Origin of the sequence: Archangium lipolyticum (assembly GCF_024623785.1) — a bacterium.
In the GTDB taxonomy this organism is placed as follows: Bacteria; Myxococcota; Myxococcia; order Myxococcales; family Myxococcaceae; genus Archangium; species Archangium lipolyticum.
On the sequence record NZ_JANKBZ010000008.1, the window covers coordinates 172,155 to 228,895 of the forward strand.

General features: G+C 69.4%; 50 protein-coding genes (2 of these 50 cut by a window edge). 22 read left to right on the forward strand and 28 right to left on the reverse strand.

All coding sequences use genetic code 11. The features are described 5' to 3' along the window. From NR810_RS19305 to NR810_RS19315, 3 genes are all read right to left on the reverse strand, one after another. Positions 1-11 carry the 5' portion of an ABC transporter permease gene (locus tag NR810_RS19305; protein ID WP_257454351.1) on the reverse strand. It extends 1,288 nt beyond the left edge of the window, so the window shows 11 of its 1,299 coding nt (coding positions 1-11); the start codon lies at positions 9-11; its stop codon lies off the left edge, out of view. A gap of 4 nt (positions 12-15) precedes the next feature. Continuing rightward, positions 16-2,052 carry an FtsX-like permease family protein gene (locus tag NR810_RS19310; protein WP_257454353.1) on the reverse strand — a complete coding sequence of 679 codons (2,037 nt, stop codon included), beginning with the start codon at positions 2,050-2,052 and terminating at the stop codon, positions 16-18. A gap of 102 nt (positions 2,053-2,154) precedes the next feature. Continuing rightward, a complete protein-coding gene (locus tag NR810_RS19315; protein ID WP_257454355.1) occupies positions 2,155-6,054 on the reverse strand; it encodes an SDR family NAD(P)-dependent oxidoreductase in 3,900 nt (1,299 codons plus the stop codon). A 135-nt stretch (positions 6,055-6,189) separates the two neighbouring features. On the opposite strand from NR810_RS19315, the gene NR810_RS19320 reads away from it, so the two are divergent. After that, positions 6,190-7,701: a methyltransferase gene (locus NR810_RS19320; protein WP_257454357.1), complete on the forward strand. Its 1,512-nt coding sequence runs from the start codon at positions 6,190-6,192 to the stop codon at positions 7,699-7,701. Positions 7,702-7,807: 106 nt separating this feature from the next. Beyond that, complete coding sequence (locus tag NR810_RS19325) at positions 7,808-8,782, forward strand: fatty acid desaturase family protein (RefSeq protein ID WP_257454359.1); 975 nt, start codon at positions 7,808-7,810, stop codon at positions 8,780-8,782. Between the two features lie 144 nt (positions 8,783-8,926). Here the strand turns inward: NR810_RS19325 and NR810_RS19330 are convergent, their stop codons facing one another. Then, a complete protein-coding gene (locus NR810_RS19330; RefSeq protein ID WP_257454361.1) occupies positions 8,927-10,696 on the reverse strand; it encodes a family 43 glycosylhydrolase in 1,770 nt (589 codons plus the stop codon). 245 nt (positions 10,697-10,941) lie between these two features. On the opposite strand from NR810_RS19330, the gene NR810_RS19335 reads away from it, so the two are divergent. Beyond that, the gene (locus NR810_RS19335; protein WP_257454363.1) at positions 10,942-11,568 is read left to right on the forward strand and encodes a DUF4142 domain-containing protein; all 627 of its coding nucleotides are present in this window, start codon (positions 10,942-10,944) and stop codon (positions 11,566-11,568) included. Positions 11,569-11,589: 21 nt separating this feature from the next. On the opposite strand, the gene NR810_RS19340 is transcribed toward NR810_RS19335, so the two are convergent. The 5 genes from NR810_RS19340 to NR810_RS19360 all read right to left on the reverse strand — a co-directional run bounded on the left by NR810_RS19340 (position 11,590) and on the right by NR810_RS19360 (position 18,268). Then, entirely contained in the window at positions 11,590-12,903 is a 1,314-nt protein-coding gene (locus NR810_RS19340; RefSeq protein WP_257454365.1) for a glycoside hydrolase family protein, read from the reverse strand. Between the two features lie 121 nt (positions 12,904-13,024). Next, positions 13,025-14,248, reverse strand: a complete 1,224-nt coding sequence (locus NR810_RS19345; protein WP_257454366.1) for a glycosyltransferase family 1 protein — start codon at positions 14,246-14,248, stop codon at positions 13,025-13,027. 134 nt (positions 14,249-14,382) lie between these two features. Further along, a complete protein-coding gene (locus NR810_RS19350) occupies positions 14,383-15,549 on the reverse strand; it encodes a pyridoxal phosphate-dependent aminotransferase (protein ID WP_257454368.1) in 1,167 nt (388 codons plus the stop codon). A gap of 15 nt (positions 15,550-15,564) precedes the next feature. Next, positions 15,565-17,064 (reverse strand): class I SAM-dependent methyltransferase, encoded by a 1,500-nt coding sequence (locus tag NR810_RS19355; protein ID WP_257454370.1) that lies wholly within the window; start codon positions 17,062-17,064, stop codon positions 15,565-15,567. A 55-nt stretch (positions 17,065-17,119) separates the two neighbouring features. Beyond that, the gene (locus NR810_RS19360) at positions 17,120-18,268 is read right to left on the reverse strand and encodes a cysteine desulfurase family protein (protein ID WP_257454372.1); all 1,149 of its coding nucleotides are present in this window, start codon (positions 18,266-18,268) and stop codon (positions 17,120-17,122) included. 186 nt (positions 18,269-18,454) lie between these two features. On the opposite strand from NR810_RS19360, the gene rnk reads away from it, so the two are divergent. From rnk to NR810_RS19380, 4 genes are all read left to right on the forward strand, one after another. Next, the gene (rnk, locus tag NR810_RS19365) at positions 18,455-18,859 is read left to right on the forward strand and encodes a nucleoside diphosphate kinase regulator (protein WP_257454374.1); all 405 of its coding nucleotides are present in this window, start codon (positions 18,455-18,457) and stop codon (positions 18,857-18,859) included. Between the two features lie 105 nt (positions 18,860-18,964). Beyond that, entirely contained in the window at positions 18,965-20,440 is a 1,476-nt protein-coding gene (locus NR810_RS19370) for an anthranilate synthase component I family protein (protein WP_257454377.1), read from the forward strand. Further along, positions 20,437-21,009 carry an anthranilate synthase component II gene (locus tag NR810_RS19375; RefSeq protein WP_257454379.1) on the forward strand — a complete coding sequence of 191 codons (573 nt, stop codon included), beginning with the start codon at positions 20,437-20,439 and terminating at the stop codon, positions 21,007-21,009. Before NR810_RS19370 ends, NR810_RS19375 begins: the two co-directional genes overlap by 4 nt. After that, positions 21,006-21,815, forward strand: coding sequence for an aminotransferase class IV (locus NR810_RS19380; protein ID WP_257454382.1), 810 nt, complete (start codon positions 21,006-21,008; stop codon positions 21,813-21,815). Before NR810_RS19375 ends, NR810_RS19380 begins: the two co-directional genes overlap by 4 nt. Before the next feature lie 6 nt (positions 21,816-21,821). On the opposite strand, the gene NR810_RS19385 is transcribed toward NR810_RS19380, so the two are convergent. Beyond that, positions 21,822-24,224 carry a hybrid sensor histidine kinase/response regulator gene (locus tag NR810_RS19385; RefSeq protein WP_257454384.1) on the reverse strand — a complete coding sequence of 801 codons (2,403 nt, stop codon included), beginning with the start codon at positions 24,222-24,224 and terminating at the stop codon, positions 21,822-21,824. Further along, positions 24,221-25,024 carry a pseudouridine synthase gene (locus NR810_RS19390; RefSeq protein ID WP_257454386.1) on the reverse strand — a complete coding sequence of 268 codons (804 nt, stop codon included), beginning with the start codon at positions 25,022-25,024 and terminating at the stop codon, positions 24,221-24,223. Before NR810_RS19390 ends, NR810_RS19385 begins: the two co-directional genes overlap by 4 nt. 194 nt (positions 25,025-25,218) lie before the next feature. Between NR810_RS19390 and NR810_RS19395 the strand changes: the two genes are divergently transcribed. Genes NR810_RS19395 through NR810_RS19405 form a run of 3 tightly spaced genes read left to right on the forward strand, consistent with a single transcriptional unit; the run spans position 25,219 to position 27,066 of the window. After that, positions 25,219-25,650, forward strand: a complete 432-nt coding sequence (locus tag NR810_RS19395; RefSeq protein WP_257454387.1) for a hypothetical protein — start codon at positions 25,219-25,221, stop codon at positions 25,648-25,650. 10 nt (positions 25,651-25,660) lie between these two features. Next, the gene (locus NR810_RS19400) at positions 25,661-26,137 is read left to right on the forward strand and encodes a phage holin family protein (protein ID WP_257454389.1); all 477 of its coding nucleotides are present in this window, start codon (positions 25,661-25,663) and stop codon (positions 26,135-26,137) included. Next, positions 26,134-27,066, forward strand: coding sequence for a hypothetical protein (locus tag NR810_RS19405; protein WP_257454391.1), 933 nt, complete (start codon positions 26,134-26,136; stop codon positions 27,064-27,066). The genes NR810_RS19400 and NR810_RS19405 overlap by 4 nt, the downstream gene beginning before the upstream one ends. A 60-nt stretch (positions 27,067-27,126) precedes the next feature. Here the strand turns inward: NR810_RS19405 and NR810_RS19410 are convergent, their stop codons facing one another. Beyond that, positions 27,127-27,702 (reverse strand): GNAT family N-acetyltransferase, encoded by a 576-nt coding sequence (locus NR810_RS19410; RefSeq protein WP_257454393.1) that lies wholly within the window; start codon positions 27,700-27,702, stop codon positions 27,127-27,129. A 165-nt stretch (positions 27,703-27,867) separates the two neighbouring features. On the opposite strand from NR810_RS19410, the gene NR810_RS19415 reads away from it, so the two are divergent. From NR810_RS19415 to NR810_RS19425, 3 genes are all read left to right on the forward strand, one after another. Next, positions 27,868-29,109, forward strand: coding sequence for a threonine/serine exporter family protein (locus NR810_RS19415; RefSeq protein ID WP_257454395.1), 1,242 nt, complete (start codon positions 27,868-27,870; stop codon positions 29,107-29,109). Positions 29,110-29,231: 122 nt separating this feature from the next. Continuing rightward, the gene (locus NR810_RS19420; RefSeq protein ID WP_257454396.1) at positions 29,232-29,459 is read left to right on the forward strand and encodes a hypothetical protein; all 228 of its coding nucleotides are present in this window, start codon (positions 29,232-29,234) and stop codon (positions 29,457-29,459) included. Then, a complete protein-coding gene (locus NR810_RS19425) occupies positions 29,456-30,169 on the forward strand; it encodes a biliverdin-producing heme oxygenase (protein ID WP_257454398.1) in 714 nt (237 codons plus the stop codon). Before NR810_RS19420 ends, NR810_RS19425 begins: the two co-directional genes overlap by 4 nt. A 34-nt stretch (positions 30,170-30,203) precedes the next feature. On the opposite strand, the gene NR810_RS19430 is transcribed toward NR810_RS19425, so the two are convergent. The 8 genes from NR810_RS19430 to NR810_RS19465 form a co-directional block, all read right to left on the reverse strand. Beyond that, positions 30,204-33,008 carry a protein kinase domain-containing protein gene (locus NR810_RS19430; protein WP_257454400.1) on the reverse strand — a complete coding sequence of 935 codons (2,805 nt, stop codon included), beginning with the start codon at positions 33,006-33,008 and terminating at the stop codon, positions 30,204-30,206. A gap of 105 nt (positions 33,009-33,113) precedes the next feature. After that, positions 33,114-34,175 carry a cysteine peptidase family C39 domain-containing protein gene (locus NR810_RS19435; protein ID WP_257454403.1) on the reverse strand — a complete coding sequence of 354 codons (1,062 nt, stop codon included), beginning with the start codon at positions 34,173-34,175 and terminating at the stop codon, positions 33,114-33,116. 99 nt (positions 34,176-34,274) lie between these two features. Beyond that, the gene (locus NR810_RS19440; protein ID WP_257454406.1) at positions 34,275-34,934 is read right to left on the reverse strand and encodes a hypothetical protein; all 660 of its coding nucleotides are present in this window, start codon (positions 34,932-34,934) and stop codon (positions 34,275-34,277) included. Continuing rightward, positions 34,928-35,989 (reverse strand): TadE/TadG family type IV pilus assembly protein, encoded by a 1,062-nt coding sequence (locus NR810_RS19445; protein WP_257454408.1) that lies wholly within the window; start codon positions 35,987-35,989, stop codon positions 34,928-34,930. Before NR810_RS19445 ends, NR810_RS19440 begins: the two co-directional genes overlap by 7 nt. After that, the gene (locus NR810_RS19450; protein ID WP_257454410.1) at positions 35,989-37,479 is read right to left on the reverse strand and encodes a Tad domain-containing protein; all 1,491 of its coding nucleotides are present in this window, start codon (positions 37,477-37,479) and stop codon (positions 35,989-35,991) included. The genes NR810_RS19445 and NR810_RS19450 overlap by 1 nt, the downstream gene beginning before the upstream one ends. Then, on the reverse strand, positions 37,476-38,231 hold the full coding sequence (locus NR810_RS19455; protein WP_257454413.1) for a TadE/TadG family type IV pilus assembly protein: 756 nt from the start codon (positions 38,229-38,231) through the stop codon (positions 37,476-37,478). The genes NR810_RS19450 and NR810_RS19455 overlap by 4 nt, the downstream gene beginning before the upstream one ends. 184 nt (positions 38,232-38,415) lie before the next feature. Next, positions 38,416-39,690 carry a DUF418 domain-containing protein gene (locus NR810_RS19460; protein WP_257454414.1) on the reverse strand — a complete coding sequence of 425 codons (1,275 nt, stop codon included), beginning with the start codon at positions 39,688-39,690 and terminating at the stop codon, positions 38,416-38,418. Between the two features lie 60 nt (positions 39,691-39,750). Then, positions 39,751-40,707: a serine hydrolase domain-containing protein gene (locus tag NR810_RS19465; protein ID WP_257454416.1), complete on the reverse strand. Its 957-nt coding sequence runs from the start codon at positions 40,705-40,707 to the stop codon at positions 39,751-39,753. A 124-nt stretch (positions 40,708-40,831) separates the two neighbouring features. Between NR810_RS19465 and msrA the strand changes: the two genes are divergently transcribed. Together msrA and NR810_RS19475 are read left to right on the forward strand one after the other, a co-directional pair. Beyond that, a complete protein-coding gene (msrA, locus tag NR810_RS19470; RefSeq protein WP_257454418.1) occupies positions 40,832-41,476 on the forward strand; it encodes a peptide-methionine (S)-S-oxide reductase MsrA in 645 nt (214 codons plus the stop codon). A 218-nt stretch (positions 41,477-41,694) separates the two neighbouring features. Beyond that, entirely contained in the window at positions 41,695-42,894 is a 1,200-nt protein-coding gene (locus NR810_RS19475; RefSeq protein ID WP_257454419.1) for a benzoate/H(+) symporter BenE family transporter, read from the forward strand. 147 nt (positions 42,895-43,041) lie between these two features. Here the strand turns inward: NR810_RS19475 and NR810_RS19480 are convergent, their stop codons facing one another. After that, positions 43,042-43,767, reverse strand: coding sequence for a hypothetical protein (locus NR810_RS19480; protein ID WP_257454421.1), 726 nt, complete (start codon positions 43,765-43,767; stop codon positions 43,042-43,044). A 489-nt stretch (positions 43,768-44,256) separates the two neighbouring features. Between NR810_RS19480 and NR810_RS19485 the strand changes: the two genes are divergently transcribed. Further along, on the forward strand, positions 44,257-44,730 hold the full coding sequence (locus tag NR810_RS19485; RefSeq protein WP_257454422.1) for a hypothetical protein: 474 nt from the start codon (positions 44,257-44,259) through the stop codon (positions 44,728-44,730). Positions 44,731-44,831: 101 nt separating this feature from the next. On the opposite strand, the gene NR810_RS19490 is transcribed toward NR810_RS19485, so the two are convergent. Then, the gene (locus NR810_RS19490) at positions 44,832-45,329 is read right to left on the reverse strand and encodes a 2'-5' RNA ligase family protein (RefSeq protein ID WP_257454423.1); all 498 of its coding nucleotides are present in this window, start codon (positions 45,327-45,329) and stop codon (positions 44,832-44,834) included. 38 nt (positions 45,330-45,367) lie between these two features. Further along, the gene (locus tag NR810_RS19495) at positions 45,368-45,631 is read right to left on the reverse strand and encodes a hypothetical protein (RefSeq protein ID WP_257454424.1); all 264 of its coding nucleotides are present in this window, start codon (positions 45,629-45,631) and stop codon (positions 45,368-45,370) included. Positions 45,632-45,842: 211 nt separating this feature from the next. Between NR810_RS19495 and NR810_RS19500 the strand changes: the two genes are divergently transcribed. The 5 genes from NR810_RS19500 to NR810_RS19520 all read left to right on the forward strand — a co-directional run bounded on the left by NR810_RS19500 (position 45,843) and on the right by NR810_RS19520 (position 49,987). Then, positions 45,843-46,151: a hypothetical protein gene (locus tag NR810_RS19500; protein ID WP_257454426.1), complete on the forward strand. Its 309-nt coding sequence runs from the start codon at positions 45,843-45,845 to the stop codon at positions 46,149-46,151. Positions 46,152-46,312: 161 nt separating this feature from the next. After that, the gene (locus tag NR810_RS19505; RefSeq protein WP_257454427.1) at positions 46,313-46,741 is read left to right on the forward strand and encodes a hypothetical protein; all 429 of its coding nucleotides are present in this window, start codon (positions 46,313-46,315) and stop codon (positions 46,739-46,741) included. Between the two features lie 389 nt (positions 46,742-47,130). Next, positions 47,131-47,646, forward strand: a complete 516-nt coding sequence (locus tag NR810_RS19510) for a hypothetical protein (protein ID WP_257454428.1) — start codon at positions 47,131-47,133, stop codon at positions 47,644-47,646. A 235-nt stretch (positions 47,647-47,881) separates the two neighbouring features. Beyond that, positions 47,882-48,502, forward strand: coding sequence for a hypothetical protein (locus NR810_RS19515; protein ID WP_257454429.1), 621 nt, complete (start codon positions 47,882-47,884; stop codon positions 48,500-48,502). 768 nt (positions 48,503-49,270) lie between these two features. Then, entirely contained in the window at positions 49,271-49,987 is a 717-nt protein-coding gene (locus NR810_RS19520) for a hypothetical protein (protein WP_257454431.1), read from the forward strand. Positions 49,988-50,049: 62 nt separating this feature from the next. Here the strand turns inward: NR810_RS19520 and NR810_RS19525 are convergent, their stop codons facing one another. The 4 genes from NR810_RS19525 to NR810_RS19540 all read right to left on the reverse strand — a co-directional run bounded on the left by NR810_RS19525 (position 50,050) and on the right by NR810_RS19540 (position 55,369). Beyond that, positions 50,050-50,589, reverse strand: coding sequence for a hypothetical protein (locus NR810_RS19525; protein WP_306818320.1), 540 nt, complete (start codon positions 50,587-50,589; stop codon positions 50,050-50,052). Between the two features lie 443 nt (positions 50,590-51,032). After that, positions 51,033-53,402: a xanthine dehydrogenase molybdopterin binding subunit gene (gene xdhB, locus NR810_RS19530; RefSeq protein ID WP_257454434.1), complete on the reverse strand. Its 2,370-nt coding sequence runs from the start codon at positions 53,400-53,402 to the stop codon at positions 51,033-51,035. 5 nt (positions 53,403-53,407) lie between these two features. Next, positions 53,408-54,859 (reverse strand): xanthine dehydrogenase small subunit, encoded by a 1,452-nt coding sequence (gene xdhA / locus NR810_RS19535; protein ID WP_257454436.1) that lies wholly within the window; start codon positions 54,857-54,859, stop codon positions 53,408-53,410. Positions 54,860-54,955: 96 nt separating this feature from the next. Then, positions 54,956-55,369 carry a DoxX family protein gene (locus tag NR810_RS19540; protein ID WP_257454438.1) on the reverse strand — a complete coding sequence of 138 codons (414 nt, stop codon included), beginning with the start codon at positions 55,367-55,369 and terminating at the stop codon, positions 54,956-54,958. Between the two features lie 118 nt (positions 55,370-55,487). On the opposite strand from NR810_RS19540, the gene NR810_RS19545 reads away from it, so the two are divergent. Beyond that, positions 55,488-56,651 (forward strand): AI-2E family transporter, encoded by a 1,164-nt coding sequence (locus tag NR810_RS19545; RefSeq protein ID WP_257454440.1) that lies wholly within the window; start codon positions 55,488-55,490, stop codon positions 56,649-56,651. 40 nt (positions 56,652-56,691) lie between these two features. On the opposite strand, the gene NR810_RS19550 is transcribed toward NR810_RS19545, so the two are convergent. Next, on the reverse strand, positions 56,692-56,741 hold the end of the coding sequence (locus NR810_RS19550) for a pre-peptidase C-terminal domain-containing protein (RefSeq protein WP_257454441.1). It continues 1,579 nt past the right edge of the window; only the last 50 of its 1,629 coding nucleotides appear in the window; its start codon lies beyond the right edge, outside the window; its stop codon occupies positions 56,692-56,694.

A 56,741-nucleotide genomic window follows, 5' to 3' on the forward strand; every position in this document is an offset into this window, starting at 1 on the left:
AGGGCCAGCATGGCGTCAGTCCTCGCTCCGGCGCATGGCCACGATGGGCGCCACCGAGCTGCCGCGCCAGGCCGGCACCAGCGCCGCCCCCAGCACCACCGCCACCACGCCCAGCCCCACGGCCAGGGCATGCCCCGCCTCGAGCCGCAGGTGCATCACCGGACCTCCCAGGAAGAATTGCAGCATCTCGTCGCGCACGGAGATTCCCTCGCCAGCGCCGAACCTCAGCAGGGCCGCCCCCAGCCCGATGCCCACGGCGCTCCCCACCACGCCGAGCAGCAGCCCCTCGAGCAACAGGCCGAGGAACACCTCGCGGCGCTGCATCCCCACCGCGCGCATCGTGCCCACCTCGCCCACCCGCTCGCGCGCCAGCAGCAGCAGCGTGCCGGCCGACACCAGCAGCACGAAGAAGCCGAGCAGCGACCCGAGCACCACCAGCAGCACCTGGGTCATCCCCACCACGCCGCTGAGGAAACCACCCACCTCCTCCCAGCTCGCCGTCTTCACCGGCAGCTTCCGCTCGCCGGCCAGTTGCTGGATGCGCTCGGCGATCGCCTCGGGTGAGGCCTCGGGCTTCAGCACGAGCGCCGCGTGCAGGATGCTGCCCGACTTCAACTCCTCCTCGGAGAAGCCCGGCGCGGGGCCCTCCGCCCGTTCGACGACGGGCGCGGACGCTCCGCCGGGCGCCACCACCGCCTCGTCGACGATCTTCGGCCGGCCGAACGCGGTGGTGGACAGGTCCTCCGCGGCACCCGCCATGCCGAAGGACGCGATGAGCTTCTCGGCCTCCTCCTTCTGGGCCCGCGTCTGCCGGCCGGCCAGGTGGCGCGCGGTGACGAGGTCCACGAGGTTGATGGTGTTGACGTGGCTGAAGTCCCCGCCGAGCCCGCGGAACCGGTACGTCCCCCACACGCGCACCGGCACGGCGAGGTCGTTCTTCAGCGCCAGGGTGTCTCCGGGGTGGAGCCGGTACAGCGGCAGGTGCGGGGCCAGCTCGCGGTAGAAGAGCTGGTAGCGCTCGTCGAAGTTGCCATCGTCCAGCTTCAGCAACTCCGCGAGCAGCGCCTCCAGCTCGCCCGCGTGGCCCAGCAGGCGCGCGAGCACGTCCTTCAACGCGGAGGCCCGCTCCACGTCGAGCCGCGCCACCAGGGCGGGAAGCTCGGCGAGGTTGCGCTCCACCTCGGTCCGCAACCGCTCGTCCCCGGCGAACGTCGCGCCCCGGTCTCGCTCACGCTTCAGCTCGTCGAGCCGGAAGGCGATGGGCAGCTTGAAGTATTGCTCGTAGGCGCCATGGCCCAGCAGGACGCCGCGCTGGCCCGGAGGCGGCAGCTGCCCCGTGACCAGCTCGAAGCGGGGGAAGGCCCCCGCGAACCGCGGCAGGTCCGTGCCCAGCAGGTCCAGGAAGAGCGTCTCGCCCTCCCCCACCTGCTTGGCCACCTGGTTGTCCAGGAACTCGAGGGCCGGGAGGGGATCCGCGGGGAACCGGGCCCAGAAGGCCTCCGAGGTCGCCACCTCCAACGCGCGCTGCTCCTCCTGGGACTGCGCGTCGCTCGCGAAGGCCTCCTCGCGGCGCTTCGCGTCCCGGGCGACGCGCTGAAGGGTGCGCGCCAGGTCCTCCGCCAGGAGCTTCAACCGCGCCTCACGCGCCTCCGAGGCGGGCTCGCGAGCCACGGCGCGCACCGCGGCGAGCTTGTCGTCCAGGTAGTTGCCCCGGAAGACGGTGGCCAGGCCCATCTCGAGGGGGACCACCTCCTGCACGCCCTCCACCGAGCGCAGGAGCGCCTCCAGCGAGGGGTAGTCGGGCAGCGGCGGCATCTCCGGCGCGCCGCCATTGCCCATCAGCACCATCTGGGGCGGCTCGGCCGAGGTGGCGTTGTACACCTGCAGATGGCCGGTGCCGCTCTCGATCAGACTGCGCCGCGTCCCGCCGTGGATGCTCTCCACGAACGCGACTCCCAGCGTGAGCACGGTGGCCATTCCGGCCGCGAGCAGGCCGACGATCCAACTGCGAGGGCGGGACCTCACGCTCCGCAGCGCGAACGAGAGCAACATGACGGGATGAGTCCTGCCGTGTGCCCGGGTGGGGGGTCCCGGGCGTCGCGTGGTTTTCCCAGCTCCACGGTGGAGCCGGGGCTGTCGGACTTTACGTCCGGCTCAGGAGGGCTGCAACGAGCGCAGCAGCAGATCCACCTGCGCGTCGGAGAGCTGGGACACGTCCAGCTGGCTCACGTCCACCGTGCGCCGGAGGTAGGCCACGATTTGGGAGACGGAGGGGTTCTCGAACAGCACCGGCTCGCGCAGCCGCAACCCGGTGGCCTCGTTGATGCGCGCCATCACCCGCGTGGCCTGCAGCGAGCTGCCCCCGAGCGAGAAGAAGCCCGAGCGCACGCCCACGCCGCCCACGCCGAGCACCTCGCGGAAGGCATCCACCACGACCTCCTCCAGGGGCCCGAGCGGACCGGAGGAGCCGCCGTCGAGCTCCCGGGCGGCGAGCGCCTCGCGATCCACCGTTCCATCCGGGCGGCGCGGGAAGGAGTCCACCGGGTGGAACACGGCCCCCTCGAGCCCCTCCAGGGGAGCCGGGCCCGCCTGCCTGGGGACGAAGACATGAGCCTGCTCCAGGGGCTCGCCCGCGCCCAACCCGGCGGCACGCCAGGGCAGCGCCGAGCCCTCCACGCCTACCAGCACGTGCGAGGCCCCAGACTCCACCGCGAGCACCAGGGCCGCCACGGCCTGGGAAGGCTCCAGCATCCGGTAACCCGGAGGCGAGGCCCGCAACTCCCTCGCCATGCCCGTGGCGCGGATGGCGCTGAGAGACACCGTCACCGCGCGCCGGCCGCGGGCCGCGAGCACCCGCGCGAAGCGATCGACGAAGCCGGAAGCGGCGCAGTAGCTCGCGTGCAGGCCCGCCCCGAGCGTCCCCATGAGGGAAGAGGAGAAGACGAGCAGCGTCCCGGGCCGCTCCTGGAAGGACTCGGCGAGGGATACGGCGCCCAGTGCATGCGCCGCCGCCTCGCGCACGAGCCCCTCCGCCGTCTGACGGCCCAGGGGCGAGGACTCCAGGAGGCCGGCGAAGTGGAAGGCTCCCGAGAAGGCACGGCCATGACGGGCCTCGGCCTGACGCACCACCTCCCGCAGCTTCACCGGGTCCGTGACGTCCACCGGCACGTACTCCGCGGCCCCGAGCTCCCGCTCGAGCGCCTCGATGACGGTGTCCCGGCTCCGGCGGCCCACCAACACCAACCGGGCGCCCAGGCTCCGCCGCAGATAGCGGGCCCAGGCCTGGCCCACGCCGCCGAGCGCTCCCGTCACCAGATAGAGCCCCTCGCGCTCCAGACGCGCGGGGGCGGCCAACGGCGCGGGCCCCCAGGGAGAGAACGCCTGCTCCAGCCGCCGGCCCTGCCGGTACGCCACCTCGCGCGCGGAGCGTGGCCCGTCGAGCTCCTCTGCCACGCACCTCGCGGCCTCCTGTGTCCCGGAAGGCACCCAGACGAGCCGCGCGTCCAGACCCGCCGTCTCCGCCACCGCGGACCAGAGCAGGCCGGGCACCAGCAGCGGCGCGACCCCGGCGGCCGAGGTGGCCTCGACGTCCGGAGCCACCACCCGCAGGCGCACCGGCGCGTGGGCCGCCACCGGGGCCAGGGCCTGCACCAGCTCCAGCAGCGGCGAGACGGTGGCCACCAGCGCCTCGCGGGCGGAGAGGGACGCCGCCTCCTCACGGCCCACCACGTACACGATGTCCTCGACAGGAGCGCCCCCAGCCGGGAGCACCTCGCGGGCCCGCTGGGGCGTCACCGTCACCACCTCTCGCCGGCCGGCGAGCCGCTCGCTCAGCGCGGAGGCGAAGGCCGCGTCCCCCACCAGCAGCAGGCGGCCCGAGGACGAGACACCCTTGGGCTGGGGGCGCACGACCCAGCGAGGCACGGCCAGACACCTGGGCAGCGTCGAGGGCCCACCGAGGAGCCGCTCCGCGGCGCGCCGCTCGGAGGCCAGCTCACCGGACTCGAAGCGGCGCCGCAACTCGGTGCGCCCGCGCTTGCCCAGCTCCGTCCTCGGCACCTGATGCTTCACGAGCGGCACCAGGTAGCTCACCTGGATGCCGAGGGCCTTCGCCACCGCCTCACGAATGGAGCGCAGCAGCTCGCCGAGCGGCGGTGCCCCCGGCGCGGGCACGAAGAAGACGATGACCTCGTCCGTCTGCATCCCGCCCACGCGCGTGGGGGCCACCGCGGCGTACGACGGCAGCACGCCCGGCACCAGCTCCACCACCGCTTCGATCTCATGCGGGTAGACGTTGTTGCCGTTGACGATGAGCAGCTCCTTCTGACGCCCGGCGATGGCCATCTGCTCGCCGTGGATGACCGCGAGGTCTCCGGTGCGGAACCAGCCCTCCTTCGTGAAGGACTGGGCGTTGAGCGGCGCATCGTCCAGGTACCCGGAGAGCACGGCATGCCCGCGCACCTGCAGGTGACCCACCGTGCCCACGGGCACCACCGCGTCCTGGTCGTCGACGATGCGGAACGCCGCACCCGCCAGCGGTGGACCGAGCAGCACGTGGGGCTCGCCCTCGTGGGTGTGGACCCCGCGCGCGCCCGTGAAGATGGAGGACGTCTCGGCCATGCCCCACATGGGGCAGACGGCGTCCTGCCGCAGCCCGTCCTGGGCAAGCGGCGCGGCGAAGCGCTGCATCGTCTCGGCGACGATGGGCTCCCCGGCGTTGCCCAGCACGCGCACGCACGAGAGCTCCCACGCGCGGCGCTCACCGCGGGCGAGCCGGTCCGCCACCAGGCCGAAGGCGAAGTTGGGGGCCCAGCTCACGGTGGCGCGGAACTCGGAGTGCAGCTCCATCCAGCGCAGGATGTCGGCGAGGATGTAGTCGCGCGCGACGAGGATCTGCGAGGTGCCCACGCACAGGCTGTTGAGGTGGATGTACTCGAGCCCGGCGACGTGATCCAACGGCATCCAGCCCAGGCCCAGGTCGTCCTCGTTGTACCAGCCGGCGTGCCACATCGAGCCGACCATGGACAGGAGGTTGTAGTGCGTGAGCACGACGCCCTTGGGCCGCCCAGTGCTGCCGGAGGTGAAGGAGAGGATGGCGGGGTCACCCGGCTCCAGCGCTACGGGAGTGCCGGCGGCCGAGCGGTCCAGCGACGAGAAGGCCAGGGCGCGCAGGCCCAACGCCTCCAGAGAGGGAGCGGACGCGGCACTGGAGAGGACGAGCGGCCGGCCCAGGCGCTCGGACACGGAGAGGACGCGAGCCATGCCGGCGTGCGTCCGATCGATCGAGGGAGGCACCGCCATGGGCACCGGCACCACGCCGCCAAGGGTACAGGCCCAGAAGGCACGGATGTACTCACCGGGCCCCTCCAGCAGGAACATCACCCGGTCACCCTTCTTCACGCCCAGCGCGCTCAGCCCACCGAGGAGCCGGAGGGCCTCGTCACGCAGCTCGACGTAGCGCAGCGTCTCGCGCACGCCCTCCGTGTCGATGAAGGTGAGGGTGCGGTCGGGATACAGCTCCACCACGCGCCGCAGCGCATCGGGAAGCACTGCGGGGTTGCCCGGAGGGGCGACGCGCGGCCCTCCATCGACGAGGGAGGGCGTCCCCCGCGCGGCATCCGCCGGACCGGAGGACTCACGCGCCTGGGCCACTGCGGCCGAGCCCTGTCGGGGGTGGAGGGACTCGGGGAGCAGCTCATCGAGCGGCTCGAAGCGCTCCTCGGGTTGTCTCGCGCCGACCAGCGCCACGGCCTCGTGGCCGGACTCGCGCAACCGGGCCTCCAGATGCGCGAGCCGCACCGGCGTGGTGGGAACCAACCGCGCGAGGGCCTCCAGATCGATCTCACCCGAGTCACGGGTGGGAAGGGCGTCGATCAGCGCGACGGGGAAAGCCCCGGCGCCGAGTTGCTCCCGGAGGAGCGCATCCAACGCCTCCGAGCGAACCGCTCGCCGCGGGACGACCCAGACCACCTCCTCACTTCCCTCGCCCACCACACAGGCGTCCTGGACCCGTGGATCCTTCAAGAGGATCTGCTCGACTTCGGTGGATGACATCACTCGATGAGTCGCGGAGGGCATGACGGCAGGGTATCGCATGACCCGGAATGCTGGAATCCCCGCACTGGCCGGGTTGCACCGCTTCGAGCCCTCGGGTGAAGCTGTGCACCCCCGCATCGAATCGAGACACCCATGACGACTCCGCGGAGCGCCACGCCCCCCTCTCTCGCGCAGTCCCTGCACTTCTGGGCTCGCAACGCCTCGAATGAATCGGCGCTGCTGCGCACCTCACTGCACGTGGGCCTCTTCGACGCACTGCCGGTGGAGGACGAGGGCGAGCCGGTGACGGTGCAAGGGCTCGCGGAGAAGGTGGGGGCTCCGGTCCGCGGCGTGCGCTCCCTCGTCGAGCTGCTGGTGTGCCTGGGTCTGGTTCACATGGACGACGCACGCGGCCTCGCGCTGGCGCGCCCGGTGGCCACCTTCCTGCGGGACATGGCGTTCCGCGAGCGGCTCCAGGAGGCGGCGCGCTGGTGGGGCCCCATCGGCCAGTTGGAGCAGGCGGTGAAGACCGGGGAGGCCATCAACCACGAGGGCCAGCGCTGGGACGTGCTCGGCCACTACGGGCGGCTCTTCCTGGAGACGACGCCCGCGCCCTCACCAGAGGCCGAGGACTTCTTCGACCGCTTCGCGCGCAGCGCCGCGCGCACCTGGCTGCTGGTGGCCGTGGGCCGGCTGGGCCTGCTGGAGCAGCTCTCCACGGGACCGAAGGACGAGGCGGTGCTCCGGGCGGCCAGCGGCGCGAGCGAGCGGGGCCTGCGGCGGGTGCTGGAGGTGCTGGCCCACCTGGGCATCACCCGGAGCGAGGGCCCGACGAGCACCTTCACGGACGAGGCCCGGCAGGTGCTGGACGGCAAGGCACTGCCGTACCTGCTGCGCTCCTTCTCCGTGTCCGCGCAGTACTGGGAGGCGCTGGACCGGCTCGAGGAGACGGTGCGGCACGAGCGCTACATCCTGGACCTGAAGGACCCCGAGGTAAGCCGGCGCTTCTACGCGGACAACTCGAATCAGATCACCGCGGTGTTCGCCTCGCACTTCCAGCTGAGCCGGCGCGCGGCGGCGACGCTGGCGCAGGTGCGTCCACTGGCGGGCGCGTCGGTGCTGGACATCGGCACGGGCTCGGGCGTCTGGGGCGTGGCCTTCGCGCGCACGGAGCCCACGGCGCACGTCACCTACTTCGATCAGGAGGTGGTGCTGGCCCAGGCGAAGCGCAACGTGGAGCAGCTCGAGGCGCTGAGCCAGGCGCGCTTCTGGCCGGGCAACCTCTTCACCCAGGACTTCGGCGAGGCCGCGTACGACTTCATCATCCTGCCGCAGGTGCTCAACGTGCTGCGGCCCGAGTCCCTGCCGGACATGTTCCGCCGGGTGGCGCGAGCGCTGAAGCCGGACGGCATCCTGGTCATCGCCGAGTACGTGCTGAACGAGCGGCGTGACGGCCCGTTGGATCACCTCTACTTCGGGCTGCGGCGCTTCCTCACCAACGAGGGGGACCTGCTCTCCCATTCGGAGTACGGCCAGCTGCTGGCGGACGTGGGCCTCACCTCCTCGGTCTGCCTGCCGCTGCCGACGCAGGAGCTGCTCCTCGCCACGCGCCCCGGGGTGAAGCTGCCCACGCAGCTGGCGCCACCCGCGCGCACGACCGCCTGACACACCCCGTCACACGCATCCCCTCCCCGCTTGCTTGCCCGCTCCTGGATTCTCGGTTTAAGCTAATCTTACACTTTTTCTTCCGTGCCCCCCTCGGAAGGTTCCCATGGCCCCAGCGCCGCTGGAGGACAGCCCCCGCCGCACGAGCGATGGCCTGACGCCCGCCGTGCGGGAGCGATCGGGCTCGGTGGCGGCGCGGCTGAGGGCGAGGTACGCGCGGGAGGTGGCCCGGATGAGCGGCCACGCGCACTCGGTGGCCGGAGGGCTCGGGCACATGGCCTTCCACATCGGGTTCGGGGTGGGGGCGGCCTTCGCGGCCCACGCGCTGTTGGAGACCCGGCCGGTGGTGGGCTGGGTGCTCTATCCGCTGGTGGCCTTCTTCATCGCCACGCGGTTCCGGGCGCTCGGCAACATGCTGCACGAGGCGTGTCACGGCATGTTCGTGCGTGGCAAGCGCGCCAACCGCTTCTTCGGGCACGTGCTGGCCATCATCGACCTCACCGCGCTCGAGCCCTACACGCGCGAGCACTTCACCCACCATCAGTACCTGGGGGATCCGGTGAAGGACCTGGACTTCATCCCTCGCCGGAAGTTCGGCTTCGCCGAGCCCACCGAGCACTTCGCGCGCCGCCACCTGCTGCGTCCGCTGCTGCTCGTCCACCTGCCGTCTTTCGTGCGCCCGGTGCTCTGGAGCCGCACGGACCCCTGGCCGGTCACGCTGAGCCGGTGGGCCTTCATGGCGGGGCTGGTGGCGCTGGGGCAGTGGGGCGTGGGCTGGAAGGCGTTCCTGCTCTTCTACGGGCTGCCCTACTTCGTGGCCTACCAGGTCATCCGTTACTGGTCGGACGCGGTGGACCACGCGGGCATCATCGGCGAGGCGGACGAGTTCGAGCGATCCCGCAACCACATCTTCGCGTGGGGGCTGCTCAACCGGGTGCTCTTCCCCCGGAACGACCAGTACCACCTCACGCACCACCTCTTCCCGGCGGTGCCCACCACCGCCCAGGGCCGCGTACACGCGCTCCTCATGAAGGATCCGGAGTACGCGGACCGCCCGCACTCCTTCTCCTCGCTGCTGTGAGGAGTCCCATCATCCGGAGGCACCGTCCACGACACGGGACGATTCACGTTCCGCTCCTCACCGGTGAGGAGCGGAACGTGGCGGATGCATTCCGCTCCTCACCGGTGAGGAGCGGAACGTGGCGGACGCCCTCCGAAGTGCCGCTCAGGGAATCACGATGGGCACGTGCATGCTCCTGCCATCGTAGGGAGTGGAGCCGCAGCGCGCGTGGGCCCAGTCTCCATTCATCGCCGTGCAGATACGGAAGGCGGAGATGTTGGAGATGGCCACGTTGATGCCTGGGGTGTCGCAGCGGCCGGAGTAGGTCCAGGCGAGGCTCCGGTTGACGGAGTTGACGCCGATACAGGGGCCGATCCACGCGCCCGTGTCGCGCCGCTGGATGTCGATGGAGTACTGGGCGCCCGTCTCCTCCTCGCTCCAGCTCAGGTCCACGAACGGCGTGGTGCCACCGGGAATCTCCAGGAAGACATCATCCGAGACGCCGTCGTAGGCCTTCTCGACGAAGGGGCCCCAGGTGCTGCTGTTGGAATAGAAGATCCGGAAGGCGGCGATATCGCCCTTGTTCACCATGCGGCTGCCCGCGCTGGGGCAGACGCCGTTGAAGACGGTCTTGTTCGCCGAGCCGATGATGCCGGCGTAGATGCACGGGCCGATCACGCTCCCATCGCGCAGGACGAGGTCGAGCGAGTAGTTGTACCCGGCCAGCTTCGTCCAGCGGACGTTGACCTGGTTGAGCGAGTGCATGGAGCCATCGGGCTTGAAGGCGATGCGCTGCTTGTAGGTGCTGCGAGAGGTGAAGGTACCGGGGGGAGAGAAGGCGCCCTGGTGGAAGATGTTGAAGAACTCGCCGCGGCGCTCCACCACCACGTTGTGACCATGGGTCTGGATCAGCGCTCCGGCGTCATTGCGCATCGGCTGGGAGAGCCTCCGCACCGCGCGCGCCCGGGTGAGCGCGGGCAGGGAGTCCGCCATGATGTAGTTCATGGCGTACTGGCTGTTGTACCAACCGGTGCTGAAGAGCAGGTAGTAGATGCCATTGCGCTCGAGGATTTCGGGGGCCTCGTTGATGCCCTCCTCGTGCGCGGGGAGCGAGTAGAGCGCCGGGCCCGTGTGGTTGTAGACGGTGCCGGGGGCCGCGAGGTTGAACGAGGAGATGTTGTTGCCCCGGTCGAACCAGACATAGAAGAGCCAGCGGCCCGACGTGTCATTGAACGTGGCCGAGTCGATGCGGATGTTCCGGTTGCAGCCCTGCGGCGTGCAGGCGGAGCCGATGGTGGTGCGCGGCAGGGTGGTGTTCGGGTTGATGGGCTGGGGCGAACCGAAGTTGAGGTTCAGGTCGGGCGCCGAGGCCACGAAGGTCGTCACGTCCTGGCCGGAAGCCGGGCAGGCCATGCCGTTGGGCACCCGCTGGGCCGAGAAGTAGAGGGTGTAGACGCCGTTGTACTTGCCGAGGTCCGGCGCCCAGATCATGCAGTAGTCATAGGTCGGGTCGGCGGCGGACGGGTTGTAGCTCCGCTTGAGCCGGAAGCCCGACAGGTCGTTGGTCTCGTAGATGGGCAGGGTCGCGCCATTGCCGGTGCCGGTGAGGAAGAACAGGTCATCGTGCTCCTTGTAGACATCGGGGTCGGCCATTCCCGGGACGAGTAGCGAGCGCGCGTAGAAGTTGGAGCCGCGTGTGGCGCACGAGGACCCCACGAAGCCCTCGTCGCAGACACAGACAGCGCTGCCCGCGTTGTCCTTGCAGACGCCGTGTCCGCTACAGCTCACTCCGTCACAGACCCCGGCCAGCACCGACGAGGAGGAGGCCGTGCCGTCCGGAGTGGACTCGAGGCCGGCCTCCTCCGCGCCAGCACATCCGGCGGCCGCGGCGAGGGTGAGAAATGAAAGGGATATCCACTGGAACTTCGAGCGCATGGTGACTCCTCGAGAGCCGTGGCACAGGCATCCCGCCACGGCATTTGGCTCATGGAATCATCATCTTTCAGGTATTTACAGTATTTCTCGCGTTGATATCCCCGAACGAGAGCCCTGAAATCAGACGACGGTGAAGCGAATGGTCAGAGGGACGCCCCCCACACACATTTCCCCTGTCTCCAGGAACAATGGCGTGGTGCTCCCACCCACTCCACTTTGGGCGCGAACCAAGGGAAGGGGAAACCGTGCTCAACAAGAACTCGCCTCGCCACATCTCGGGGCTGCTCCTGCTCTCGCTCGTGGTGCTGGGTATCAGCGCCTGCGGGGAGGACAACAACAACAACGACAACAACAACACCACCAACAACAACGAGACCCAATGTCCGGTGGCCGCGGATATCGGGTTCCCGACCCTGAGCGACGAGGAGATCGTCCAGGTGGTCATGACGGTGAACATGGGGGAGATCCAACAGGGCCAGCTCGCGCAACAGCAGGCGACGAACACGGAGGTCCGTCAGTTCGCTGACCAGATGGTCCAGGAGCACACGACGGCCAACCAGGAGCTCCAGGCGCGTCTACAGACCCTGGGCATCACGCCCCGCGAGAGCCCGCTGAGCCAGCAGCTCGCGGCGGAGTCGAACCAGATCCTCACGATCCTCCGCTCGGATGTCGGGAGTGCGGCGTTCGACCTGGCCTACATGGACGTGCAGGTCTCCCTGCACGCGAAGACCCTGTTCCTGATGGACAAGGTGCTCCAACCGCAGATCCAGCGGGCCGAGCTGCGTGAGTTCGCCCGGATGGGACGGGGGATGGTGCAAGAGCACCTCAACACCGCCGTCCCCATCCAGCAGGATCTCTCCCCGAGCCCGTGACGGAAGCACGGGCCCCGGGTGTCAGGCCGCCTCGACCACTCGGGACGCGCCGCCCGGGGCCTGCCGGTCCTCGACGATGAACGGCTCGCACGGGCGGCCCTGCTCGTCGCGGAAGGACAGGTGGAAGCGCAGCACCTTCCGCGCCTCGCCATCGGTGTAGTAGTCGGTCCCGTTGCGCCACGCGTGGAGGTAGAGGGCATACAGGCCCTCGCCCACCTTCTTCAACGAGGGGTGGCCAGGACCGTTCCACGCACCGCCCAACGCGGGGCTCGCGCTGTCCATCAGCAGCCGCTCGTCCCGGATCTGTCCGTGCAGCACGTCATCGAGCTTGCCCACGTAGGTGCGGTACTCGTGATTGCCGAAGAAGCCGGCGCTGTAGAGGACATAGAGCTGCCCGTTCTCCCGGACGAAGAACTGTCCCTCGACGAGCCCGCCGTGATGGGGCCCGTTGGAGAGGATGACGTTGGGCGCGCCGACGAACTGGAGCGTCCCGTCCGGCCCCAGGGTGAACTCCCGCGCGATCAGTGGGGTCGGCACGCTGCGCGGCTGGCCCGTGGCCGGATCCACCCAGCGCAGGGCGTTGCCGTCCACCTTGACCACCAGGGCCTGGCGCCTGCGCCCGGTGCCGTCCTGGATGGGCGCCACGGTCCCGTCGATGGTGCCCAGCACGAAGTCGTCCCCGGAGGGACCGCCCGGGTAGTCGGGGGCGAGCTGCTTCACGCGCGGGTTGACGTCCACCGGACCATGGTCGGTCCAGGAGCCGTCGATGGAGCGGCTCGTGGCGTAGGCACTGCGCAGCACGCCCTGGCGGTCGCGCGCGGTGTAGAAGAGCACCAGCAGCTCTCCAATCTCGAAGATCTCCGGCGCCCAGCGCGCACGGAGCAGGTCTCCGGGCAGATCCGGCTCGGTCGGCACCGGCTCCCCCTGGTTCCACCACTCCGGGAGCTGCCCCTCGGGAAACAGGGCCACGTGCTGCCCGTCCTTCAGGTGGGCCTCGAACCGCGACCGGTCCTCGTTCCAACGGTAGAGCCGGAACGCATAGGGGAGGTTGCTCGAGGTGGCGATGAGCCACAGCCCCTGCGTCCGAGCCCCTCCCGGGCTCGTGGCCGACAGCCGCAGGACGAACGGGTCCGGCATGTTGTCGGCGAGGAGCGTCTCGGGGACCCGCGCCGGCCGCGCGAGGAGGTCGCGAAGCGTCGCGTCCACCGCATGGGCTTCGACCTCGAAGAGCGAGGGCAGCGCCGACGCGAGCACGTTGTGCGTCTGTGAGGAAGCAGGCGGCCGAGGGTCGGGGGAGGGAGGAGCGGACTTCTGCTCGAGCTTGTCGGGCGGCATCGGATCCAGGGCAGAGGTGACGGCAGCGGAAACCGGGCCTGCCTCCAGAACCATTCCGGAGACGGCCCGGCCACGGACACACCCAGTATGCCTGACTGGTCGGCAGCCGGCCTTGATACGCTCACATCTCCGGCCAGGACTCCGACGAGGTGCCCATGCCCCACCGGCGGCGCGCCGCCACCGCCTTGTCGATGTGGCCCTTCATCCCGCTCCAGGTGTGGTCCCAGGAGAGGCGCGAGAGGAATGCGTCCACCTTCGGCAGCCACTCCTCGCGCGACTGGGACAGGTTCTCCTCCACCGCCCGGACGAAGTCCTCCGGCGTGTCCGCGATGCGCACCAGGCCCAGCTCTCCGTAGGGGCGCACCACGTCCCGGATGGAGGTGGACACCACGGGCTTGCCCGCCGCGAGGTACTCGGGTGTCTTGGTCGGGCTGAGGAAGCGCGTGGCCGTGGTACGTGCGAAAGGCAGCATGGCCACGTCCCAGCCAGCGAGGTACGCCGGCAGCTCCTTGTAGTGCTTCCCGCCCAGGTAGTGGATGTTGGGCAGGCGCGGCAGGCTGTCGGGGGAGATCTTCACCACTGGCCCCACCATCACCAGCTGCCAGTCCGGGCGTGCCCGGGCAACGCCCTCCAGCAGCGCCAGATCCATCCGCTCGTCGATGACCCCGCAGAAGCCGATCCGCGGATGCGGCAGGGCGGCCTGGTCGGGAGGGTCGGCGGGTCCCAGACGGGCCTGCGCGAAGTGCGGCACGTCCACGCTGCTCGGGAAGGGATGGACGTTCGGGTGGTGCGCCCGCTTGGACTCGTAGAGGTGATGGCCGCCGGTGAACATGACGTCCGCACGGCGCAGCAGCTCCACCTCGCGCTGCACCAGCAGAGGCGGTGCGCCACTGAAGGCGGACAGCTCGTCCATGCAGTCGTAGACCACGGCCCGCGGCCGCAAATGCGCCGAGAAGGCCAGGGCCATCGGGGTGTAATACCAGAGCACGAACTCGTTCACGTCCTGGTCCTCGAGCAGCGCATGGAGCAGCTCGCGCTGCACGGCCGCCAGGACGTCGGGGTCCATCCGGGTGCCCGGCGGTGGATCCGGCGTCACCTGAGTGGAGCCCCCCACGTGGATGTGGGGCGTCGCCACCCAGACCCCCTCGGGTGAGCGAGCCGCCTCCAGCCGGGTGGGGCCAGGGCCCCAGACAGGCTCCTCCACGAAGAAGACGCGGCGCTCGCGAGCGAAGCGCGACATCAGGTGCTGAGGGCGCTGAAAGACGAAGTTCCAACGCAGGTGAGACAGGCAGACGAGATCCGGGAGCCCGCTCCCCGTGTCGTTCCGTCCATGCGAGCGCTGCATGCGAGTTCCCTCCGGCAGGGTGTGACCTGCGGGGAAGGATGGGCATCGCTCCGCTACATTCCCATTGGACTTGGAGTCAGATGGGAAGGTCCCGGGCGGAGGCTCGTACGCCAGCTCGTATGCCTGCTCCCGGGTCAGCGGGTGGTGACGCGCTCGATGGCCTCCAGGGCCTCGGGGAAACGCTCCGGGTGCATGCCCAGGCCCAGCCGGAAGCCGTGACCGCGCTCCAGCGGATGGGTGCCCGCGGGGTCGCCGTGCTCCATGGAGCTGAGCGGCAGGACGAACACCCCGGCCTCGCCGAGCGCCTGGAACTTCGCCTCGAGCTCCTTCGGACCGGCCACGCCGCGCACACCGATGCAGGTGACGAGTCCGCCCGTGGGGGCCACGCCATACACGCCCCGCGAGCGCTCCAGGAAGGCGGCGAGGATGCGCCGGTTGCTCAAACACTCCTCGCGCGCCTGGCGCAGGGCGGGACTGTGCAGGTCCTTGAGGACCTCGTAGGAGATCCACTCGGTGACCGGGTTCACGGTGTGCGTGGTGTAGTTCTTCTCGTTCTGCATGCCCGCCAGCATGGCCGTGTCACCCACGCACCAGCCGATGCGAAGGCCCGGGCAGCCCAGGCACTTGATGAAGGAGCCGGTGACGAAGCTCCGGGTGCCCGCGCGGTACACCGTGGACCCCAGCACCTCCGTCTCGGAGGAGAGGAAGCGGTAGTGCTCGTCGCCCACCAGCGTGGCACCGGAACGCTCCGTCCAGCGGGAGACGCGCTCCAGCAGCTCCGGCTCCAACACCAGGCCGCTCGGGTTGTGGGGGTTGTTGATGATGACCACGTCCGGGCGCTCGCGCTCGAGCCGCTCCAACCACGCGTCGGCGTCCACGGAGGGCACGCCCCGCTCGTCCCAGCGCAGGGGAAGGCGGACGATCTCCGCGCCCTGCTGCATGGGCAGCTCGTAGAGGAGCTGGAAGGCGGGCCAGGCGAGGGCCACCTTCTTCGGGCGGAGCTGGCGGAAGAGGAGCAGCAGGGCCTCGCTGGTGCCAGTGGTGATGAGGACGTTGTCGCGCGTGGCGCCGGGATGCATGGCGGCCACCAGGTCCCTCAGGTCGGCGCGGCCCCAGTTGGGGCTGTCACGCAGCAGGGTGGAGAGGAACGTGTCGGCGGCCTGCTGGGGGCCGACGCCGGAGCCGGCGAGCAGCTCGCCCACCGTGCGGGGCCGGGCACCGGACTCCCCGAGGTTGTAGCGCGCGGTGAAGCGCGAGCCCTCGAGGTAGTCCTCCATGAAGAACGAGCGAAGGGGTTCCATGTCTCTCCAGGAGCGTCAGCGGGAAGGGAGGCCGTCCGGCCAGGGGACGTCCCCGCGCGAGGCGATGACGACCTGCTGGATGGGCATGTCGAAGCCGCGGGAGGACGTGAGGCCCACGGGCTCGAGCAGCCGCCGGAAGTCGGGCATGGACAGCACATCACCCTCGTTGGACACGTAGCGGCGCAGCGAGAAGTAGAGCGCATCCAGGGGACCATCGCGCCGGTCCGTCAGCAGGTAGCCCGAGATGATGAGCAGCCCCCGGGGACGCAGCGCGCGGGCGAGCTGCCCGAAGAGCCGCGGCAGCTCCTCGGGAGGCAGCGCGGGGATGACCTGGGGCAGGAGGATGAGATCGTATTGCGCCTCGCCGTAGTCCACGGAGAGGCAGTCCCCGGCCCAATAGCGTGCACGGCCGTCCAGCTTGAGCTTCGCGATGTTGGGCTTCACCTGCTCCAGGACGTGCTCGGAGTCCAGGTAGGTGACGTGCACCGTGGGGTCCGCCAGCCCGAAGGCGGCGCCCCAGACACCCGAGCCGGTGCCCACGTCCAGGACCCGAGCCTCCTTCAGCGGACGCATGGAGGCGACGAGCTCCGCGGCCTTGCGGCCCAGCTTCACGTGCGAGGCGAAGATGCCGGTGATGCGCGAGGCGTTGCGCTGGTAGATGCGCTTCGCCGTCTCGGGGTCGCGCAGATCCAACCGGAACTTCCGCTGGGTGACGGCCTCGTCCAGGTGCCCGAAGGCCTCCCAGTAGTCCATGGTGGCCGGGAAGGCGCGCTGGAAGTACGGCAGGCTGCTCGCGTCCAGGGAGCGGCCGGCCAGCTCGGTGTACCCGAAGGACTCCGCCTCCCGCTGGACGAGGCCCATGGACACGAGCACCTCCAGCAGCACGCGCAGCGCCTCGGGATGGGAGCCGGTGGCCTTCGCCAGCTCCGCGAGCGGCCGGGGTCCGGACACCAGCGCCTCCAGCAGACCCACCTCACCGCTCGTCACGAGCGCCTGGGTGCGGAGGAAGTTGCGCGCGGCACGGTCGTCGTAGTCCTCGGCGGTGGTGCTCGACACGGGGGCCCGGGGTTCCAGGAACTCCTTCCGGTACCACCCGAGCAGGTCGCGGGACTCCCCGTGCCAGTCCACCGGAGCGCCGGTGCGGACGGCCTCGGGCAGCTTCGCGGACACGAGCCACCAGCCGAGCGCCTCGCGCATCCGGGCGGCGAAGTCGGGGCGGCGGAGGAAGGCGCTCGCCACCGGGAGCGAATACCCCCTCCCCTCCTCCAGCCGGACGAAGCCGAGCCCCACCAGCGGCTCGAGGACGGAGCGCGTGCCTCGCACGGTACCGCCGATGCGGGAGGCGAGCGTCTCCAGGGACACCGGCACGGCGGAGCCCTCGTCCGGGAGGTGGGCGAACAACCCGAGCGCGAAGGCGCCCAGGAGCGCGGCCGACTCGTTGCTCGCATCGCGGGCCCAGAAGTTGAGCTGTTGGATGAACGCCGTCTGTGAGGACGCGGGGGGAGACTCCGCCAAGGTGGCTCCTCGTCGGTGGGGGGAGCCCGAGTATGGCCCAGGTGGGCCCGGTCTTTCACCTGGGTGGGGACAGGCGCCGCCAGGCCCCGATGAGCGCTTCCGCGGCGGTCATCACGTCCCCAAGCGTCGTCGTCCGGCCCAGGGACAGGCGCACCGAGCCGAGCGCCTCCCCGGGAGCCACACCCATCGCGGTGATGATGGAGGAGGCGGACTCCTCGCCCGCGTGGCACGCCGAGCCCGTGGAGGCAGCCACCTCGGGAGCCGCGGCCAGGAGCGCGGAGCCGCTCACACCGGGGAAGCGCACGTTGAGGGTGTTCGGCAACCGCTCCTCCAGGTGGCCATTGAGCACCAGTCCCGGGATGCGCGCCCGCAGCCGCGTCCAGAGCTCGCCCCGCAGCCTGCGCATCCGCGTCTCCTCGCCTTCCACCGTGCGGAGGGCCACCTCGCAGGCCGCCCCGAGCCCCACGATGGACGCGACGTTCTCCGTGCCCGGGCGCAGGCCCCGCTCATGCCCCGCCCCGAGCAGGACCGGACGCAGCGGCGTTCCCCGGCGCACGTACAGTGCGCCCACGCCCTTGGGGGCGCCGAACTTGTGGCCCACCACCGTGAGCAGGTCCACGCCCAGCCCATCGACGGACACGGGTAGCTTGCCCACCGACTGGGCCGCATCGGTGTGTACCAGCACCCCACGGGCGCGGGCCTCGAGGGCCACCTCGGAGATGGGCTGCAGCACGCCCGTCTCGTTGTTGGCATGCATGAGGGTGACGAGCGCCGTGTCGCTCCGCAGTGCCGCCACGGCCTCGTCGACGCGGATCCGGCCGTCCCCATCCACCGGGAGCCATGTCACCCGCGTGCCGTGTTTCTCCAGCTCGCGGCAGGGCTCGGTGGTGGCCGGGTGCTCGATGACGGAGGTCAACACGTGCCGCTTCTCCGGGAGCGCGGCCGCCACGCCACGGATGGCGAGGTTGTTGGCCTCCGTCCCATGCGCGACGAAGAAGAGCTCCTCCGGGGCGGCGCCGAGCAGCGCCGCCACCTGGGCCCGAGCCCGATCGACGGCCTCGCGGGCCCGGCGTCCATAGACGTGCGCGCTGGAGGGGTTGCCGAAGTGCTCGCGCAGATACGGGAGCATGGCGTCCACCACCTCGGGCAGCAGCGGCGTGGTGGCATTGTGGTCCAGGTAGACAGGGTCGCGTGGAGCACTCATGAGGAGGGAAGGCTAACCGTTGACGACGCGGTGCGTCTGGGTTTCGTACGAACGGTCAATCCCGGACGTGCCGTCAGGGTGACGCCCGGTGGGGCGTCTGGTTTCAGACGCCCTGCCGCCATGCAGGCACGGCTCGGAACCTGCTTGGTTGACCGGCCACACGTAGGGTCAAAGGATTGAGCAGTCATGAGCACGCAAGAGCCGAGGATCGTGGTCACGTCGACCGACATGGAGCGGCTGCGAACCCTCATCGATACGACCGCGGGAGATCTGGCGGAAGCGCTCGATGCGGAGTTGCTGCGCGCGGAGGTGGTGGAGCCCACCCAGGTGCCGCCCGACGTCGTGACGATGAACAGCCGGGTGGTGTACGAGGACGAGGACACGCACGAGAAGCGGGAGGTGACACTGTCCTATCCGAAGGACGCGTCGCTCCAGCAGGGGCGGGTATCCGTGCTGGCGCCCGTGGGAGCGGCGCTGCTCGGACTTTCGGAGGGGCAGGAGATCGAGTGGGAGCTACCTGGCGGAAAGCACAAGCGCCTGCGCATCCTCTCCGTCACCTACCAGCCGCAGTCGGCCGGGCACGCTCACTGAGCCCCCCTCCCCTCTCCCCCTGGGAGAGGGACGGGGTGAGGGTCTCTCGTCTCCCGGGTCGAACCCGGGGCCCATGAAGGCGTGGCCTTTGTTACAAGCCCGCCCATGCCGGTCCCCCCGACCCCGCCCCCCTCTCCGTTGGACCGCGAGCGCTTCGAGGCGCTCGTGGCGGAGGGCTACAACCAGGTCCCCCTCGTCCGTGTGGTGGAGCTGCACGGCCGGAGACCGGTGGACCTGCTGCGAGCCCTGCCGCCGGGACACCGCATCCTGCTCGAAAGCACCCGAGCCTCGAACGAAGGCCGCTACTCCTTCGTGGGAGCCAGACCCTTCCTGACGTTCAGGGCGAAGGGAGGAAGGTGCGAGATCAACGGCGAACCCCAACCGGGGGAGCCACTGACCACCTTGCGAGGGCTCCTGAGACGTTTTCGCGGTGTGCGCCTTCCAGGGATGCCGCTCTTCTGTGGTGGAGCGGTGGGCTTCTTCGCCTACGAGGCGGCGCACCATTTCGAGTCCCTGCCGCGCCACGGGAACGACGATCTGGGACTGCCGGACATCGCGCTGGACTTCGTGGACACGTTCGTGGCGGTGGACCACCAGGAGAGCCGGGCGCTCGTGGTGGCCACGGGCGACGACCACGAGGACTGCCTGCGACGGTTGGAGGAGCTGGAGCGGGTGGTACGCGCGGTGGCCTCCACAACGCCTCCGGCGCGCGCCTGGCACCTCGAGGACGGACAGACGCCGGACGTGCCCTGGCGCTCCAACTTCACGCAGGAGGGCTACCAGCGAGCGGTGGAGCGCGTACAGGAATACATCCGCGCGGGAGACACCTACCAGGTCAACCTCTCGCAGCGGCTGGAGGTGGAGCCCAGGCTGCCCGCGCTGGAGCTGTACGAAGCCCTCTCGGCCATCAGCCCGGTGCACTTCGCCAGCTACCTGGAGGTGGACGGCTTCGAGGTGGTGAGCGCCTCGCCCGAGCGGCTGGTGCGGGTGGAGGACGGCAGGGCCATCACCCGGCCGATCGCGGGCACGCGGCGCAAGGGAACACCAGAGGAGAACGCCCGGTTCGTACACGAGCTGCGCACCAGCGAGAAGGAGCGGGCCGAGCACGCGATGCTGGTGGATCTGGAGCGCAACGACCTGGGGCGCGTCTGCACTTACGGGAGCGTCCAGGTGACGAAGCTGATGGAGATCATCGAGTACGCCCACGTGCTCCACATCGAGTCCGAGGTGGTGGGCCGGCTGGCGCCGGGAGTGGAGCCGCTCGACGTGGTGGCGGCGGTGTTCCCGGGCGGCACCATCACCGGGGTGCCGAAGATCCGCACCATGCAGATCATCACCGAGCTGGAGCCACACGCGCGGGGCCTCTACACGGGCTCGCTCGGATACCTGAGCTTCACGGGCGAGATGGACCTCAACATCGTCATCCGCACGGTGGTGCTGAAAGGCGGACGGGCCTGGGTGCAGGTGGGGGCGGGCATCGTCCACGACTCGGAGCCGAGGCGCGAGTACCAGGAGACGCTGCACAAGGCGCGCTCGCCGCTGCTGGCGCTGTCCGCACGGCCGGCGGAGGGCGCGAAATGATGCTGCTCATCGACAACTTCGACTCCTTCACCTTCAACCTCGTGCAGGCGCTGGGCGGGCTCGGGGCGGAGCTGAAGGTGGTGCGCAACGATGCCCTCACCCTCGCCGGGGTGGAGGCGCTGCGGCCGGATCGCATCGTCATCTCGCCGGGCCCTTGTACGCCGAACGAGGCCGGCATCTCGCTGGAGGTCATCCGCGCCTTCGCGGGCCGGGTGCCGGTGCTCGGGGTGTGCCTGGGGCACCAGTCCATCGGCCAGGTGTTCGGAGGGCGCGTCGTGCGGGCCCCGGTGCCCGTGCACGGGAAGACGGCCGACATCCACCACGATGGCCGGGGCGTCTTCCGGGGACTGCCCCATCCCTTCGTGGCCGCGCGCTACCACTCGCTGGTGGTGGAGCGGGCGAGCCTTCCGGACTGCCTGGAGGTCTCCGCCTGGTGCGGAGAGCTGGTGATGGGACTGCGCCATCGCGAGTACCCATGGGTGGAGGGCATCCAGTTCCATCCCGAGTCCTTCCTCACGCCGCACGGCACCACGTTGCTCGCGAGGTTCCTGGAGGCGCGAATCGGATGATGGACACGGTCGCGGTGAACGGAGAGGTGCGGCGGTGGGAGGAGCTGCGGCTCCAGGACTTCCTCCAGTCGTTCTTCTTCGGCGCGGGCTTCTTCGAGACGTTCCTCGTCACCGGGGGCGTGCCCATGTTCCTGGAGCGGCACCTCGCGCGGCTCCGGTCGAGCCTCGAGGCCCATGCGGCCTGCGTGCGCGCGCCACCCGAGGACGTGCTCACCGCCAGGTCCGTCCTCGACTCCCTGCATCGATGCCTGGAGGCGGATGCCAGCCTGGGGCCTCGCTTCACCGGCGTGGGCAAGCTGGTGGCGGGAGATGGGCGGCTGCTGCTGTCCTTCCGGGAACTGCCGGCCCCCCAGGCGCACACCGTCCTCGACGCGCTGGAGGACCGCTGCTACCGGAGGGGCGACCCCACCCTGAGACACAAGAGCATCTCGTACCTGCGGCAGTACGCGCACTTCGGCCGGGGAACGGTCTTCGCCAACGAGGCCGGGGAGCTCTGCGAGGCGCCGAACGGCAATCTGTTCTTCCTCGTGGGAGACGCGGTGGTGACTCCGCCCCTGGAGGTCCCCTGCCTCCCGGGCATCATCCGCTCCGTGCTGCTGGAGGAAGGACGGCTCGGGGACATGCCGGTGGTGGAGCGCACGGTGGGGCGGGAGCAGCTGGAGGACGTCCGGGGCTGTGTCCTCACCAACTCCGTCAGCCTCGCGCTCGCCGTCCCGCGACTGCTCGGGCGGGAGCTGCCCGGGAGCCACATGCTGGCCGAGCGCGCCCGGGTCGTGGTGCGGGAGTCCGCACGGCGCGAGGGGTGAAGCCCCTCACTCCACTTTCGGAGAGAGGGGGTGGGACCGCACCGGGACGTGACGCGGCAGCCGCACCGTGAAGGTCGTGCCCTCGCCAGCGCTGGAGCTCACGTCGACGGAGCCCCCATGGGCCCGGACGATGCTGTCCACGATGAAGAGGCCCAGGCCGATGCTGCGGCTCGCCCGATCCACCTCGGAGGCGCCTCGCGTCATGGGCTGGAAGAGACGCTGACGCAGCTCGGGAGGGATGGGGTCGCCCGTGTTGTGGACCTCCAGGGAGACCTGGCCGTCATGGCCGCGCGTCACCACCGTGACGAGGGTACCCGCGGGGCTGTACTTCGCCGCGTTGGACACCAGGTTGGTGATGACCTGGGCCAGGCGGTCGGGGTCCCACTGCCCCTGCCCGTCCCCCTCCGAGTCCACCCGGAAGCTCCGCTCGGGGTAGCTCATCCGCACCTCGTCCAGCACCTGGCGGGTGAGGGCGTGCAGGTCGAGCGGAGCGGGATGGATGGGGATGCCGCCGCCCAGGCGCGCCTGGGTGAAGTCCAGCAAGTCCCTCACCATGCGGGCGGCGCGCTCGGCCGAGGACTGGATGCGGGTGGCGGTCAGCGCCTGGCTCTCATCCAGACCGTTCCGCCGCCGCAGGAGGCTCTGCGCACCGAGGAGAATGGCGGTGATGGGGTTGCGCAAATCGTGGCTGACGATGCCGACCAGCTGCTGCGCGAACTCGGCCCGGCGCCGCAGCTCCTCCTCGGCGCGCTTGCGCTCGGTGATGTCGCGGCTGGTGCCCGCGATGGCCTCCACCTGCCCGTCCGGTCCGAAGATGGGGGCGTAGATGTACTCGTAATGGCCAGTGCCGGAGGCGCTCGTGTACGGGTTGTCGCCACGCACGGGCCTCCCCGTGCGCAGCACCTCGTCGAGCTGCCGCCGGTGCTTCTCTACCAGCTCGGGGGGATAGCCCAGTTCCTGGAAGTTCCTCCCCACCGCCTCCTCCAACCGCTTGCCCCAGAGCTGCAACAACGAGCGGTTGACGTAGGTGAAGCGGTGCCGCCGGTCGAACAGGTACATGAAGTCCGGATGGGCGGTCAGCATGGTGTCGAAGGTGCGCGCCTGCCGCTCGTATTGGACGGCGAGCTCACGGTAGCGCGCTTCACTCTCCCGCAGGGCCGCCTCCAGGCGCTTCGTCTGCGTCACGTCCCGCGCCACGGCGAAGATGAGTCCCTGCTCCGCCATCGACGCCGACGTCCACGACAACCAGCGATAGCTCCCATCCCTGCACCGGTAGCGGTTCTCGAAGTGCAGCGTGTGCCCTCCCCGGGCGAGATTCTCCACCTCGGAGCGGGTGGCCGAGAGATCCTCCGGGTGCAGGAGGCTGGCGAAGGGACGGGAGAGCAATTCCTCTTCGCTCCAGCCCAGCGTCTGGGAGAAGGCGGGGTTGACGCGCTTGAAGAAGCCATCCGTCCCCGCCACGGCCAGCAGATCGTGCGAGAGACGGAAGAAGTTGTCGAACTCGGCCTCGACGCGCTTCCTCGCCGTCACGTCCATGAAGGTGGCGACGCCCGCTATCCGTTGCCCTCGCGCATCGAGCACCGGACCCGAGGAGATGCTGAGCGTGACGCGGCTGCCGTCCGCGCGCGCCACCTCCACCTCCTCGCCCTCCACCACCTCACCGGAGAGGAGGCTTCGGGACAGGGGCCACTCCTCACAGCGGTAGGGCCGGCCGTCCGGGTGGATGCCCCGGAGGGCGTCTCCGTACTCGCTCACCCCCTGCGAGGCCCGGAAGGGGTAGCGAAGAATCTGCTCCACGCGCGCGCTGGCCAGCAGCAGCTTGCCGGAGGGCTCCGCCACGAGGACACCCGAGGGCATCTGCTGGAGGACGGCATCGAAGAGGGCACGCTGTGCCTCCGCCTCGCCCAGCAGCCGCTCGCGCTCGCGCACGAGCGCCTCGACCTCGGCCCGCGCCGCCCGCTCGCGCGCCAATACGGCGTCCCGCTCCCGCTCGGCCTCACGGTGGCGGCGCTCCAACACGGCCTTCTCGATGGCGTTGTGCGTCGCCCGGTAGAGGCTCGCCGGGGTGATGTCGGACTTGATCAGGTAGTCCGAGGCACCCGCCTTCATCGCCGACACCGCCACCCTTTCACTGCCCCGCCCCGTCACCAGCACCACCGGAGGAGCCGCCTCGCCGAGCACCTCCTTCAACCGCCGCAGGAAGCCCAGGCCGTCCATCCCCGGCAACCCGTAGTCGAGGATGACGCAGTCCACGGGATGGGCCAGACAGAGCGCGAGCCCCTCTTCCGCGTCCTCCGATTCGATGAAGGACCAGGTGTGGTCCTGTTCCTGTCGCAGGAACGCCGCCCAGGTGCCCCGGTCCTCGGGGCTGTCGTCCACGAGTAGCAGGGTAAAGGAGGACGCCGTCATCGCCGCCCCTCGGCGAAGCCAAGGCCTCGCTCCACCTCGGCGTCCGTGAGCAGCCGGCAGGAGCCCTCCGGCACGTCCAGCACCAGCTCGCCCACGGCCTCGCGGTGCAGCGTCCGCACCGGGTGCCCCACCGCCGCCAGCATCCGCTTCACCTGGTGGTGCCGCCCCTCCGTGAGCACCAGCTCGACCCGGCTGGGAGCCAGCAGCCGAGCCACCGCTGGCCGGGCCGGTCCATCCTCGAGCAACACGCCCTCGCGCAGCGTCTGGAGGGCCACCTCCGAGGGCCTGCCCTCTACCTCCGCCACGTAGCGCTTGGGCACGTGCGTCTCGGGAGAAGTCGCGTGCGCCACCAGCCGCTCCTCGTTGGTGAAGAGCAACAGGCCCGTGGTGTCCCGGTCCAGCCGCCCCACCGCGTACCACTCATACCCGAGCAGCTCCGGCGGCAGCACCGGCCGCAAGCGCTCGAAGACGGTGCCGATTCCCTCGGGATCACTCCCGTGCACCACCACCCCCGCGGGCTTGTGGAACATCAGCGCCAGCGTCCGCGCCTCCAACGTGCGCGGCTGCCCATCCACCCGCACCGCGCTCCCTTCGTGCACCTGTGCGAAGGGGTCGTGCGCCACGCGCCCGTCCACCTCCACCCGCCCCTCGCGGATGGCCCGCTCCGCCTCGGCCCGCGGCATCACTCCCGCGCGTCCCAGGGCACGCGCCAGCCAGTCCGCGCGGCTCCCTTCCGGCACCGGCATCGTGCGCCGGCGCGCGGCCTCCAACCATCGCGGTGTCTTCGGCTTCCTCGCCATCAACGCCCCTTCCGTTGGAGCTTCCCACACCGCGCATTTCTATTCCCGCAATCCGAACGTCCCTCTCCGCTGCCCGCTCCGCGAGCGATTCCCGCCCATTCCATGGCGCCTGCCTGGGCGTGCCTAGCTTCTGTCATGTGTGGGTCATTCCTGCATGAGCAGTACTCCATTCCAACCTACTCGGAGGAGACCGCATGGCAACCGTCACTGAAGGAGGAATCCAGGGTTCCAGCTTCACCGCCACCGGCACGTCGATGGGCGGCCGTGACGTCTCGGAGCAGGACACGGGCTTCGCGTCCCAGGGCAAGGAACAGGTGAAGCGCTTCACCGGTGTAACCCGGGATCGGGTCTACCACCAGATCGACGACCGGAAGGGCGAGCTCATCAAGGGACTCCAGGGCTTCGTCTCGACGCTGGAGAACGCCTCTCAGAACGCCGATGGCTTCTCTCAGCAGCTGATCGGTGGCGCCGTGGGCTACATCCGCAAGTTCTCGGACCGCATCGAGCAGGGCTCCACCGAGGAGCTGGTGAGCGACGCCAGGCAGTTCATCCGTGAGCGGCCCGCTCCCTTCTTCGCTGGCTGCATCGCCGTGGGGTTCCTCGCCGCCCGGCTGCTGAAGGAATAGGGAGGACACGATGCAACCGGAGAATCCAGGGACACGGAGAAGCTACAACTACGAGGAGCGCACCATTCCGGGTGATGGCATGTCGGACCGCGCGTTCGGTTCGCTGCTGGGTGAATTCTTCGATCAGGCCCGGCGGCTGATCCGCGCGGAGGTGACGCTCGCGAAGACAGAAATCCGCCAGGAGGCGACGAAGGTCAAGGCGGGCGGCGTGATGCTGGGCGTGGGCGGAGGGCTGCTCCTGCTCGGCGGCATCGCCTTCACGCTCTTCGCCGTCTTCGCGTTGGATCTGCTGCTGCCGCTGTGGGCCGCGGCGCTCATCGTCACGGTGCTCTTCTGCGGCATCGGCGCGGGCATCGCCAAGGTGGGCCTCAACCGCATGAAGGAGATCCACGCTCCCAACCAGACCATTCAAACCCTGAAGGAGGACTCTCAATGGGCGAGCAGGACGTTCCAATCCGTGAAATCACAGATGCACGGGCACGCATGAGCGAGCTCGCCGATGAGCTGGCCCGCCGCATGGAGAAGGAGCACCTCAAGGAGGTCGCCTCCACCAAGGTGATGGAGTTGAAGGAGCAGGCCAGGGAGCGAGCAACGGAGAAGGTTGACGAACTGAGGACGCACGCCAAGGAGGCGGTGATGCGCAGAACGACGGAAATCAAGGAGCGGGCGGACACGCCCAAGGGCTGGAGCATGTTGGGGGCTGTCATCGGCGCGGGCGTGGGCTCGGTGCTGATGAAGAAGGTCTTCGACGTACGCCACGACCATCACCTGCACAGCGGGTACGACCGGGACATGTCCCTGGTGCCAGCACCCGAAGGTGGCCTGATGCGGCCCACCGGTGACGTGCGGGGCTCGCTGGGCAGTGACATCGGCGTGCGCACCAGCACCGACGTGGGCGCCGTGAACGTCGGCTCCAGCTACATGGGCGATAGCACCCAGGACGAGAGCGGGTTGAAGGCACGCGCCTCGGGTGCCGTGGACATGGCGAAGGAGAAGGCCTCGGATCTCAAGGAGCGCGCCAGCGGCCTCGTCGACATGGCGAAGGACAAGGCCTCCGGGCTTCGCGAGCACATCCCCAGCCGGCACGAGATGACCCAGCGGACGTCGGGCTGGTACGACACCGTGTCCGAGAACCCGGTGCTGCTGGCCATCGGCGGCCTGGCGATTGGCGCGCTGTGCGCCAGCCTCATCCCGGTGACCAGCCGTGAGCGGCAGCTCATCGAGCCGGCCAAGGCCAAGGTGAAGGAGCGCATCTCCAACCTCGGCGACCAGCTCGAGACGAAGCTGTCGGGGCAGACCGAGGACGTGAGCGGACGGGAGGACGAGTTCCAGGCCTCCGCCTCCTCGGAGAGCGAGCGCGAGCGCGGCGCCATCCCGCCACTGCCGACGCTCGATGACTACACCTCCGTCCACTGAAGCAAGGGAACGGAGCGCACGAGGCCGGACGGGGCGAGTACCGCCTCGCCCGGCCTTGCTCTATGTCGAGGAGGACCGGGCCGCGGCGCGAGCCCGCCACTCGTGATCGAGCAGGGCGTAGATGAGGGAGTCACACCACTCGCCCTTGAGGAAGACGTTCTCGCGGAAGTGCGCCTCCTTGCGCATGCCCAGCTTCTCCATCACCCGGAAGGAGGCGGGGTTGCGCGGGTCGCAGTCGGCCCAGACGCGGTGCAGCCCGAGCGTCCCGAAACCGAAGTCCACGAGCGCCTGGACCGCCTCGGGGATGTAGCCCTTGCCCCACCGCGAGCGATCGAGGACGTACCAGAGCATGGCCTCGTTCATCTCGGGGTTGTTGACGTGCATGCCACAGCGCCCGATGAGCCGGTTGCCGTCGCGCAGCACCACGGCCAGGTCATAGACGCGCCGGGGTGTCTCGCTGGCCAGGGCCCTCACCCGGCGGATGTAGTCCCGGCTCTCCTCGGAGGTGCGGACACCGTGGGACTGGTAGCGCACCACCTCCGGGTCGGACTCGTAGGGGTGGGTGGCACGCCAGTCGTCCTCCTCGAACTCGCGCAGCAGCAGGCGGGGCGTGGACAGCGGCGTGGTGAAGAGCATGACCGTCAGGACTCCTGGCCCGGAGCATCGGGGAAGAAGGCGTGCAGCTTGCCCTGCTCACCCAGGAAGGAGAAGTCCTGGAAGTCACGCCTTGGGAGCAAGCATGCTGGCGGGCTGACGGAGGCTTCGTTTGACACCCCCGAAGGCCTCTGCGATGTGCGCCCCGTGCTCCCGGCCGAACAACTCATCGCGCTCCAGCCGCCTCCCCCTGGACCCTCCGTGGCCTTCACGCTGCGGCTCGGGCAGGCGCTGCACCGCTATGGCACTCCCGCCCACCGGCTGGAGGAGCAGATGCGGCTGGTGTCGCAACGGCTGGGTCTGGAGGCCCGCTTCTTCTCCACTCCCACCTCCATCTTCGCGTCCTTCGGCCCCCCCGAGGCCCTCCAGACCTGCCTCATCCGCGTGGAGCCCGGGGACATGGACCTCGGACGGCTGGCGAGCCTCGACTCGCTCGCGGACGCGGTCATCCGGGGCGATCTCTCCCCCGAGGAGGGCGCCGAGCGCGTGGAGGCCGTCCTCGCCGAGCCTCCCCGCTATGGCAACGCCCTGCTCCTGCTGTGCTGGGCCCTGGCCGCCGTCGGCGGCGCACGGCTCTTCGGCGGTGGCCCGCGCGAAATGGGCGTGGCGGCGCTGATCTCCCTCCTCGTCGGTGGGCTGGACACCTGGACACGGCGGCAGCCCTCCACGGTCTGGGTGCTGGAGCCCATCGCCGCCATCCTCTCCTCGGCGCTGGCCGTGGTGGCGGCCAGTCTCGTGGGCCCGTTGTCGGTGCAGATCGTCACCCTCGCGGGTCTCATCGTGCTGCTGCCCGGCCTCAGCCTCACCGTGGCCCTCAACGAGCTCGCCACCCGGAACCTCATCTCCGGCACGTCGCGGCTCACCGGCGCGGCGATCGTGTTCCTCGAGCTCGGCTTCGGCGTGGCGCTCGGCACCCGGCTGGCGGCCTGGTTCCCCCTGCCCGCCAAGATGGGTCCCCTCCCGGCGCTCCCCGCCTGGACGGAGCCCCTCGCCCTGGTGTCGATGCTGTTCGCGGTGAGCGTCATCTTCCGCGCCCGGCCCCGGGACTGGGGGTGGATCACCGTGGCCGGAACGCTGGCCTACGCGGGCTCTCGCCTGGGCACCCAGGTCCTCGGGCCCCAGCTGGGCGCGTTCGTCGGCGCGCTCATCGTCGGCATCGTCACCAACCTGCTCGCCCGCGTGCGCAACCGTCCCGCCGTCATCACCCTCGTGCCCGCCATCATGCTGCTCGTTCCCGGCAGCATCGGCTTCCGCAGCATGGAGTCCCTGCTCGCACGCGACGTGCTCGCCGGCGTGGACACCGCCTTCTCCATGCTCATGGTGGCCGTGGCCCTCGTCGCCGGCCTCCTCTTCGCCAACGCCCTCGTCCAGCCCCGCAAGGTGCTCTGAGCGTCCGCCTCCGGGCACTCCTCTTCCCCAGGCTTGACCGCCTGCCCTTCTTGGTGCATCTTGATTTTGAAAACGATAATCAGAATCATTATCGCCCCACATCTCGAGTGACGAGGGACTCCATGCCGACTCCTACCTGCTGCCGCACCCTCCTGGCCCACGGCCCCAGCGCGGAAGTAGCGCGCTGCACCTGCGGGCACATCCACCTGAGCCTCGGACCCATGACGATCCGCATGGACGAGGACACGCTGCACGCGGTCTGGCACACGATGGGCGATGCGCTGCGGGCCCTGTCCCGGGCCCCCGAGCGGACTGCCGAGCCGGTCACCGCCGGAGGGTGGAAGCAGTGAGCACGCTGACGGAGCTGCTGCGGCGGGTCACCGCCGACGAGGCGCAGGCCGTGATGCGCACGCCCCTCGCCCTGCGGCTCGCGAGGGGCACGCTGGAGCGGAGTGACTACGTGCGGCTCCTGTCCAGCCTCCAGGCGCTCTACGCGGAGCTGGAGTGGGCGCTCATGTGGAACCGCGCGCACCCCACGGTGGGCCCCCTCTGCCTGCCCGAGCTGTGGCGCAACGAGCTGTTGCAGGACGATCTGCGCGCCCTGCTCGGCCCGGGCTGGTACTCGAGCACGCCCCGCCACCACGCGGCGCCGTACGTGGAGCGGCTCGGGCTCCTGTGCGACGAGGCCCCCGGGTTGCTCGCCGCGCACGCCTGGGTGCTCTACGCCACACCGCTGCCCGGCGCGGGCCAGACGGGCACCGGTATCGCCCGGGCACTCGGGCTGCGTGGGAACGCGGGCACCGTCTTCCTCCGCCACTCCACCCACCTGGACGGAGAGGCCTACCGGGCGCACCTGCTCGATACGTTGGATCGCATGCCCGTGGAGGAGCGGGGACGCGCGGCGCTCGCCGACGAGGCCCGGCTCGCCGTGCGCGGAGTGCACATGCTCTTCGCGGCACTCGGCCGGAGCCTCACCCCGGCGCACGCCGAGCGGCGCGAGGGCTCGAGGATGGGAGGCTGGCTGCCGCGAGCGCTGATCCCCGCGCGCGGCATGTCCTGAGCACCCGGAGCGAGGGGCCGGGCGCCGCGTGAGCCTACGGCACGGAGCGGACCAGGCCCCTCTTGCGCTTCGAGGACAGGGCCTTGGCGCGCGAGGACCTCGGCTTCTCCTCGGGCACCGGGTGGGACTTCAACCACGCCTCCACCTCGGCCACGCGCTCCTGCTTGCCCACCTGGACGAAGCGCTCGCGGGCCTTGGAGGCCTCGGCGAGTGCCCGGACGAAGTCCTTCTCCGACTGCCAGAGGGCCCGCGCCAGGGCGAAACCACTCTCCGCCAGGGGCTCCGGCTCCACGTCCTCGAAGGAGAGCGCCTTCTCCAGGGGAGCGATGGCCTCCTCCGCGCGCCCCGCCGCCAGCAGCGCCTGGCCGATGCCATCGTACGAGAAGGACAGGTCCGGGCTGTCGGACCCCAGCGCCTTCTCCTTCATCGCCAGCGCGGTCTCGAAGGTCGTGCGCGCCTCGTCGTGGCGTTCGAGCGCGATCAGGCTCATCCCCACCGCGTCCAGCGCATCCGCCACGGCCGGGTGCTCCTCACCGAACATGGCCTTCTGGATGTCCACCGCCGTCCGCGCGTGCGTCAGCGACGGCTCCAGGCGGCCCAGCTCCCGGTTCGCCCAGGCGAGCATGGAGTGGCAGTCCGCCACATGGGGATGGCTCTTGCCCAGGAGGGCCTCCATCCGGCCGCGCGCCTCGTTCAGCAGCTCCAACGCGCGCTCGCGCTCGCCCATCATCAGGGCGGCCACCCCCAGGTTGTACGTCGTCCACGTGCTCCGGAGATCCTCCGGCGCCATCACCTTCAGCTGCAGCTCGCGCGTCTTCTCGAAGCGCCGCTTCGCCTCCGGGTAGTTGCCCTGGCGCAGGGCCACGGTGCCCAGGTTGCCCTCCAGCTCGCTGGCCAGGAGCGTATCTCCTCCCATGCGGCTCAGCGCCGAGCCCGACAGCCGGGCCCACTGCTCCGCCTGCTTCTCCTGGCCCTGGAGGCCGAGAATGAACACCAACCGGTTGATCGCATCGACCTTCAGGCGATCCGCCTTGCCCGCCTCGGCGTCATTGATCGCCTGCTCCACCTGGAAAGCCCCGGACTCGAGGTCGCCCACGGTCTGCTGGTACCACCCCAGGCTGCTGCGCAGCTCGGCCTGGAGCGGCAGGTAGCCGGTGGCCAGCACCTTGGGCTCGAGCTGTTGGGCCTGGCTCAGCGCGGCCTTGTAGCGCCCCGCCCTGCCGAGCGCCTTCACCGCGGACAGCTCCGTGGCGAGCTGCTCTATCTGTCCGCGCAGGGCCGGGTCCGCCGGCAGGCTGGCCTGGGTGGACAGGGAGACGATGTCCTGGCACTCCCGCGGCGAGGGCAGGCCGTTGACGGCGTCCACCGCGCGATCCACCAGCTTGCGGTCCGCCTCCGTGAGCAGGTGGGCCAGCGCCTGGAAGTCCTGGCGATGCCGCTCCAGGCACACCACCCGAAGCGACAGCAGCTCCTCGGTCTGCACGCCGCGCACCCGCGTGGCCTCGCACGCCTCGGTGTGCTGGCGCACCCACTCGCCCGCGTACGTGTCCAGCACCTGGCCCACGCTCCGGGCCACCTCCGGCGCGAAGGCCCTGCCCGTCGCGGAGAACGCCGCCTCCAGCTTCTGGCGCATCTCCGGGTTCCACGACCGCGCCATGAGCTGGTCCGACCCGGCGCAAATCTGGCTCTGCCGGTGCGTCTGCACGCCCACCGCAGCGATCAGCGCCACCGACAGGCCCGCCGCCACCATCAGTCCCTGGCGCTTCGCCGCCCGCCGGGGCTCCTGCGACAGCGCGTCCAGCAGCGCCCTCATGGAGGCGAACCGCTCCTCCGGGCGGAGCGACAACCCCTTGAGCACCGCGCGCCGCACCCAGGCGGGTACCTTGGAGCTGGAGGGGGGCGCCTGGATCGCCAGCGAAGCCGTGGACCGCTCGCCCAGCTCCGCGGCGGCCGCGGCCATCTGCTTGGGCTCGAAGGGGCGCGTCCGGTAGAGGGCCTTGAAGAGCGCGGCGCAGAAGCTGAACTGGTCCGAGCGCGCGTCCGGCGTATTCCCGAGGTACTGCTCGGGAGGCATGTAGTTGGGCGTGCCCACCACCACCCCGACCTGGGTGACGGACGAGGAGACCCCGGGCGAGCTCTCGCCCATCCTCCCCGGAGGCAACGCGAGCGAGGCGGAGGGATCCTCCTCTTCCTCTTCGTTGGAGGACACCAGCCGCGCCAGACCGAAGTCCGTCACGAACGCGCGATCATCCTTGCCGATGAGCACGTTGGCCGGCTTGAAGTCGCGGTGCACCAGCCCCGCCGCGTGTGCCGCCTCGAGGCCCTGGCCCGCCTGGAGGAACACCCTCAGCACGTCCCGCCACGAGCGCTCCTGCTTCAGCCACTGGTGCAGCGTGGAGCCGGAGATGAACTCCATGGCGATGAAGACCTGCTCGCCGAACGTCCCCACGTCGTACACGGAGCACACGTTGGGATGGGAGACGCGCGCCATGGCCTGGGCCTCGCGCAACAACCGGGCCCGCCCCTGCTCCGCGTCGTTCATCTCCAGGCGCAGCAGCTTGAGCGCCACCTTGCGATCCAGCTCCGGATCATAGGCGGCATACACCACGCCCATGCCCCCCTCGCCCACGGCCTTGAGGATGACGTAGCGATCGACCCGCTCGCCCCGGCGCAGCTCGGGCCCCTCCGGCTCCGAACGGTCCTGGAGATAGGGCGTATGGGCCTGCCTCGCCCGCGGACCCGCGGGAGCGGTGCGCTCCCGGGGCGGTGGGGTCAGAGGCTGGGTCTCGTCCTGGGGCTGCCCGGGGTCTCTGTCGTCAGGGGGCCATGAGGGAGGCATCGCCACCACTCTAGTCGAACCGGGAAGTGGCGCGCCTTCGCGTGACGGGCAGTGCCGCCCGCCCGCCGGCCCGTGCCCCGCTCACGGACCGGGACGCGGGACACCTCACTCCTCGTAACCCCGGACCTTGACGCGCTGGCCGATGCCCGCCTGGTCGGCGAAGCTCTGCATGATCTTCTCGTACGCCGTCTGGTCCACCGGGTTGGCGCTCGTCTTGAGCCCATCGAGCAGTTGCTGTCCCTGCTCCTTCACCGAGGTGTCCTCGCCGTTCTGGCCCAGCAGCCCCAGCACGTGATTGGCGTACTTGTCCGGACCCATGTCGTGGGCGACGAGCTGCGGGGCCTCGGCCACCGTCGGAACCACGGGCTTGAAGAGGGCCTTGGTCTCCTGCGGATTGAGGGTGACCGGCGGCCTGGGCTGGTGGTCCTGGAAGCTGTCCGTCAGGTACGGCTTGAAGGTGGTGTCCTTGCCCTGCACCTTGCTGTCGTCGGTCTTGATGACATCGACGGTGGGGCCGGACACCTTCGACGTGCCCAGTCCACCCGGCGAGGCGGCCTCCTGGGGAGCGACGGCGCGTGGCTGGGCCGGTTTGATGGGGATGAGCACGCCCCCGGCGCCGGGCATGTGATTGACGGCCTTGCGCAGCGACTCCGCCGACATCGAGTAGGTGCCCTTCAGCGGATCCTTGATGACGTAGCGGCCGTTCTTGTCCTTCCCATCGACCAGGACGTAGTGCGGGTCGTAGCGGCCGGTGCTCTCGTTCTTCACCCCCACCTGGGCGACGACCTTGTCCCCCTTGGCCAGGAGCGAGTCCAACCGGCTGTCCGAGTAGCGCCCGGTGATCGCCTTGCCGTCGACCTGGGCCCCCACCTCCTTGAGCATGGAGACCATACCCTTGGTGGTGGTGCCCTTCGAGGTCGTGCGATCCCTCGACAGGTCATTGATGAGGTCGGCGTCCGACTGCCCCTGCTTCGTGCCCAGCGCGCGAGCCACCGTCGCGGCCACGGCCCCGGCGCAGTTGTAGACGCCATTGCGATAGGTCTCGGGGGTAGCCCCCTCAGGATTGAGCTGGTCGACGACCGGGACCTCCTTCCACTGGGGACGCTGGACGTCCTGCGTCGCAAGAGAAGGGCGGATGATCCCCGACCTGCCGATATTCAGACTCATGGCTCGCTCCCAACAACATGGGTTCTTGAAGGTATTTTCGTCATGACTCGGTGGAAGTTGCTTACATCTGCGCAGATTTCATGCGAAACCGCTTTCTTCTTACGGGGTGAGACTGCCCTCCGGTGTTGTCTCGAGGAAGAGGACGGCATCGGTCCATGCCCCCTGCTGGGAGAGGGACAGGCGGATCCGCTGCTCCCGCCGGCGGAAGAGCCACGGAGACTCCTCCTTGTATCCAACGCGGGTGAGCTGCTCGCGGTACCAGGCCCGGACCTGCGCCTCCTTCGCCACCACCCGGAAGGAGAGCGTCCGCGCCCCCTCGAAGTCCCCTTGGAGGGGGCTCACCGCCCCGGGGTACACGGGAAGCGGCCCGAAGGGCCCGGCCTGTTGACGCTCGCCCAGCCTGGCCTCGCCGAGCACCACCGTGGTGAGCCCCCCGGGCTCGGGCTGGAGGATGACGGTATAGGAGGTGAAGGTCCGCGTATCCAACGCGGTGAGGGTGGGCTGGGCGACCAGCTGTCGCTGGTTGCGCTCGAGGTAGAAGCCGGCGTCGTCGAAGGCGGTGGCGAAGTGCTGGAGGAGGCGCTCCACCGGCTCGCGCGAGGTGTACACCCGCATGCGCACAGGGATGCCGCCCACGTTCATCTGGGCGGGCACCTCCACCGTGGACACCAGCCCCGGCACCTCCCAGCGGAAGGGCTCCCGGGCGTGCGCCGACGGCGCCGCCATCAACAGCTCGAGCACGAGCAGGCAGCTCAGCATCCCCGCAGCCCCAGGAAGCACATGTTGGAGGGGCGGCGCCGGACCTCCGGCTTGTGATCCACGCCCCCGGTGTTGCGCGGCCGATCCCTCTCGTCCTGGGACTCGCCACGAGGGGTGTCCAGCTCGACGTAGTTGTCCTCCTCACCGCGGTAGCTCATGAAGAAAGCGCTTTCATCAATGGGACTGAAACCGACGAAAGCCTCGGCGAAATCAGAAGCGGCCCGGCCCGCGGCGCGCCCCGTGTTGTCGAACACCTTCTTGGCCGCGTAGTAGAAGGCCCGGTTCTCGGGACAGGGCATGTCTGGCCTCTCGGGTTGAAGGGGGCAGTGGCCGCTCACCTCGGTATCGGCGAAGCCGAAGTCCCCGAGCAGGATGCCGTAGCTGCCCTGGCAGCGCCCACCCACGGGCCGGCCCGCGGCGCACGCCCGGATGTCCAGCCACACGGAATGCTTCTCCTCGAAGAATCCCCCCTCCCCCTCCAGGAAGGAGGTGGGCAGCGTGGGCAACCCCTCGAGGTGGGCCTCCGCGGCGCAACGAATGCCGCCCTCGTTCTCGTAGACGCCATCGAGCACACTGTCCGTCGGGCTGCCCACGTCCTGTCCGGGAGGGTAGGTGCCCCAATCACCGGCCCGGGGTGAACGCATGGAAGGGAGCTGGCCCCGGGGAAGGTCGAAGGCCACCTCGTCCTCCGGGGCGCACCGCACGCTCAGCTCATCCAACCGGGTGAAGGCCTGGGAGAGGTGAGCGCGCGCGCCCGGGGTGGAGCTGCGCCCGTCGAAGTCGCGGTAGCGCTCGCGGGCGTTGGCCGTCACCGCGGGAGCGATGGCGTCGAAGGCGCCGAAGTCACCGATGTCGTTCTGCTGGCCCCGCATCCGGTGCACCCGGAGCGCCGTGCTGTCCCAGAGGGGGGAGACCGCCGCCTGGTGCACCTTGAGCGACAGGTAGCCCACCTCGGAGAAGTGGATGCCAACCATCACCACGGTGACGAAGACGGTCAGGCCCAGCGCCAGCTCCACCGAGGCCTGGCCACGAGGAGTCCGTCGGAACGCGCCCATCAGTGCACCCCCTTGTAACCAGAGAGGATGAGCTGCTGGAAGGCCGCGGCCGAGGTTCCACCCACCGTGTCCGGGATGTCGGTGCCCCCGCGCCGCAAGTCGCCCCCGTTGTCCACGTCCGAGGAGACGAGGGTGGCGCGCCAGTAGGGATTCCAGAGGTTGGGCGGCTCGTTCCAGTGGCCGCGCCGGTGGTAGTAGGCCAGCCCGGTGGCGAGCGCGGATTGCACGCTGATGTCGGTGCCATCCGCCAGGTGCAGGCCGTGGTTGTCGAACGTGCTGTCGCGCCCGGGGGTGAAGTGGAAGCGGAAGAGGAGGTTCCAGGGATCGCTCCTCAGCCCCCGCTCCTTGTAGTCCCGCTGGGCGAGCGCGAAGATCTTCGGCTGGGCCCAGAGGTTGTCGCCCGAGATGTCGCCCGTGTTGTACGTCATGCCGCCGATGAAGGTGCTCGGGCAGCCCTTGCGGGGCTGGCAGGAGATGAGCGTGTGGCGGAACTGTTTCTCCATGCCCGGATCCGCGTTTCCGACGCGCGGGAGGGAGGGCGTCCACCAGTGGTTGTCACTGCCATCCTCGAGGTCGGTGGCCTTCACGCCCGCCCAGGCCGGCACGCGGAAGGGCGCGCAGCCGGGGAAGACGACCTCCACCACGGCATGGTCTTCCGCCCAGGTGAACTCGGTCTTGTCCGCCCGCCCGCCATGTCCGAGGGCCGTCCCCCAATAGGCACTGCCGCCACTTCGGACGAAGCGCAGACGCCCCCCCGCGGTGGCCAGGGCGCCCAGGATTCCCCTGGACACGCCGCGCTCCGGCAGACCCTGGCGGCGGGTGATGAACTCATAGCCCCGGGTGGCCATGGCCATGTCCAGGGCATGGCCGTACCCGCCGGTGGTGGCATGCACCAGCTCGTTCACGGACACCGGGGTGGGCCCCGCGCGCAGCTCGCGCGGGAAGCGGCTGCCCTCGTTCGCCATCGTCGCCAGCTGCTCGACGAAGGAGCCCTGCCCTCCCGCGACGGACTCCTTGAGCTCGCCGAACATCTGGCTCTGCATGCCCGCCAGGTGAACGCCCAGGTTCTGGATGTTGTAGGCCTGCACACCGGCCTTCGCGTCCAGCTCGTTCCACGGCTGCTCGATGGCCTCGTTCTGCGCCCTCAACGCCTCCAGGGCGGCGGCGGCGGAGGGACACGCCTCGGCGGCCAGGATGGCGGAGTTGAGGCCGGCTCGCATCATGCTGGTCCAGCTGATGAGGCTCATCGTCCCGGAGATGGCCACCAGCTGGGCCGTCTGGGCGCGGCGCATGAGGGCGATGCTGTTGAAGGTGCGCGCGGTGGCCACCGCGCCGCTGTAGGCCGCCAGGTCCGCCACGCTCTGGGTCTCCATCTTCTCGCGCACCTTCATGGTGAACGAGAGCGTGAGGAACACCATCACCGTGACGAGCAGCATCGTCAGGCAGAAGAGCACCAGCGACTGGCCGCGGCGTGCACGAATGGCGCTCATAGGGCCTCCGGAGTGAGAGGACAGTTCTGCTTCCGGAAGTACCGGGCGCGCGCCGGTGTCATCATCCGCATGGCGTAGCTGGCTTGGAGGGGAAAGACGTATTCGCGGCGGCTGGCGCGCTCGAGCAGCTCCTCGCGGATGGCCAGGTCGAGGGAGGCCGCGAGCCGGCCGCTCCAACGCGCCTGACGGGCGGGTTGGAGCGGGTCCGTGGAGGAGTACTCCCGCAGCCCCAGGTGGGCCAGGAACATCCGGCCCAGGACCCAGTCGGCGAAGGGGATGCGCAGGGGGAACCAGAAGACGAGCCGCGCCTCCAACCGCGTGACATCCGCCACGCCCGAATAGCGGGCCGGATCGTCGAAGGACTCCTCCTCGTCCTCGCGGATCTCCCCGAGCAGCGGGCGCTCCCGGGCAATCCACACGATGGCGCCGCTGTGCCCGGAGTCACGCCTGGGGTCGTACTGGTTTTCCCGGTGGTGCAGGAAGGCCGTCCCGAGCGCCGCGGGAGAGTCGGTCCGGGCGAAGGTAGGGAGCAGCACCGCGATGGCCGAGTGCGTCATGGCCTCGCAGTCACCGTATTTGACACTGCCCGTGCGCACGGCCCGGAACGCCGCGTACTCCGTCAGCGCCCGGGCCTGGAGCAGCAGGAAGAGCTGAAGCGTCCCCAGGATGAGAAACACCGTCAGCGGCAGGGTGAGCGCCGCCTCGACCAGTGCCTGGCCGGACTCCCTATCTGATGGGCCATACCTCCACATGGCGGCGCACTCTTGACGAGCTGTAATCCCGAAATCCACAGGATAACGGACCAACCCGATCTTCCCTGTTTTATACCTACCCAAGAAGTTTAAGCACAGATGGAAGATTACGTCACGGGTCTTCCTGCCGGGGCGCCATCATCCGGCGACGACCCGCCTGGAAACGCGGGGTGCATGCCCGCGCTCAGCGGGAGGGCGCCGGGAGTTGGAGCGGCCGCAAACGCCCGTAGGTGAGCTGGCGCCACATCCACTCCACCGGTCCCTGCGAGTGGCGGCGGAGCCACAGGACACTGAAGCCCCACTGCGCGGCCAGGAGCACGGGCGTGAGCGGGAGCAGCCACACCGAGCCCACCCGGCCCATGAGGTTCAACCCGTAGCCGTAGAAGAGCAGGAGCCCCATCACCGTCTGGCAGAGATAGTTCGTCAGGGCCATCCGGCCGAGCGGAACGAAGACGGAGAGGAGGCGCCGGCCCCGGGCCGTGCCCCACAGCAGCGCGAAGCCCGCGCCGTAGGCCAGGGTGAGCGGGGCCACGCCCACCGCGTACGCGAGCGTCTGCACGAGCCCCAGGGGCGTGAGCGCGAAGGACTTCCCTGTCTCCGCCTCGAGCCAGGCGAACGCGCCGCACCCCAGCAGACCGAGCACCAGGCCTCCTCCGAGCACCCGGACCAGGAGCTGGCGGTGGACGAGCGGATCCGGCAACAGGCGCCGGCCCACCCAGAGGCCGAGCAGGAACATCGCGAGGACCTTCTCCGGCCGTCCCGTCTGCAGGTAGCGCCCCGGACGCTGGACGGCGTTGGCGAGGTTGCCCAGGAAGACCTGCCACGGCTGGTCGGAGGAGCGCAGGGTGAAGAGCGTGGCCTCCGGACCACCCGCGGCCTCCCGGATGGTGCGGGAGAGCGCATCGAACGGGGGTGTCGGGTCCAACGCCCCACCCGTCCCCATCATGGCGAGTTGGAAGAGGAGGGGCATCCCGAGGAGCGCCAGTGCCCACCCCAGGAGCGCGCGGTCCGCCGCCCGCCGGAACAGGAGGAAGACGAAGCCCATCAGCGCATAGAGGGTGAGGATGTCGCCATGCCACATCACGAGGATGTGGAAGAGGCCGATGCCGAGCAGCGCGGTCATCCTCCGGAGGAACAACCGCCGGAAGTCGCCGCCACGCCGCTCCGTGCGCTCCTGGAGCAGGGCGAACCCCACCCCGAACAGGAGCGAGAAGAGGGAGTAGAACTTCCCCTCCACGAACAGGCCCATGAGGAACACCACGGCCCGGTCGAGCTGCGCCGTGGGGAGCGCCGCCAGCTGCGCGGGGCTCATCACGTAGTGACCGGCGAAGCTGACCAGGTTGGCGAAGAGGATGCCGAGCAGCGCGAAGCCGCGGAGTGCGTCGAGCAGGTCGATGCGCTCCTCGGGCTGGGCCGGCCGGAGCGCACCCCCGGTGGACGCAAGGGAGGGGCGGGACATGCCCCCATTTCACCCGGCCGCCAACAGAATGCAACTCCGTTGCATGAGCATCGGTATTGCTCAGGGCAGGAGCAGCGGCAGCAGGTGGGTGCGGACCAGGTCCAGCCCCGGCCGCCAGTGGGGCGGCATCCGGTCGGTGGGCGGCGGGCCGGGGTCGAAGCCCGGGTCCCCCGTCGTCACCACGACCGCACGCACCGACGGCACCACCACCACGTGCTGCCCGGCCCACCCGCCAGCGAAGAAGTAGCCCCGGTCGACCCACGTGAGGTAGCCGTGGGCGGTGCCCTCGGGTGGGCCGCCGGCCGAGTGCGCCCGGACCATCTCCCGCACGTACGCCTCCGGCACGAGGCTCCGCCCGCGCCACGTGCCCGAATCGAGCCAGAGCTCGCCGAGCCGCCTGAGCGCCTCCGGCCGCAGGCGCAGGTGGCCGAACCCGTAGTCCCGCCCATCCGGGTCGCGCGGCCAGACCCACTCGTCGATACCGAGCGGTGAAAAGAGCCGCTCCCCGGCGTACGCAGACAGTGGACGGCCCACCACGGCGCTCAACGCGGCCCCGAGGACATGGACACCACCGCTGTCGTAGCGGAAGGTCGTTCCCGGAGGGTGGACCTGCGGCGCGGCCAGGACCTGGTCCACCCACCCTCGCGGAAGGGCCATGACGGCGTCGATGTCCCACGGCCCGTCGGTAGCGCAGCCCCGAGTCTGCGTGAGCAGGTGGCGCCAGGTATGCACGGCCGCGGGATGCGCGGACGGCAGACCGAGCGGACCTCCGACAGGCGCATCGAGATCCTCGATCAGCCCGTCACCGACGGCGGCCCCCAGCAAGGTGGCCAGCACGGTCTTGGTCACGGAGAACGTGTCCGCGACACCTTGTCCGCGCAGGCGCTCCTCGACGAGGACGTGCCCGTCGATGCTCACGGACAGGCTGCACATGTGAGAGAACTCCGGCCGGGACGAGAACGCGGCGAGGATCCGCTGGCAGCGCTCCCGGAGGCTGGCTGCTTCGGTGGCGAGCATCCAGAGATGCTCACCGGGCCGACGCACCCGTGCAAGCAGGCGTGACGATTTCCTGAAACCTCATCGGGTGTCCCGCGTACCAGGAGAGAGCGCCCACCCCGGGCGCGTCTGGAGGTCTGAGCCCATGTCGTCCACATCCGCTGTCCCTCCCCTCGCCCACCGTCCCCCGCTGACGATGGCGCGCCGGCTGTTGCCCGCGGCGCTGGCCCTGCTCACGGTCCTGAGTGCATCCGCCGAGGCACGCGACACCCCGGGCAAGAACATCGCGGAAGCCACCACGGAGACGGCGTACCTGGCCGGCGGGTGCTTCTGGGGAATGGAGGACCTGCTGCGCAAGATTCCGGGCGTCCTCGAGACGGAGGTTGGCTACACGGGTGGCGCGAAGCCGTTCTCCCGTCCGACCTACGATGACGTGCGCACGGGACGAACGGGGCACGCGGAGTCCGTACGCGTCGTCTTCAACCCGAAGCTGCTGACGTACGAGGCGCTGCTGGAGAAGTGGTTCTTCCGCATGCACGACCCGACGACGCTCAACCGCCAGGGCAACGACGTGGGCACGCAGTACCGCTCGGCCATCTTCTATCTGACGGAGGAGCAGCGCCGGGTGGCCGAGGCGGTGAAGGCCCGGGTCAACGCGTCGGGCAAATGGAAGCGACCCGTCGTCACGGAGATCACCGCCGCGGGCGAGTTCACTCCCGCCGAGCAATACCACCAGGACTACCTGGTGAAGAACCCGGGCGGCTACACCTGCCACTACATGAGGGAGTAGCAAACCCAAACACCCCTCTCCCTCCGGGAGAGGGACGGGGTGAGGGTACCGAGCGCCCCGGGTTGCGCCTCCTCTCCGAGCGAGCCCGGCTCGCGCGGGGCCGCTGGCGGGTGGATTCCTGGCAACGTGAGGATTCGGACTTGCACCACGGCGTGTGCTCGCCAACGCTCGCGAGCATGTCCGTGACCCCCGCCGCGCCGCCTCCCGAGGAGTCAGCCATGCCGCCCGAGCCCCCTGCCGGGCGGCGGAGCCTTGCCACCGATGTCTCGCTCTCCGCCGTCATCACCGGGTTCGTGACGGTGCTCGTCGGCTACACGAGCTCGGCCGTCATCATCTTCGAAGCCGCGCGGGCCACGGGAGCGGACGCGGCGATGGTGGCGTCATGGATGTGGGCGCTGGGGCTGGGCATGGGGCTCACGACCATCGGTCTGTCGATGCGGTACCGCATGCCCGTGGTCACGGCCTGGTCGACACCGGGCGCGGCGTTGCTCGTCACGAGCGCGCCGGGGATTCCCATGTCCGCGCTCTCCGGGGCCTTCGTCGCGACCGGAATCCTCATCCTCGTCGCGGGCGCGACGGGCTGGTTCGAGCGCGTGATGTCGCGCATTCCCCTGTCACTCGCCTCGGGGATGCTCGCGGGCGTCCTGCTGCGCTTCGGGCTCGACGCGTTCGGCGCGGTGCGCACCGCGCCCGTGCTCGTCACGACGATGTTCGGCGTCTGGCTCCTGGGGCGCCGGCTCTGGCCACGCTACGCCGTGCCAGGTGCGCTCGCGGCGGGGATCGCCCTCGCGGCGGGGGCTGGGACGCTCCGACTCACGGACGTTCCGCTGGCGCTGGCGACCCCGGTCTTCGTGACCCCCACCGTCTCCTGGCCGGCGCTCGTCAGCGTCACGGCGCCCCTGTTCATCGTGACGATGGCGTCGCAGAACATCCCGGGCGTCGCGACGATGCGCGCACACGGCAATATGACCCCTGTCTCTCCCGTGATTGCGTGGACGGGCGCCGCGACGACACTGCTGGCGCCCTTTGGCGGGTACACGCTGAACCTCGCGGCGATCACCGCCGCCATCTGCATGGGCCGCGATGCGCACGAGGATCCACGCCGGCGCTATGTGGCGGCGGTGGCGGCCGGGGCGTTCTACGTGCTGCTCGGACTCTTCGGCGCGACGATCGGCGCGCTGCTCGCGGCCTTCCCGCGCGAGCTCGTCATGGCGATCGCGGGGCTCGCGCTGGTGGGGACGATTGGAAACGGGCTCGCGGCCGCCGCCAGGGACGAGACGGAACGCGAGGCGGCGATCGTGACCTTCCTCGTCACGGCGTCGGGCCTCACCCTGTGGGGCGTGGGGGCCGCGTTCTGGGGCCTCGTCGCCGGCCTGGTCGTGCGGGCGGCGTTCTCATGGAAGCGCCCGGCGCGCTGAGACGCACTGGAAGGAGGACAAGGGATGGGGTGAGGGTGCCCGTCCCTGTCGTCCTACCCGGTCCCCAAGCCGGCCCTTCCGGTGCCTGGGAGGGCTCCGGCCCCAGGCGCGACCGCATGAAGCCGGAGCGTCGCGGAAGAACGCCGCTCAGTAGGTCCAGATCTTGTAATTGTTGCCCGGGCCGATGCCGTAGTAGCCGTCCGCGCTGACGATGCGGACCGTGCGGTCCGTCGCGGTGACGGCCAGGCTGTCGATGCCGCCCGTGGTCGTCTGGGTAGACTCCTGGAGCACCGTCACCGTGCCGTCGACGCTGTTCCAGCGGACGAGCTGGATGTTGTAGTTACGGCCCGGGGGCGACTTGATGTTGACGCCGGTGTCGCCCGTCGGCACGCGCCAGTAATCCTCGTCCGTGCTGTCCGTCAGGAAGTCCGACGCCGCATTGGCCTGCGTGTTCGCGGTGATGGTCAGCGGGTACTGGGGGTTGCTGATGCCGTCCGGCGCCCAGCCCGCCAGCACGAGGTCCACGGCCTTCACGTAGCCGAAGTCGTAGTTGCCCTTGACGTCCAACACCGCGAAGAAGCCGTTCGTCGGGCACGCCCGCCAGTTCTCGAAGTTGGTCGTCTCCAACTCCACGGTGTGGCCCACCGGCAAATCCAGCACCACGGCGCTCGTCGCGTTGGGACTCGCATACATCTTCGTGGCACGGCTCGTCGCCACCACGCGGGTCGGCAGGTTCACCTGGCAGTTGGTCGCGGAGATGGCGCTCTCCTGCTGCGCGACGCTGTCCGCTGCGGCCGCGCTGTCATCGACAACCGCGCTGCCACAGGCAATGAGCTGGGTAGACACCGCCAATACGGAAAGGAGCTTCTTCATGGGATGAGAGGATCCTGGCATGCCGCGCGGAAGGAGCCGCGCGGACGGGGGGGGCGCACCGCTAAACGAACCGGGCCGCAATCCTCCGGGGCGTTCCGTCCCTCGGGATATCGGTTGCGATGCAAAGCAGTGATTACACGTTTTCCTGGCTGACGTCACCTTTTGAGGTGCGGAGCCCTCGCCCGTTCAACTGGCAGTCAATCCTGCCTGCTACATTCAGTGCGGATGATCGTCTTCAGCGAGGCGATGGGAAGACCGTGACGAACACCCGCGCATCGACAAGAGCTTGCACACCAACTCCAAGGCAGCTCACGGGTTTCCGGTGTTCACGACAAGGAACAATGGGCGTACACTCGCGTGCACGCATTGTTGGGGGATTGAGATCCATTGCCATCGCCCGCAGTGTGAATACGGCCACTTGAAAGGCCGTTCGGTGCGGTCCTTCGCTTGTATGGGTCCTCGCCGCATTCCCACCCTGGAGCGTTGCCCTTGAAATCATTCGTTGCGAAGCGCGGTCTGTTCACCTGTCTCGTGGCCTCCTCCGTCGTTCTCGGAGGCGCCGCGTGCGGCCTCGAGGCCGAGCTCGACGAAACGGGCTCGGAGGTCGGTGAGGTGGAGAACCCGCTCACGGTCACCAAGGCCGCTGCGGGCGAGGCCGAGTGCACGGCCACGGTCTCCATCAACCGCGTCGATACCTCGCTCGTCAGCTCGTGCCAGGTGAGCTGCAAGCGCGATGGCGCGCTCAACCTGCGCCTCCACATCCAGAAGAAGTCCGAGACGGGCACCTGGTCGTCGGTGGCTTTCGGGTCGCTCGGCACCGACGCCCGCACGGGCGGCACCGTGAATGCGACCGCGCCCAACCAGCCCACGGGCATCTACCGCGCCCAGTGCTGGGTCGACCACAGTGAGCAGACCGTCCACCAGTCCAGCTACGTCTACGCTGGCGGCAATCTGGTCTTCTAGTCCAGTCTGTCTCCAGCCAAGAGCCCCTGCCTCTCAGCGCGCGCTGGACGTAGGGAGCGGGGTTCACTCCCGCCGAGCAGAACCACCAGGACTACCTGAGGTCAGATGAATGGCACCTCGGCCTCCAAGGCCCAGGGTCCACCCAGGTAGCGCCACAGCAAGAGGCCCTCGCCTCGCGCCGTGAAGGGCGAGAAACCCGCTTCCAGCGAGGCCTTCAGCGCGCGGGCCTCTTCGGCGGGAACCTTGTTCTGAACCGTCACGTGAGGGCGGAATCCCTGCCGATCCTGGGGCGTCAGCCAATGCGCCCACCGCCGGGCCAGCTCCGCGCGCAAGGAGCTCAATGGCGGAGAGACGATCTCGAACGCCACCCCGCGCCCCAGCGAGCGCGGACCCGTCACCTGTAGATCCACCGCGGCGGTGGGCGCCACCGCGCGCAGGTCCGCCTCCACCCTGTCCCGCTCCTCTCCGGGCAGATGGTGGAACAACGTCAGGTGCGCGGAGAGGTGGTTGAGCTTCGCCGGGAAGTGTTCCCGACGCAGGCGGTCGAAGCGGGAGAAGGTGTCCACATCGAGCTTCAAGGTCACGATGAGGGGTTCCATCCTCCTCCCCTTCCTTCAGCCCCGAGGCGCCTGGCGGCTCAGAACTCGGTGGTGCACTGCCACTGATTGAAGGGAATTTCCTGGCAGTAGCACCAGCCTTGCGCGCCATTGCTGAACACACAGGGCACTTCGGAGGTCGGGTTGCAGCCACGGTTCTGGATCTGCTCACAGGACGTGGCGAGCTCCGCCTTGTCCTGCTGCGCGGGCGCTTCGTTCCCGGTGCTGTCGGGCTCAACTCCCCCACCACACCCCACTCCCACTGCGGCGACGAGGAACGCGGACACGAGGACGGCTCTGAACATGCGTGAGGCCCCTTTCACGAAAGGAAACGGGATGGGACACAACTCGAGACGCGTTCGTCAAGCAAATCCACGTACAGACGATCTTGATGCTGTCATGGTCCAGCACGAGCGTCGCCGACACACCGTCCCCATCGATCTTCGATGTTGAACGTGCTCTGATGTGCCCGGGCAGTCACCTGTTGTCTCGACAATCACTTGCACAGGAGAAGTCATGAACGCGTTGATCAAGCCCCTGGTAAATCTGGCTGTTCTCTCCGTCCTCACCTTCGCGCCTTCCGCGCTGGCGGTCCTGCCTTGCGACCAGACGTGTGGAGAGAGCGTGCCGTGCGACAGCGAGTGTTATGTGGCGTGGCTGGGGCGCACGACCTGCGGTAAGGCCGGCCTGGAGTGCACGAGCGAACCCCTGGAAGCCTCGCAGGTCTCCAGGACCGAGCAGCGGTCCTCGTCCGAGGAGTCCTCGCTGACGTGCCATGCGCCGAAGCAGGCACCCGAGTCCTCTGCTCAGCCCGCCAGGAGCTGACGCCCGGTGCACGGCCAGTGCAGGCCCGCGCCGGGCTGAGCGCGAGCGTGCGTTCGGACCCCACGGTAGAATCCACCGGGCTCGCCGAAAAGGACGGCCTTGCATTGACGCCGCTCTCCTCATTCACGCTTCGCGGCGAGCCCGCGACTCGGAAAGGGCCCGTGGGCGCGCTTCTCCATGAAGGACGCGAGACGGGCCTGCGCATCCACGCCGCCATGCTCGAAGCACAGTTCCAGGTCCAGCCGAACCTCTTCCTGCTGTTCTTCACCGACGACTGTCCCTTCGAGGAAGAGCTTCAAATCCTGTTGCTGGACATGCACTTCCAGCTCCTGGATGGGCTCAGGTTGGGACAACCGTACACGCCGGGGATTCTCTCCGGGCTCGACGCCCAGGGTGAGCAGCGGCTCCTTTTCGACTTCTTCTCGGGCACACGCCTGCTCCTGAGCGTTCATCCCGAGGGCGTGTTTCACGTGAGCAGGCGCCTGCCGTCCTTCGCCAGACCCATCAAGGGCCGCTTCTTCGCCAGACACTATTTGACCCTCCAGAAAGCTCCGGGCGCCACGGACAAAGAAAACCAGGATGCCCGATAAGGAGCCGCGCTTTGAACTGGGCTTGACCCGGTGACGCGGACAGTTGGCTCTAGTACTACTATGTCATAAACGTCAGGCATTGCTGGAAATGGCCCCTGCACACGAGGGACCGCATTCCGCAGGCCGCGCCTCGGGCGTACTTGCTCGTATCTAATGGCCGAAACCTCCTCTGGACGCCGACCAATCCCTCAACTTTATGACACAGTAGTACTAGGTGGGGGAGGGCGGCGGTACGCAACTCAAGGCCCGCGACGGTGGGCGCCGGCAGGCGCCCTCTCGCTCATCGTTCTCTTCCTCTACTCGGCCTGCGCGACGCAGGGGCGCGGTGCGAGTCGGGAGACGGGGGGAGCGACGGCTGGGAGGCGGCGGCGGAAACTTAGGCGTGAGCGGTGCCGAGGGAGCTGCAGTTGGTTGTTGTCGTCTACGCGGGCCACGTCGAGGCGGGCGGGCAGACATGGGTGGTGGCCGTCACGCGGGAGGAGTACCAGCGCGCGGTGGCGCAGTTCCTCCAGCACCTCCAGGTGCAGGGAACACCACAAGAAGCCGCGCAAGGACTGCTCCAGGCCATGCCCGAGGAGGATCTGCTCTCCGAGGTGTCCCGCGACAGGGTGCTCACCTTGGCGCCCCTCGGCGACGAAGGCACACTCGTCCCCGCGGCCGAGGCGGCGCTCAAGGAGAAGAACCTCCGGTGGTGCCAGCCGCGCGGCGGCGGTGACTGCCTGGGCCTCGTCACGGACGGGCCCTACCTGCGCACCGACGACAGGCGCCCCCGGGCGCCCGCCCTAGCCTTCGGCTCGGTGCTGGACGAGACGCGAGCGGCCCTGGGGCGCGAACTCAGCCCACAGGCGGGGATGGCCGCGTTCTTGAAGGGCCTAGTCCAGCGCCGCCCGGGGATACCGACGTAGCGGCAGCTGCCCATGGTGGCAATGAACACTCGGTTTTGGCCCCCCCCGGCTCCCGTAGTGGGTGCGAGGAGGCACGAAGCAGCAGCGCCTTCCGGTGAGGGGGTTCACTCCACCACCTCCATCTGCATGGACTGCAGCGGAGGCTGTACCTTCCTCCGCAGCTGCTCCACCCACTGAGACTGTGGCGTCGCCGGCATGGGTGGTAGCGTCGGTGCCTCACTTCGAGGAGGCGCGCGTGGCAGCAACCTGGGACAATGTCCTGCCGAGTCTCATCACCAGCCTGTTCGACAAGGCGATCCTCGGCGGCGTGCTGGCCGTCGTGGGCTTCTGGTTCCAGAAGCGGCTTGAGGTCTACAAGCGCGACCAATCGCTCGCGTCGGAGTGGGCCAAGGCGCGCATGGCCGCCTACCACAGAGTGCTCTCTGCTCTATCGAAATTCGATATCGCCGTAGGTCTTCTGCAGGCAGCGGCGCTGGGCGAACTCCCTACCTCGGAAACCCGGCCAAGGACGGTGGTGTTACAGGAGAAGCGCGAGGGGTTTCAGACGGCCTTCAGGGAAGTACAGGAGGTGCTGGCACCGGAGCGGCTCCTCATTGGAGTCAGCTTCACAAGGGCGATTGCGAGATACGTAACCGAGTGCCACACCTACTTGGTGGAGCTACAGAACGGCGCGAGGCCTGATGAGCCCGCGCTTGAACGCAAAGACGCAGAGATCGACCGTCTCCGCAAAGCGATCGATCTCTGCCTGCCTCCGTTCGCCAGGCCCCCTGCTGGGGACCGGCACTTCAGCGCCCCGGAACTCGATGACGTCATCAGGGGTCTCGACGTGATGGAGATGAAAGGACCCAAGAAGTAGCCAGCGGACGGCGAGGGCCCGTAGGGCCCGCCCACTACTTACTGCACCACCTCCGGAGGGCGTACCCCAATCACTGGGGGGATGAGATTGCTTCGATAGCGTTCGCTGAGACCCTTGGTGGCTCGAACCGGACGCTCCTCTATTCGAACGGCAAGGTTCACAATGAGTAGAGCTAGTGGAGTGTCCGCGAAGTAATTCGACATAGTCGTTGGGAGCGCAACGCCCTACTCGGAGGCACGACCCGACCTGGTAATACCGGGTCGGGAAAGCGATGTCCGTCCTCTATGTTGAAAAACTTGTCGGACACTCCACTAGCCACTTGAGCTGGGGGGACGCGGCCGCGAGTTCGTCGTCGAGAACGTCACTATCAACTGAGGTGCGCAAGCCCCGTGCCGTGGGCCAGCGCCCGAACGTGAAGCAGAAGCGAAGGTGGGGGCGGAGGCTTGCGGTGGCGTTGGGTACGAGCCAGGCGCGTCAGCTCAAGCCCAGGGCGTTCAGGCAGTTGCGCGCCGCCTCTGGAATCTCAGGTGGAGGGACTGAATCCAGCGACTAGGTCGTCATCAACTTGAAACGCCTGCGGGTGCGAAAGGAGCGAAGTGCTCAGATGCACCTCTCGCTCCTCCGTCTCGGCTGCTGCCTCATCCTCTACCGCGAGTTAGAGCGCCACTTACGAGATGGTCCCTGAGGAGGCAGGGCATGTTACCTGCCCTCTCTGGTCCATTTTTGAAACGAGTTCTTACGAGTGAGGTTCACCAGATGAGCGAGAACATGAAGGGACTGCTCCTGGAGGATCGCTGGGCGCCTGTCACTTCCGAACTGGGATTTCTGGAGACGGATGCGGAGCACGCTGCCCGCGCATTCGCGGCGTGGCAGGGCGGGTTGCTGGCCCCCCGTGGCATCACCGTGGGGGTATCTCCGGTTTCAGGAACCCTGGAGCAGACTCTTTCCTCCCTACTGCCCCTGAACGATGCGGAGAGGCGCCGGCACCTCTTCATCCCAACGAGCAGTCCCTGGACGGCCTACATCGACAACGGATGGCAGGGGACCGATGCCGCGAGCGCCATGGCCTACATGGCCCGGACGATGGGCTGCCGGGGCATGCGTGTGGTCGCGGTGCCCCACACCCTGCGCAAGGACAAGGGCCGCTATGGCGCCGTGATGTTCGAGCTGTACGGTCCACGGCAGACGGACTGGCTCAACTACCTGCGCACCCTCCATGCCGCCAACGATGGTGGCCGCTGGGTGTTCGGCCAGTCCGGCGAGCCATTACCCTTCGAGAAGCTGGAGCGGTACCAGGCACGCAAGGTGCGGGACCGCTTCACCTTCGACATGCTCGAGGAGTACCTGCACCACCTGGGGCTGTCCCCCTTCCAGGAGGACTTCTACCTGCCCCAGGGCTCTCCCGCCTGGCTCGTGGAGAAAACAGGGCCTGTCGTCTCCACGCAAAAGGAGTACACCCTCGCTCAGGTCCGTGAGGACTTCTGAGGCGGCCACCGCGTGACTCAAAAGACACCGTTCGGCACCAACGAGTGGAAGGAAGGCGACTCTCAGGGTTGGACGGATTGCGGCAGACGGCCTCGGTCTTTCGAAATGGGCATGTAGCACTTGCCCTGATACTCGGCCTGGGTCACAGAGCAGGGAGGACGCCGAGCGAGCTCCATCCAACAACCCCCATTGATTTCGACTTCATCTGCCTGGGTTCTGCACGGAGCCTTCGCCTGGTTGCGAAAAGGCTGTGCGGGCAGAGGGTAGGCAATGCTCGGTGCCTGCGAATCCTCCGTATTGATCAAATCCGGTGCATCGGTTGAGGCAGGTCCTTGGGACTTCACGTCGGGCAAGATGGGCTCCGAGTGCTCGGGCCCGCTTGCCCCATGCAACCAGACGCCCAGTCCCAGCGCGAGCACGGCGAGGCCCGCGACGGCACGCGGACCCCATCGACCCCAGGGGCTCACCCGTCCTTCCGCGAGGTGAGCCTGCAACTGGGCGTTGTCCTCCACGCGTTCGACCGCGGCAGTCATCAGCACAAGGATGTCCACCAGTTCCTTCACCGGGACCGAGGCAGGCGCCTGCTCCACCTCCAGCGTCACGGAGGGCGGCTCTGGCTGACAGGAGAGCCGCAGCCGCCATACTCCCTCGGGTTGCCATTCCACACGGTCTCCGGGTAGCAGCGTCAGTGCTGCTCTCCCCGTGCCGGTATGCCGCGCTTCGTAGAGGCTTCCCAAGCCGGGCCCTACCTCCTCATATCTCCTGCCGAGCTGGAATGGCCCCGGCCCATCGTTCTTCCCAGTCTTCTCGTTCGCCACGTGCTGTCCCTTCGGGAATGCGCGCTTCACGCCCGCCCAGGGGAGCGGATTTGACTCCACGAGTCAAGTCGCTCCATGGGTCCTGTTGGGTTCTCCGAGGCCAGTTTCCTGAACCTGGCTGACGTCGTGCTCCAGCAGCGCTGCATCTACAGCGAGCAAGACGTGCACAGCGCACTCGGCGAGGAGCTCGGGGTCTGCGGTATGTACGAGACCGGCGGAGTTGGGACTTACCGCGCCGCGGCCCGGGCCATCTCCACCGAGCGCAGGATGGCCTCCGGAGTCGCCGGCGAGGCCAGCTCCACCGGCGTACGCGGCGGCCCGAAGGCGGCCACCGCATGCCGCAGCGCCGTCACCGCTCCAATGGCCAGCATCAACGGGGGCTCTCCCACCGCCTTGCTGCCATGGATGGTGTTGTCCTGCGGCGCGCGCTCCAGCAAGGCCACGCGGAAGTCCTCGGGCGCGTCCCCCACCGCCGGAATCTTGTACGTGTCCGGCGAGTGCGTGAGGAGCCGCCCCTTCGCGTCGAACAGCACCTCCTCGCACGTCAGCCACCCCAGGCCCTGGATGAAGCCTCCCTCCACCTGGCCCCGGTCGATGCTCGGCACCAGCGAAGTGCCGACGTCGTGCAGGACATCCACCCGGCGCACCCGGTGCTCGCCGGTGAGGCCGCTCACCTCCACTTCCACCACGGCGGCCCCGAAGGCGTAGTAGTGGAATGGCTTCCCGCGTCCTGCCACCCGGTCGTACGAGATGTCCGGCGTGCGGTAGTAGCCCGTGGCCGACAGCGACACCTGGGCCAGATACGCGGCGTGCACCACCTCGGCGAAGGACACCGAGCGCTCGGCGCGCGCGGGGAGGAAGACGCGCCCCCCGGTGAAGACGAGCGAGTCCGCCTCGCCGCCGCGTTCGAGCTGCAACAACCTCGCGGCCACCGGGCGCAACCGGTCCCGAATCACCTCACACGCCTGCTTCACCGCCATGCCGTTGAGGTCCGAGCCGCTCGAGGCCGCCGTGGCCGAGGTGTTGGGCACCTTGTCCGTGGCGGTGTTCATCACCCGGACGCGCTCGACGGGCACGCCCAGCTCGTGGGCGCACACGGCCCGCATCTTGGTGTGCAGCCCCTGCCCCATCTCGGTGCCACCGTGATTGAGCTGCACGCTGCCGTCCGTGTACACCATCACCAGGGCCCCGGCCTGGTTGAGGAAGCTCGTGGTGAAGGAGATGCCGAACTTCACCGGCTGGAAGCCGATGCCCCGCTTCGTCCACTTCGAGCTGGCATTGAAGGCGTCGATCTCCGCCCGGCGCCGGGCGTAGTCACTGGAGTTCATCAGCTCCGCGTGGATGCGCGGCAGGCGGTTGCCCTCCACGGCCTGTCCATACGGCGTCACGTTCGAGGGCGCGTCCCGGTAGTAGTTGCGCTCGCGCACCACCGTGGGGTCCATCCCGAGCCGCTCGGCGGCGCGATTGAGCACCTCCTCCATCACGAACATGCCCTGCGGTCCGCCGAAGCCGCGGAAGGCCGTGTTCGAGGGCAGGTTCGTCCGAGCCACCTGCCCGGTGAAGTGCAGGACCGGGATGAAATAAGCGTTGTCCAGGTGGAAGAGGGCCCGATCCAGGATGGCGCGCGACAGGTCCGTGCTCCAGCCGCCGTCGGAGTACAGCTCCACCTTCAGCGCGAGCAGCCGCCCCTCGGTGTCGAAGCCGGCGTCGAAGCGGCCCAGGAAGGGGTGGCGCTTGCCCGTGAAGGCCATGTCCTGGTCGCGGTTGAGCCACACCTTCACCGGCCGCCCGGTGGCTCGCGCGCCCAGGGCCGCCAGGCACGCGAAGGGCGCGGCCTGCGTCTCCTTGCCGCCGAAGCCTCCGCCCATGCGCGGCACCTCCACCACCACCTGGTGCCGCCCCGTGCCGAGCACCTCGGCCACGAGCGTCTGCACCTCCGTCGGGTGCTGGGTGGAGCACCACAGGTGCACCGCGCCGTCCTCGCCGGGCACCGCCAGCGTCACCTGAGTCTCCAGGTAGAAGTGGTCCTGCGCGCCCGTCATGCACTCGCCCGCGAGGCGCACCGGCGCGGCGGCGAGCGCGGCTTCCGGCTCTCCCCGGCGGATGGTGTGCACGTCCGAGAGGAAGGAGCCGGCCTCCACCGCCTCCTTCAACGTCAGCAGCGCGGGCAGCGGCTCGTACTCCACCTCCACCAGCGCGGCGGCCCGGCGGGCCAGCGCGGCGCTCTCCGCGAGCACCACCGCCACCGTCTGTCCGTGGAAGTGCACCTCGCCCTCGGCGAACAGGGGCTCGTCCTTGAAGACGGGGCCCACCTGGTTGTGCCCGGGCACGTCCTCGGCGAAGAGCACCGCGTGGACTCCGGGCAGCGCCCGGGCGCGCGAGGCATCCCTGCGCACGATGCGCGCGTGCGCGTGCGGCGAGGTGACGAGGTGCCCCGCCAGCATCCCCGGCGGCTCGGGCATGTCGTCCACGTAGACGGCTTCGCCGCTGGTGTGCTTCAGGCCGCTCTCGTGCGGAGCCGGGGCATGCAGGGGCGTGCTCGCCGGTGAGGGACGCTGGGCCTGGGGGGTCTCGGGAGAAGAAGGAATCGTGCTCATCCGCGTCACCTCACCTGCACCGTGGCCGTGTGCCCCCGCGCGAGCCGCGGCTGCGGCTCCGAGAGCGTCTCGTGGAAGAAGCCGCGCAGGAGGTTCTTCGCCACCCGCGCGCGGTACCACGCCGAGCCCCGGTGGTCGGACAGGGGCTGGAAGTCCTCCTCCAGCTTCGCCAGCGCCTCCTCCACCGTGGCCTCCGTCCAGGGCCGGCCCACCAGCGCGGCCTCCGTGCGCCGGGCCCGCGCGGGCGTGGCCGCCATGCCGCCATAGGCCAGCCGGGCCTCCGTCACCCTCCCCTCCCCGTCCACCACCACGCGGAAGCCCGCGGACACGGCGCTGATGTCCAGCTCGCGCCGCTTGGACACCTTGTAGGCCAGGGCCCTCGCGCCCACCGGTTGCGCCGGCACGTCCACGAAGGCCAGCACCTCGCCACGCCCGAGCGCCGTGCGCCGGTAGCCCTGGAAGAAGTCCTCCAGCGGCATCCGCCGCTCTCCCGCCCGCGAGCGCAGCACCGCCTCGGCGCCCAGCGCGAGCAGCACCGGCGCCATGTCACCGATGGGCGACGCGGTGCACAGGTTGCCGCCCACCGTCGCGCGGTTCTTGATCTGCCGCGAGCCGAAGTAGCGCAGCATCCGCTCCAGGGGCGGGCACGTGGCGCGCGCGTAGTCCTCCAGGTCCGTCAGCCGCACCGTGGCGCCCACGCGGTGCCCACCGCCACGAGGCTCCAGCACGCGCAGCTCGGACAGGGCCTCCAGCGACACCAGCAGCGGCGGCTCCGCGTAGCGCTTCGTCACCTCCAGCGACAGGTCCGTCCCGCCCACCACGAAGCGCGCCTCCGGGTGCTTCTCCAGCACGTCCCAGAGGGCCTCCAGCGAGCCGGGGGTGAAGAAGCGCTGGGCACCGGCCTCGTAGGCCAGCTCCATCGGGCCGGGCTGCGTCTCCGCGAGCGCCCGGGCGAAGCGGTCCGGCGGACGCAGGCCGGCCACCTGGCTCGTGGCCTCGCGGATGGGCCGGTAGCCGGTGCAGCGGCAGAGGTTGCCGCACATCTGCGCGTCCAGCTTCCAGGGCTCGTCCAGGTCCTTGCGGTGGCAGGCCTCCAGCATCGCCATGGCGACACCGGGGGTGCAGTAGCCGCACTGAGAGCCCAGCTCGCGCGCCAGCGTCTCCTGGACGACGTGGTACTTCCCGCCCTCCTTGAGGGCCTCCACCGTGTAGACGCGCTTGCCCTGCACCATGGGCAGCAGCACCAGGCACGCGTTCACCGCACGCAGGGCCGGTGCCCCCTGACCATCCTGCTCCAGGATGGCGACGGAGCAGGCCCCACAGTCCCCCTCGGCACAACCCTCCTTGGTGCCGGTCAGGTGCGCCCTGTCCCTCAGGTAGCGCAGCAGGGTGGTGGTGGGAGAGAGCCCCGTCTCCTCGACGGGCCGGTCATTCAGGAAGAAGCGCAGGCGTTCCATGGGCCTCCCCTGGCCCCCAGGAGGGAGGCCGGGGGGCCAGCGTACTACGGCCGGCGCGTTCCCGCCCGGTCAGGACTGGCAGATACCCGACACGGCTCAGCCCCGCAGGGCGAGCAGTGCCACCAGGCTGACGAGGAAGTAGGGGACCAGGCCCGCGGCCCCCGCGTAGTCCTTGGCCATGCGCTGGCCGAAGAAGAGGGCCACGAAGGAGAGCCCCGAGAGGGCCGCGCCCCAGATGGCCACCCGCGTGCCACCCGCGAACACCAGCACCACCACGCCGGCCGCGCTCACCGAGCCCGCTGCCAGCTCCAGCAGCGTGAGGGTGGCCAGCATGGGCGCCACCACCCCGCGCAGCGGGCTCTTGGCGAAGTGCCCGGTGAGCCATCCGAGGTTGCCCTTCCAGTCGAAGACCTTGTCCAGTCCGGACTGAAGGAAGGTGATGGCGAGGAAGAGGACGCACAGCGTCTGGACGAGCCAGAGCGGGAAGAGGTTCGAGTCGAGCGACGGCATGGGACGCGCACTCTAGCTTGCCTGCCCGCTTCCCCAAGTACCAAGCAGTGTCCGCGAGCCGTCAGCCGGGCGGTCTCCACCCCTACCTTCCGGTCGGGGGAGCCCCCATCGTCCGCCCATGGCCACTGAACAAGGTTCCCGGCGGGTCTTCATCGGGCTCATCCTCCTCGCCATCGCCCTGGTGCTGCTGGTCGCCTCGCCCTTCTTCGAGGCCTTCTTCCTGGCCGCGGTGCTCGCCGGGGCGTTCCAGGGCCTGCAGGGGTGGTTGACGCGGAAGTTCCGGGGGAAGAGCGGGCTGTCGGCCGGGGTCATCTGCGTGGGCACCGTCCTGGCCCTGCTGGCGCCCCTGGCCGCCCTCACCGCCTTCATCGTCTCCGAGGTCATCGAAGGGGTGAACTTCATCTCCAACATCGTGCAGCAGCGGGGACTGGAGGGACTGCTGGCCTACGTTCCCGGCCCGCTGCGAGACCACGCCGGACAGTTGCTGGATCGCTTCCAGACGCGGAGCGCCGGGCTGTGGCAGACGCTGCAGGAGCAGCTGAGCACCCGGGGCGCCACCGCGGCCCAGACGGTGGGCGGAGTCGTGGCGACCACGGGCTCGGCGGTCCTGCAGACGGCGATGATGCTCATCGCGCTCTACTTCCTGCTGGTGGACGGCGGGCGGCTCGTCACCTGGCTGGAGAGCGTGTCCCCCCTCAGGCGCGGGCAGACGACGGAGCTGCTGACCGAGTTCCGCAGGGTCACCAAGTCGGTGCTGGTGTCCACCATCGCCACCGCGGGTGTGCAGGCGGTGGCGGCGCTGGTGGGCTACCTCATCACCGGCGTGCCCGTGCCCATCTTCTTCGGGGCGGTGACGTTCTTCTTCGCCCTCATCCCGGCCATCGGTGGCGCCTCGGTGTGCATCGTCGCCTCCATCATCCTGCTGGCCACCGGCCACCCCGTGGCCGCCCTCATCCTGGCGCTCTGGGGCGTCATCGTGGTGGGGCTCTCCGACAACATCGTCAAGCCGCTGCTGGCCAAGCGCGGCATGCACATGCACGGCGCCATCGTCTTCTTCGCCCTGCTCGGCGGCCTGGCCGTCTTCGGCGCCATCGGCCTGCTGCTGGGGCCGCTCATCGTGGCCTTCTTCCTCTCCGTGGTGCGCATCTACGAGCGCGACTACGGCCGCCCCTCCGGGCGCCCCGGGGACCCGGGCACCCCTCCCCTGAACAAGCCCACCGTGCCCGAAGGTGAGGAGTGGGAGCCCTCCGGACTCCACCCGGAGGAGACGCACCCCCACTGAGTCTCCGAGGGGAGCCCACCGGGGCTCCCCTCCCGAGGGACTACGGCTGGACGACGGCGCCGGACACGTTGAGCGTGTAGCTGCTCGTGG

Coding starts and splice junctions, on each gene's coding strand:
- NR810_RS19310 (WP_257454353.1), bottom strand. CDS start 2,052: ATGTTGCTCTCGTTCGCGCTGCGGAGCGTGAGGTCCCGCCCTCGCAGT.
- NR810_RS19315 (WP_257454355.1), bottom strand. CDS start 6,054: ATGTCATCCACCGAAGTCGAGCAGATCCTCTTGAAGGATCCACGGGTC.
- NR810_RS19320 (WP_257454357.1), top strand. CDS start 6,190: ATGACGACTCCGCGGAGCGCCACGCCCCCCTCTCTCGCGCAGTCCCTG.
- NR810_RS19325 (WP_257454359.1), top strand. CDS start 7,808: ATGGCCCCAGCGCCGCTGGAGGACAGCCCCCGCCGCACGAGCGATGGC.
- NR810_RS19330 (WP_257454361.1), bottom strand. CDS start 10,696: ATGCGCTCGAAGTTCCAGTGGATATCCCTTTCATTTCTCACCCTCGCC.
- NR810_RS19340 (WP_257454365.1), bottom strand. CDS start 12,903: ATGCCGCCCGACAAGCTCGAGCAGAAGTCCGCTCCTCCCTCCCCCGAC.
- NR810_RS19345 (WP_257454366.1), bottom strand. CDS start 14,248: ATGCAGCGCTCGCATGGACGGAACGACACGGGGAGCGGGCTCCCGGAT.
- NR810_RS19350 (WP_257454368.1), bottom strand. CDS start 15,549: ATGGAACCCCTTCGCTCGTTCTTCATGGAGGACTACCTCGAGGGCTCG.
- NR810_RS19360 (WP_257454372.1), bottom strand. CDS start 18,268: ATGAGTGCTCCACGCGACCCTGTCTACCTGGACCACAATGCCACCACG.
- rnk (WP_257454374.1), top strand. CDS start 18,455: ATGAGCACGCAAGAGCCGAGGATCGTGGTCACGTCGACCGACATGGAG.
- NR810_RS19370 (WP_257454377.1), top strand. CDS start 18,965: ATGCCGGTCCCCCCGACCCCGCCCCCCTCTCCGTTGGACCGCGAGCGC.
- NR810_RS19375 (WP_257454379.1), top strand. CDS start 20,437: ATGATGCTGCTCATCGACAACTTCGACTCCTTCACCTTCAACCTCGTG.
- NR810_RS19380 (WP_257454382.1), top strand. CDS start 21,006: ATGATGGACACGGTCGCGGTGAACGGAGAGGTGCGGCGGTGGGAGGAG.
- NR810_RS19385 (WP_257454384.1), bottom strand. CDS start 24,224: ATGACGGCGTCCTCCTTTACCCTGCTACTCGTGGACGACAGCCCCGAG.
- NR810_RS19390 (WP_257454386.1), bottom strand. CDS start 25,024: ATGGCGAGGAAGCCGAAGACACCGCGATGGTTGGAGGCCGCGCGCCGG.
- NR810_RS19395 (WP_257454387.1), top strand. CDS start 25,219: ATGGCAACCGTCACTGAAGGAGGAATCCAGGGTTCCAGCTTCACCGCC.
- NR810_RS19400 (WP_257454389.1), top strand. CDS start 25,661: ATGCAACCGGAGAATCCAGGGACACGGAGAAGCTACAACTACGAGGAG.
- NR810_RS19405 (WP_257454391.1), top strand. CDS start 26,134: ATGAGCGAGCTCGCCGATGAGCTGGCCCGCCGCATGGAGAAGGAGCAC.
- NR810_RS19410 (WP_257454393.1), bottom strand. CDS start 27,702: ATGCTCTTCACCACGCCGCTGTCCACGCCCCGCCTGCTGCTGCGCGAG.
- NR810_RS19420 (WP_257454396.1), top strand. CDS start 29,232: ATGCCGACTCCTACCTGCTGCCGCACCCTCCTGGCCCACGGCCCCAGC.
- NR810_RS19430 (WP_257454400.1), bottom strand. CDS start 33,008: ATGCCTCCCTCATGGCCCCCTGACGACAGAGACCCCGGGCAGCCCCAG.
- NR810_RS19435 (WP_257454403.1), bottom strand. CDS start 34,175: ATGAGTCTGAATATCGGCAGGTCGGGGATCATCCGCCCTTCTCTTGCG.
- NR810_RS19440 (WP_257454406.1), bottom strand. CDS start 34,934: ATGCTGAGCTGCCTGCTCGTGCTCGAGCTGTTGATGGCGGCGCCGTCG.
- NR810_RS19445 (WP_257454408.1), bottom strand. CDS start 35,989: ATGGGCGCGTTCCGACGGACTCCTCGTGGCCAGGCCTCGGTGGAGCTG.
- NR810_RS19450 (WP_257454410.1), bottom strand. CDS start 37,479: ATGAGCGCCATTCGTGCACGCCGCGGCCAGTCGCTGGTGCTCTTCTGC.
- NR810_RS19455 (WP_257454413.1), bottom strand. CDS start 38,231: ATGTGGAGGTATGGCCCATCAGATAGGGAGTCCGGCCAGGCACTGGTC.
- NR810_RS19460 (WP_257454414.1), bottom strand. CDS start 39,690: ATGTCCCGCCCCTCCCTTGCGTCCACCGGGGGTGCGCTCCGGCCGGCC.
- NR810_RS19465 (WP_257454416.1), bottom strand. CDS start 40,707: ATGCTCGCCACCGAAGCAGCCAGCCTCCGGGAGCGCTGCCAGCGGATC.
- msrA (WP_257454418.1), top strand. CDS start 40,832: ATGTCGTCCACATCCGCTGTCCCTCCCCTCGCCCACCGTCCCCCGCTG.
- NR810_RS19475 (WP_257454419.1), top strand. CDS start 41,695: ATGCCGCCCGAGCCCCCTGCCGGGCGGCGGAGCCTTGCCACCGATGTC.
- NR810_RS19480 (WP_257454421.1), bottom strand. CDS start 43,767: ATGAAGAAGCTCCTTTCCGTATTGGCGGTGTCTACCCAGCTCATTGCC.
- NR810_RS19490 (WP_257454423.1), bottom strand. CDS start 45,329: ATGGAACCCCTCATCGTGACCTTGAAGCTCGATGTGGACACCTTCTCC.
- NR810_RS19495 (WP_257454424.1), bottom strand. CDS start 45,631: ATGTTCAGAGCCGTCCTCGTGTCCGCGTTCCTCGTCGCCGCAGTGGGA.
- NR810_RS19500 (WP_257454426.1), top strand. CDS start 45,843: ATGAACGCGTTGATCAAGCCCCTGGTAAATCTGGCTGTTCTCTCCGTC.
- NR810_RS19520 (WP_257454431.1), top strand. CDS start 49,271: ATGAAGGGACTGCTCCTGGAGGATCGCTGGGCGCCTGTCACTTCCGAA.
- xdhB (WP_257454434.1), bottom strand. CDS start 53,402: ATGAGCACGATTCCTTCTTCTCCCGAGACCCCCCAGGCCCAGCGTCCC.
- xdhA (WP_257454436.1), bottom strand. CDS start 54,859: ATGGAACGCCTGCGCTTCTTCCTGAATGACCGGCCCGTCGAGGAGACG.
- NR810_RS19540 (WP_257454438.1), bottom strand. CDS start 55,369: ATGCCGTCGCTCGACTCGAACCTCTTCCCGCTCTGGCTCGTCCAGACG.
- NR810_RS19545 (WP_257454440.1), top strand. CDS start 55,488: ATGGCCACTGAACAAGGTTCCCGGCGGGTCTTCATCGGGCTCATCCTC.